This is a genomic window from Streptomyces sp. NPDC005706, assembly GCF_040631045.1.
Classification (GTDB): domain Bacteria; phylum Actinomycetota; class Actinomycetes; order Streptomycetales; family Streptomycetaceae; genus Streptomyces.
Genome location: NZ_JBEXYS010000025.1, coordinates 57,672 through 105,231, shown reverse-complemented (window position 1 = coordinate 105,231; position 47,560 = coordinate 57,672). Strand labels below are relative to the sequence as shown.

At 71.1% G+C, this 47,560-nt stretch carries 42 protein-coding genes and 2 pseudogenes; 36 read left to right on the top strand and 8 right to left on the bottom strand.

All coding sequences use genetic code 11. The annotated features are described in order from the left end of the window. Window positions 1-96: 96 nt before the first annotated feature. A complete protein-coding gene (locus ABZ478_RS29830) occupies window positions 97-495 on the bottom strand; it encodes a helix-turn-helix domain-containing protein (protein ID WP_358936831.1) in 399 nt (132 codons plus the stop codon). A gap of 126 nt (window positions 496-621) precedes the next feature. Here ABZ478_RS29830 and ABZ478_RS29825 point away from each other — a divergent pair, with 126 nt between their 5' ends. From ABZ478_RS29825 to ABZ478_RS29815, 3 genes and pseudogenes are all read left to right on the top strand, one after another. Next, entirely contained in the window at window positions 622-1,206 is a 585-nt protein-coding gene (locus ABZ478_RS29825; RefSeq protein ID WP_359553997.1) for a flavodoxin family protein, read from the top strand. A gap of 1,084 nt (window positions 1,207-2,290) precedes the next feature. Beyond that, complete coding sequence (locus ABZ478_RS29820; RefSeq protein WP_359553995.1) at window positions 2,291-3,334, top strand: lipase; 1,044 nt, start codon at window positions 2,291-2,293, stop codon at window positions 3,332-3,334. 56 nt (window positions 3,335-3,390) lie between these two features. Further along, window positions 3,391-3,635 (top strand): annotated as a pseudogene (locus tag ABZ478_RS29815) (tyrosine-type recombinase/integrase); the annotation flags it as partial. Between the two features lie 20 nt (window positions 3,636-3,655). Here the strand turns inward: ABZ478_RS29815 and ABZ478_RS29810 are convergent. After that, window positions 3,656-4,753, bottom strand: a complete 1,098-nt coding sequence (locus tag ABZ478_RS29810; RefSeq protein WP_359553993.1) for a CAP domain-containing protein — start codon at window positions 4,751-4,753, stop codon at window positions 3,656-3,658. A 181-nt stretch (window positions 4,754-4,934) separates the two neighbouring features. Here ABZ478_RS29810 and ABZ478_RS29805 point away from each other — a divergent pair, with 181 nt between their 5' ends. The 4 genes from ABZ478_RS29805 to ABZ478_RS29790 all read left to right on the top strand — a co-directional run bounded on the left by ABZ478_RS29805 (window position 4,935) and on the right by ABZ478_RS29790 (window position 11,260). Next, complete coding sequence (locus tag ABZ478_RS29805) at window positions 4,935-5,216, top strand: acylphosphatase (RefSeq protein ID WP_359553992.1); 282 nt, start codon at window positions 4,935-4,937, stop codon at window positions 5,214-5,216. A gap of 381 nt (window positions 5,217-5,597) precedes the next feature. After that, entirely contained in the window at window positions 5,598-5,801 is a 204-nt protein-coding gene (locus ABZ478_RS29800) for a hypothetical protein (protein WP_018544743.1), read from the top strand. 241 nt (window positions 5,802-6,042) lie between these two features. Then, window positions 6,043-9,615 (top strand): chromosome segregation protein SMC, encoded by a 3,573-nt coding sequence (smc, locus tag ABZ478_RS29795; RefSeq protein ID WP_359553990.1) that lies wholly within the window; start codon window positions 6,043-6,045, stop codon window positions 9,613-9,615. Window positions 9,616-9,841: 226 nt separating this feature from the next. Next, window positions 9,842-11,260, top strand: a complete 1,419-nt coding sequence (locus tag ABZ478_RS29790; RefSeq protein ID WP_359553989.1) for a sugar porter family MFS transporter — start codon at window positions 9,842-9,844, stop codon at window positions 11,258-11,260. Between the two features lie 143 nt (window positions 11,261-11,403). On the opposite strand, the gene ABZ478_RS29785 is transcribed toward ABZ478_RS29790, so the two are convergent. Next, window positions 11,404-12,375, bottom strand: coding sequence for an LLM class flavin-dependent oxidoreductase (locus ABZ478_RS29785; protein ID WP_359553988.1), 972 nt, complete (start codon window positions 12,373-12,375; stop codon window positions 11,404-11,406). Between the two features lie 96 nt (window positions 12,376-12,471). Then, window positions 12,472-13,944 (bottom strand): cytosine permease, encoded by a 1,473-nt coding sequence (locus ABZ478_RS29780; RefSeq protein ID WP_359553987.1) that lies wholly within the window; start codon window positions 13,942-13,944, stop codon window positions 12,472-12,474. A 169-nt stretch (window positions 13,945-14,113) separates the two neighbouring features. Between ABZ478_RS29780 and ftsY the strand changes: the two genes are divergently transcribed. Further along, on the top strand, window positions 14,114-15,316 hold the full coding sequence (gene ftsY, locus ABZ478_RS29775) for a signal recognition particle-docking protein FtsY (protein WP_359553985.1): 1,203 nt from the start codon (window positions 14,114-14,116) through the stop codon (window positions 15,314-15,316). A 141-nt stretch (window positions 15,317-15,457) separates the two neighbouring features. On the opposite strand, the gene ABZ478_RS29770 is transcribed toward ftsY, so the two are convergent. Then, window positions 15,458-16,126 (bottom strand): bifunctional DNA primase/polymerase, encoded by a 669-nt coding sequence (locus ABZ478_RS29770; RefSeq protein WP_359553983.1) that lies wholly within the window; start codon window positions 16,124-16,126, stop codon window positions 15,458-15,460. Between the two features lie 456 nt (window positions 16,127-16,582). Here ABZ478_RS29770 and ABZ478_RS29765 point away from each other — a divergent pair, with 456 nt between their 5' ends. The 6 genes from ABZ478_RS29765 (at window position 16,583) to ftsH (ending at window position 26,242) form a co-directional block, all read left to right on the top strand. After that, window positions 16,583-18,061: a hypothetical protein gene (locus ABZ478_RS29765; RefSeq protein ID WP_359554004.1), complete on the top strand. Its 1,479-nt coding sequence runs from the start codon at window positions 16,583-16,585 to the stop codon at window positions 18,059-18,061. 331 nt (window positions 18,062-18,392) lie between these two features. Next, entirely contained in the window at window positions 18,393-19,742 is a 1,350-nt protein-coding gene (locus tag ABZ478_RS29760; RefSeq protein ID WP_359553982.1) for an ammonium transporter, read from the top strand. Next, complete coding sequence (locus ABZ478_RS29755; RefSeq protein ID WP_100828472.1) at window positions 19,739-20,077, top strand: P-II family nitrogen regulator; 339 nt, start codon at window positions 19,739-19,741, stop codon at window positions 20,075-20,077. The genes ABZ478_RS29760 and ABZ478_RS29755 overlap by 4 nt, the downstream gene beginning before the upstream one ends. 26 nt (window positions 20,078-20,103) lie before the next feature. Beyond that, window positions 20,104-22,554 carry a [protein-PII] uridylyltransferase gene (locus ABZ478_RS29750; RefSeq protein WP_359553981.1) on the top strand — a complete coding sequence of 817 codons (2,451 nt, stop codon included), beginning with the start codon at window positions 20,104-20,106 and terminating at the stop codon, window positions 22,552-22,554. Window positions 22,555-22,669: 115 nt separating this feature from the next. Next, complete coding sequence (gene ffh / locus ABZ478_RS29745; RefSeq protein ID WP_359553979.1) at window positions 22,670-24,217, top strand: signal recognition particle protein; 1,548 nt, start codon at window positions 22,670-22,672, stop codon at window positions 24,215-24,217. 90 nt (window positions 24,218-24,307) lie between these two features. Further along, window positions 24,308-26,242, top strand: a complete 1,935-nt coding sequence (gene ftsH / locus ABZ478_RS29740; RefSeq protein WP_359553977.1) for an ATP-dependent zinc metalloprotease FtsH — start codon at window positions 24,308-24,310, stop codon at window positions 26,240-26,242. 44 nt (window positions 26,243-26,286) lie between these two features. On the opposite strand, the gene ABZ478_RS29735 is transcribed toward ftsH, so the two are convergent. After that, on the bottom strand, window positions 26,287-27,171 hold the full coding sequence (locus ABZ478_RS29735; protein WP_359553975.1) for a class I SAM-dependent methyltransferase: 885 nt from the start codon (window positions 27,169-27,171) through the stop codon (window positions 26,287-26,289). Between the two features lie 522 nt (window positions 27,172-27,693). On the opposite strand from ABZ478_RS29735, the gene ABZ478_RS29730 reads away from it, so the two are divergent. The 17 genes and pseudogenes from ABZ478_RS29730 to ABZ478_RS29650 all read left to right on the top strand — a co-directional run bounded on the left by ABZ478_RS29730 (window position 27,694) and on the right by ABZ478_RS29650 (window position 40,817). After that, window positions 27,694-28,290, top strand: coding sequence for a hypothetical protein (locus ABZ478_RS29730; RefSeq protein WP_359553974.1), 597 nt, complete (start codon window positions 27,694-27,696; stop codon window positions 28,288-28,290). A gap of 325 nt (window positions 28,291-28,615) precedes the next feature. Further along, window positions 28,616-29,035 carry a 30S ribosomal protein S16 gene (gene rpsP / locus ABZ478_RS29725; protein ID WP_358936798.1) on the top strand — a complete coding sequence of 140 codons (420 nt, stop codon included), beginning with the start codon at window positions 28,616-28,618 and terminating at the stop codon, window positions 29,033-29,035. 5 nt (window positions 29,036-29,040) lie between these two features. Continuing rightward, complete coding sequence (locus ABZ478_RS29720; RefSeq protein WP_359553973.1) at window positions 29,041-29,280, top strand: RNA-binding protein; 240 nt, start codon at window positions 29,041-29,043, stop codon at window positions 29,278-29,280. A gap of 83 nt (window positions 29,281-29,363) precedes the next feature. Beyond that, the gene (gene rimM, locus ABZ478_RS29715; RefSeq protein ID WP_359553971.1) at window positions 29,364-29,909 is read left to right on the top strand and encodes a ribosome maturation factor RimM; all 546 of its coding nucleotides are present in this window, start codon (window positions 29,364-29,366) and stop codon (window positions 29,907-29,909) included. Further along, window positions 29,906-30,739, top strand: a complete 834-nt coding sequence (gene trmD, locus ABZ478_RS29710; protein WP_359553970.1) for a tRNA (guanosine(37)-N1)-methyltransferase TrmD — start codon at window positions 29,906-29,908, stop codon at window positions 30,737-30,739. The genes rimM and trmD overlap by 4 nt, the downstream gene beginning before the upstream one ends. 135 nt (window positions 30,740-30,874) lie before the next feature. Then, window positions 30,875-31,225, top strand: coding sequence for a 50S ribosomal protein L19 (rplS, locus tag ABZ478_RS29705; protein ID WP_199212174.1), 351 nt, complete (start codon window positions 30,875-30,877; stop codon window positions 31,223-31,225). Between the two features lie 45 nt (window positions 31,226-31,270). Then, entirely contained in the window at window positions 31,271-31,975 is a 705-nt protein-coding gene (lepB, locus tag ABZ478_RS29700; protein ID WP_359553968.1) for a signal peptidase I, read from the top strand. Beyond that, window positions 31,968-33,062 (top strand): annotated as a pseudogene (gene lepB, locus ABZ478_RS29695) (signal peptidase I); the annotation flags it as partial. The gene lepB (ABZ478_RS29700) and the pseudogene lepB (ABZ478_RS29695), both read left to right, overlap by 8 nt. Next, window positions 32,953-33,966: a signal peptidase I gene (lepB, locus tag ABZ478_RS29690; RefSeq protein WP_359553967.1), complete on the top strand. Its 1,014-nt coding sequence runs from the start codon at window positions 32,953-32,955 to the stop codon at window positions 33,964-33,966. The pseudogene lepB (ABZ478_RS29695) and the gene lepB (ABZ478_RS29690), both read left to right, overlap by 110 nt. Before the next feature lie 111 nt (window positions 33,967-34,077). Further along, on the top strand, window positions 34,078-34,854 hold the full coding sequence (gene lepB, locus ABZ478_RS29685; protein ID WP_359553965.1) for a signal peptidase I: 777 nt from the start codon (window positions 34,078-34,080) through the stop codon (window positions 34,852-34,854). Further along, window positions 34,844-35,368: an NUDIX hydrolase gene (locus tag ABZ478_RS29680; protein WP_359553964.1), complete on the top strand. Its 525-nt coding sequence runs from the start codon at window positions 34,844-34,846 to the stop codon at window positions 35,366-35,368. Before lepB (ABZ478_RS29685) ends, ABZ478_RS29680 begins: the two co-directional genes overlap by 11 nt. Window positions 35,369-35,424: 56 nt before the next feature. Further along, window positions 35,425-35,733, top strand: a complete 309-nt coding sequence (locus tag ABZ478_RS29675) for a DUF2469 domain-containing protein (protein ID WP_003965949.1) — start codon at window positions 35,425-35,427, stop codon at window positions 35,731-35,733. A gap of 85 nt (window positions 35,734-35,818) precedes the next feature. Next, a complete protein-coding gene (locus tag ABZ478_RS29670) occupies window positions 35,819-36,214 on the top strand; it encodes a YraN family protein (protein WP_359553962.1) in 396 nt (131 codons plus the stop codon). 1 nt (window position 36,215) lies between these two features. Continuing rightward, window positions 36,216-37,835, top strand: coding sequence for a YifB family Mg chelatase-like AAA ATPase (locus tag ABZ478_RS29665; RefSeq protein WP_359553961.1), 1,620 nt, complete (start codon window positions 36,216-36,218; stop codon window positions 37,833-37,835). Further along, a complete protein-coding gene (gene dprA, locus ABZ478_RS29660; protein ID WP_359553959.1) occupies window positions 37,832-38,992 on the top strand; it encodes a DNA-processing protein DprA in 1,161 nt (386 codons plus the stop codon). The genes ABZ478_RS29665 and dprA overlap by 4 nt, the downstream gene beginning before the upstream one ends. Before the next feature lie 359 nt (window positions 38,993-39,351). Further along, a complete protein-coding gene (whiG, locus tag ABZ478_RS29655) occupies window positions 39,352-40,194 on the top strand; it encodes an RNA polymerase sigma factor WhiG (protein ID WP_359553958.1) in 843 nt (280 codons plus the stop codon). A gap of 65 nt (window positions 40,195-40,259) precedes the next feature. Further along, window positions 40,260-40,817 (top strand): helix-turn-helix domain-containing protein, encoded by a 558-nt coding sequence (locus ABZ478_RS29650; RefSeq protein WP_359554002.1) that lies wholly within the window; start codon window positions 40,260-40,262, stop codon window positions 40,815-40,817. Between the two features lie 335 nt (window positions 40,818-41,152). Here ABZ478_RS29650 and ABZ478_RS29645 read toward each other — a convergent pair whose 3' ends face one another. Then, a complete protein-coding gene (locus ABZ478_RS29645) occupies window positions 41,153-41,653 on the bottom strand; it encodes a M23 family metallopeptidase (RefSeq protein WP_359553956.1) in 501 nt (166 codons plus the stop codon). A gap of 363 nt (window positions 41,654-42,016) precedes the next feature. Between ABZ478_RS29645 and rpsB the strand changes: the two genes are divergently transcribed. The 5 genes from rpsB (at window position 42,017) to ABZ478_RS29620 (ending at window position 46,751) form a co-directional block, all read left to right on the top strand. Then, complete coding sequence (rpsB, locus tag ABZ478_RS29640; protein ID WP_359553955.1) at window positions 42,017-42,946, top strand: 30S ribosomal protein S2; 930 nt, start codon at window positions 42,017-42,019, stop codon at window positions 42,944-42,946. 173 nt (window positions 42,947-43,119) lie between these two features. Continuing rightward, entirely contained in the window at window positions 43,120-43,956 is an 837-nt protein-coding gene (gene tsf / locus ABZ478_RS29635) for a translation elongation factor Ts (protein WP_359553954.1), read from the top strand. 192 nt (window positions 43,957-44,148) lie between these two features. Continuing rightward, on the top strand, window positions 44,149-44,907 hold the full coding sequence (gene pyrH, locus ABZ478_RS29630) for a UMP kinase (RefSeq protein WP_359553952.1): 759 nt from the start codon (window positions 44,149-44,151) through the stop codon (window positions 44,905-44,907). Between the two features lie 183 nt (window positions 44,908-45,090). Next, the gene (frr, locus tag ABZ478_RS29625; RefSeq protein WP_359553950.1) at window positions 45,091-45,648 is read left to right on the top strand and encodes a ribosome recycling factor; all 558 of its coding nucleotides are present in this window, start codon (window positions 45,091-45,093) and stop codon (window positions 45,646-45,648) included. After that, window positions 45,648-46,751, top strand: a complete 1,104-nt coding sequence (locus ABZ478_RS29620; RefSeq protein WP_359553949.1) for a phosphatidate cytidylyltransferase — start codon at window positions 45,648-45,650, stop codon at window positions 46,749-46,751. The genes frr and ABZ478_RS29620 overlap by 1 nt, the downstream gene beginning before the upstream one ends. 72 nt (window positions 46,752-46,823) lie before the next feature. Here the strand turns inward: ABZ478_RS29620 and ABZ478_RS29615 are convergent, their stop codons facing one another. Beyond that, on the bottom strand, window positions 46,824-47,477 hold the full coding sequence (locus ABZ478_RS29615; protein ID WP_359553947.1) for a YceI family protein: 654 nt from the start codon (window positions 47,475-47,477) through the stop codon (window positions 46,824-46,826). Window positions 47,478-47,560: the final 83 nt, after the last annotated feature.

Here is a 47,560-nt window from a genome sequence, read left to right as displayed (position 1 = left end):
ATCCGAGAACCGACCAACCTCCGACGACTTCACCTGACCCGGCCTTGGCACAACCCATCCAACGACCAGGCCCCAACAAAGTCACCGGTATTGGGTCTAGGACGGCTGCCGGGCGTCGTAGGCCGCGCGGGAGGCGAGCACGTCGTCCATCGCGCCCTCCACACAGTGGATGAGGGCGAGCAGCCGCTCCGCGACCTGGTGGCCGAGCGGGGTCAGTTCGTAGTCCACGCGCGGCGGATTGGTCGGCTGGGCCTCGCGGTGCACCAGACCGTCGCGCTCCAGCGCGTGCAGCGTCTGGGACAGCATCTTCTCGCTCACGCCGTCGACCCGGCGGCGCAGCTCGTTGAAGCGCAGCGGGCCCTCCTGGAGCGCGCCCAGCGTCAGTCCGCCCCAGCGGCCCGTGACGTGCTCGAGCGTGCCGCGCGAGGGGCACGCCTTGGCGAACACGTTGAACGCGAGGTCGTCCTCGATGACGGGCTGCTGGTCTGTGCTCATACCACAAGCGTACGCGCACACAGCGCTCACCACCAGGTTGCACTAACTAGAAGTTAGTGCTTTCCTTTCGTCATCGTTATTGAGCTGTCCCGTCGCGGCAGTTTCGGCATTTCCGAGGAGTTCGCCATGACCACACCTGTTGTCTCGATCGCTTACCACTCCGGCTACGGCCACACCGCCGTGCTCGCCGAGGCCGTCCGCGCCGGTGCCGCGGATGCGGGTGCGGAGGTTCACCTGATCAAGGTCGACGAGATCACCGACGAACAGTGGGAGACGCTGGACCGCTCCGACGCGATCGTCTTCGGCTCGCCCACCTACATGGGCACCGCCTCCGGCGCCTTCCACGTCTTCGCCGAGGCGTCCTCCAAGCGCTGGTTCGGGCAGGACTGGAAGGACAAGCTCGCGGCCGGCTTCACCAACTCCGGTTCCAAGAGCGGCGACAAGCTGCACACGCTGCAGTTCTTCCAGATCCTCGCCGGGCAGCACGGCATGCACTGGGTCAACCTCGGCCTGCACCCGGGCTGGAACAGCAGTGAGGGCTCCGAGCACGACCTCAACCGCCTCGGCGTCTTCGCGGGCGCGGCCGCCCAGACCAACGTGGACGAGGGTCCGGACGCCGTGCACAAGGCGGACATCGCCACGGCGGAACACCTGGGCCGCCGGGTCACCGAGACGGCCCGCGTCCTGACCCGCGGCCGCGCGGCGGCCTGAGCGAGCGGAAGGCGGTCGGCGCGCCCGACGCGGGACCGGTCGTGCGGGGAGCGGGCTCAGTAGCCGAAGAAGTGAAGGGCCGGTCCTCTGACCTGCGGCCCTGTAATCGATCAACGCTGCGACCTGCGACCTAGCTGTCGGTGGTTGTCAGCGTTGGTCGTCGCTGAGCGCCCTCCGACGGCCCAGAGACGGCCCGGCTCCGTCATGAGCCATGGCGCCTGGTGCCCAGCCCGCCCGCTGCTACAGACCGCGTAGTGCCTCGTACAGATCGTCGTAGGCCGACCAACAGTCGATGCTGCCGTCGTCGTACAGGCTTCCCATGTACCAGTCGTCGTCATGAACGGGCTTCACGAGGCACAGGCTGTGGAACCCGAGAATGATCTCTGGGTGCAGCCTTTCCGGAGCTCCGGCGCCGGCCACCCACTTCACCGCCCGGTTTGGATCTAGCGCGACAGCCTCTTGGTCCCCGGATACGTCGCGGATCTGCTGGAGGGTCCACCCTGGGGTTAGCTGTGCGTCTGCCATCCACAGATGCTCTCACCCGCCAGGCGTGGACTACCGCTTCAGGAGGGCGGGTGTGATCGGCGGCAGTGATGCACGGGTCACTCCGGCTGTGGAGCCAGCCCGGCTCATCGACGCATCTCGACCGTGGTGAGCCGCCGTTGACCGTGGTTGACCGCACCATGTGGCACGACTGTGGCACGCCGGGACCAGCTAGCTAGGTTCTGCACAGGTGATCTTGGTTGAGGAAGCCTGATTTCAGCCGCCGCGCACTGCCGCCCATCGGGTAGTCGGGAGCACGGATGATTGTCTCTGCCATGATCGAGTCATGATCTCAACTTCTGCAGACTCAATAGGTCGGCCCGTTTCCCGCCGCTTAATCCTCGGCGGTCTCACGGCCACGGTTGCCACTCTCGCGCTACCCTCCTCCGCGCGCGCCGCGACAAGCCCGAGTGGCGACCTCTTCCGCTGCGCCCTGCCCGCCCCCACCGGACCGCATCCGGTCAGCACGGTCGACCTGTACCTTGTCGACCCTCGGCGGAGTGACCCATGGGTTGAGGACGGCTCCCAGCCACGGGAACTCATGATCACTGTCTGGTATCCCGCGCGCCGAGACACCGAGGCACCGGCAACGCCCTACGCCACGCCCGGACTTGGCCCGGCCTTCGATACCTTCGCGGGATCCCTCGGTATCCCCGCCGGCTCCGTCGACTGGGCCGACATCGGTACGCATACGACCATCGGCGCCCCGGTGGCGCACGCGGCCAGGCGGCTGCCCGTTGTGCTCTACACGCCCGGTCGGCTCAACCCGCGCTTCCTCGACACCAGCGTCGCCGCCGAACTGGCCAGTCACGGGTATGCCGTCGTGGCCGTCGACCACACCTACGAATCGCTCGCTGTCGAGTTCCCCGACGGCCGTGTCATCACCCCGGCCCTCGCTCTGGCTGGCGAGCTGTCACCCCAGGTCATGAAGGCCGCGGTGGACTGCCGTGTGGCCGACCTGCGCTTCGTGCTGGACCAGTTGCGTCTACTCGCTCGGGGTGGCATCCCCAACTCCGACGACCGCACCCTCCCGGCCGGACTCGGAGCCGCGCTCGACCTCGGGTCCGTCGGAGTCTTCGGGCATTCCCTGGGCGGCACGGCCGCAGCCGAGGTAATGCGCCTGGACCGGGGCATCAGCGCCGGTGCGGTCCTTGAGGGCCCTCTCGGCTATGGCCCGGACGACCCGGCACTGTTCGCGCCTGTCACACATACAGGGCTGCGGCAACCCTTCCTCCTGGCGGGTAGCTCATACACGCCTGAGCTCCCCTTCACACACACTCACGTACCCGCCTGGCAGGCTCTGTGGAAGAACTCCTACAGCTGGAAACGCGACTTGTGGACCGCCCGGGCACGTCACCAGTCCTACAGCGATTTCCAGGTACTCGTCCCAGCGCTCGCCGCCCACTTTGGTACCCCACCGCCCACTGTCGTGGCGGCCATGGTCGGAGACATCGACCCGGCCAGCTTCACCGGCGCCCGCCGCGCCTACCTCACCGCCTTCTTCGACCAGTCTCTGAAACACCGGCGGCGCCCCCTACTCGACAACCCCACACCCCACCTCCCCGACGTCACCCGCATCAACTAGGACACAGGAGGAAGCAATAGACGAGGACGTGGGCTGCCCTCCGCGCTGCCGGTGTGACTTCGGGGCGGGACAACGGCATGCACGCGCTACGGCACTTCTACGCGTCGGTCCTCCTGGACGCGGGGGAGAGCATCAAGGCCTGAGCGAGTACCTGGGCCACCACGACCCCGGTTTCACTCTGCGGACCTACACCCACCTGATGCCGACCAGCGCGACCCGGACGCGGGCCGCCGTCGATGCGGTCTTCGGGGACGGCTCGGCTACCGATGACGGCCCTGAGATGGCCCAGGAGACCTCTTAGGGCGTTGACCTGCGGTTATCTCAATAGCCGAAGTCCTGCGTCCACCACGGGCCGCCCGAGCCCAGGTGCACGCCGACCCCGAGGGTCTTGAAGTCGCAGTTCAGTATGTTGGCGCGGTGGCCGGGGCTGTTCATCCAGGCTTCCATCACGGCCGCCGCGTCCGTCTGGCCGCGGGCTATGTTCTCGCCGCCGAGGTCGGTTATGCCCGCCTTGGCGGCCCGGTCCCAGGGGGTGGCCCCGTCGGGGTCGGTGTGGTCGAAGAAGCCCCGTGCCGCCATGTCGTCGCTGAAGGCCTCGGCCAGCGCGGTCAGTGAGGAGTTCGCGGAGAGCGCGCTGCACCCGACCCTGGCCCGCTCCTCGTTGACCAGCTTGAGCACCTCCGCCTCGACGGCGGCCTGCGTCGACACCGTCACCGGTGCGGAAGTCCGCTTCGGGGCCTTGGTCGCCGTGTGCGACGGAGTGCTCTTGCGCTCGGGGGCCTTCGCCGTGGGCGAGTGCTTCTTCGACGGCGCCTTCGTCGGGGTGGGGGAGGCCGAGGCGGACGCGGACGCGGAGCCGGTGGGGGCCGGAGAGGCCGCCCGCCCGCTGTCGCGGCTCGCGGCCGGGCCGCCGCCGCGGCTGTCCGCGCTGCCCGAGTTGCCGCCCTGCTCGGACGCGGTGTTGCTGGGGGAGTCCGCCGCCTGCACCCGGTCGCCGCCCGTGGCGTTCGTCTTGCCGCCGAGCTGGTAGTTCTCCAGACCGGGCACCGCACCGGTGGCCACCGCCAAGGTGCCGAGGGCGACGGCGGCGGAGACGCCGAGCAGCCCGTTGCGCACCGGGGTCGCGGCCTTCTTCCTGCGCCGGCCGCCGTGGGACGGGCCGCCGGCCGGGGTGAAGCCGTCGTCGCCGGGCGCCTGCGCGGGCTCGTCGCCCACCGAGTACAGGTAGGCGGTGCTTCGCGCGGTGGTGTCGGCGTACGCCTCCGGGTGCAGGTACGGCGCGATGCCCATGGGCGCGTGGTCGCCCGCGTAGGGATCCCGCGGGTTCTCGCCGCCCGTGGCCGAGTGGTGCGTCTGCGTGACCCCCGTGGCCCGGCCGGTGGCGGCGCGGCCGGCGGCGGAGCGTCGGTGGCGTCCCATGCCCTTGCCCTCTTCCTCGTCTCGCGGCCGACCCGGCGTCACGATGGTGAGCGACTCCGTATGACCGACTCCACTCACTCGAACGAGTGAGTTTCATATGAGATTCATTGGGTTCGGACCGTACCGCAAACCACTGGGGCGGGGTGTGTCCCGAGTGACATTGGCCGGTTAGGTTGCCCCCATGAGCGAGGATGTTCGACTGGTCGCCTGGGTGCGGGGACGCGTCCAAGGTGTGGGTTTCCGCTGGTTCACGCGGGCCAAGGCGCTGGAGATCGGCGGCCTGAGTGGTTTTGCTCTCAATTTGGGCGACGGCCGGGTCCAGGTCGTCGCCGAGGGGCCGCGGAACGGCTGTGAGGGTCTGCTGGACTGGCTCCAGGACGGCGACACGCCCGGACGCGTCGACGGTGTCACCGAGATCTGGGACACACCCCGCGGCGGCTACGACGGCTTCGCCATCCGCTGAACCGATTCTGTGAAGCCGCCCGGGTCACCCTGCGGTTACCTGCCCCCGGCATATGCCCGCAGCAGAAATGGGCTGGTGGTTGCCAAGGCGGGCGCCACATGGCAGGCTCCGCTGGTACAGCTGATCGCCACGCCCCGAGGGCCCCGCAGGAGACGCAGCGCCACCGTCCGGTGACCGCGCGCCCCGGGTTCGCCCGCCAATACGGGGCGTGATCGTGTTGACCGTCAAACTTTTTGGTGAGACGCTGAAAGCCCCGCGCACCTTAGCTGTTTGGCATGTAGGAACGCAGAGCAACACTCGAGTGTGTCAAGCACCGCGGGTGCGAATCCCTCACGACCCACACCGCATCGGTCGGTCACTCATTGTGGAGGACCATCCATCATGGCAAAGGCGCTTCTCGGTTACGTCGGCGGCTCCGACCCTCGACTCCTCGCCGAGATGCGACGGCTTCAGCAGCGTGTACAGGACCTGGAGTCCGAGCTCGTACGGATCCAGGCGGAGAACGACGCGCTGGCGGCTGCCGCTTCTCAGGACAGGATCATGGAGAGCATCGACGCACACCAGGCGGAGCCTGCGCTCACCTGATCGCTGCATCGCTCCACGACAGCAACCGCAGCGGTCGGGGTGCCCACCAACCGCACTAGTTGTAGGCAACCGCGACCCGGTCGCCAGAGTTGCAAGGGACGCTTCGGCGTCCCTTCTTTCTTCCCCCGTGCATCCTTTCACCCTCTTTAACGTTTGGTTTGCCCTGCGTGTTCAATGGCGAAACCGTGCGGTTGCGAGTGTCCGTGGAGTGAGATAGCGGCGCCGGGTAGAGTCCAGCGGCGTGCACCTCAAGGCCCTGACTCTCCGCGGGTTCAAGTCGTTCGCCTCGGCGACCACGCTTCGGTTCGAACCGGGGATCACGTGTGTCGTCGGTCCGAACGGGTCGGGCAAGTCCAATGTCGTGGACGCGCTGAGCTGGGTCATGGGCGAGCAGGGCGCCAAGTCGCTGCGCGGCGGCAAGATGGAGGACGTCATCTTCGCCGGCACCACCGGCCGCCCACCGCTGGGCCGCGCCGAGGTGTCCCTGACCATCGACAACTCCGACGGCGCCCTGCCCATCGAGTACGCCGAGGTCACCATCACGCGGATCATGTTCCGCAACGGCGGCAGCGAGTACCAGATCAACGGCGACACCTGCCGGCTGCTGGACATCCAGGACCTCCTCTCCGACTCCGGCATCGGCCGCGAGATGCACGTCATCGTCGGCCAGGGCCGGCTCGACTCCGTCCTGCACGCGGACCCCACCGGCCGCAGGGCGTTCATCGAGGAGGCAGCGGGCGTCCTCAAGCACCGCAAGCGCAAGGAGAAGGCGCTGCGGAAGCTCGACGCGATGCAGGCCAACCTCGCGCGCGTGCAGGACCTCACCGACGAACTGCGCCGCCAGCTCAAGCCGCTCGGCCGGCAGGCGGCGGTGGCCCGCCGCGCCGCCGTCATCCAGGCCGACCTCCGCGACGCCCGGCTGCGCCTCCTCGCCGACGACCTCGTACGTCTGCGCGAGGCACTGAAGTCCGAGATCGCCGACGAGGCGGCCCTGAAGGAGCGCAAGGAGACCGCGGAGCGGGAGCTGCGGAAGGCGCTCCAGCGCGAGGCCCTGCTGGAGGACGAGGTACGGCGGCTCACACCGCGCCTCCAGCGCGCCCAGCAGACCTGGTACGAGCTGTCCCAGCTGGCCGAGCGGGTCCGCGGCACCGTCTCGCTGGCCGACGCCCGCGTGAAGAGCGCCACCTCCGTGCCCCCCGAGGAGCGGCGCGGCCGCGACCCCGAGGACATGGAGCGCGAGGCCGCCCGCATCCGTGAGCAGGAGGCCGAGCTGGAGGCGGCTCTGGAGGCCGCCCAGCGGGCCCTGGACGACACCGTCGCCCATCGCGCCGAGCTGGAGCGCGAACTCGGTGTCGAGGAACGCCGACTGAAGGACGTCGCTCGCGCCATCGCCGACCGCCGCGAGGGACTCGCCCGCCTCTCCGGTCAGGTCAACGCGGCCCGCTCGCGCGCCGCCTCCGCCCAGGCCGAGATCGACCGGCTGGCCGCCGGCCGCGACGAGGCCCAGGAGCGCGCGGTCCACGCCCAGGAGGAGTACGAGGCCCTGAAGGCCGAGGTCGACGGTCTCGACGCCGACGACGCCGACCTCGCCGAGCGGCACGAGACGGCGAAGCGGGCGCTCGCCGAGGCCGAGTCCGCGCTGACCGAGGCCCGCGAGGCGGCCACCGCCGCCGAACGCCGGCGCGCCGCGACCCGGGCCCGGCACGAGGCACTGGCGCTGGGCCTGAGGCGCAAGGACGGCACCGGCGTACTCCTGGGCGCCCGGGACCGCCTCACCGGAGTTCTGGGCCCGGCGGCGGAACTGCTGACCGTGACCCCCGGCCACGAGGTCGCGCTGGCCGCGGCCTTCGGCGCCGCGGCCGACGCTGTAGCCGTGACGTCCACGGCCTCGGCGGCCGAAGCGATCCGCCTCCTGCGCAAACAGGACGGAGGACGGGCGGCCCTGCTCCTGACCGGCAGCCGGAACGTCGTCGGCGACGGCCCGGACGCCCCCGGCGGCGGGCTCCCCGGCGGCGCCCTCCTCGCCGCCGACCTGGTGCGGGGCCCCGCCGAGCTGATGCCCGCCGTGCGGCGGTTGCTGCGCCGGATCGTGGTCGTCGGCACGCTGGAGGACGCCGAGGACCTGGTGCACGCGCACCCCGGGCTGACCGCCGTCACCGCCGAGGGCGACCTGCTCGGCGCGCACTTCGCGCACGGTGGCTCGGCCGGCGCGCCCAGCCTGCTGGAGGTGCAGGCCTCCGTGGACGAGGCGGCCGCCGAGCTGGAGGTGCTGGCCGTCCGCTGCGAGGAGCTGACCGAGGCCCAGCACACGGCGGCCGGGCGGCGCACCCGGGCCGCCGCGCTCCTGGAGGAGTTGGGGGAGCGGCGCCGGGCCGCCGACCGGGAGAAGTCGGCCGTGGCCCAGCAGCTCGGGCGGCTCGCGGGACAGGCGCGGGGCGCGGCGGGTGAGGCCGAGCGGTCGGCCGCGGCCGCGGCACGCGCCCAGGAGGCGCTGGACAGGGCCGTACAGGAGGCCGAGGAGCTGGCCGAACGGCTCGCCGTCGCCGAGGAGATGCCGGTCGACGAGGAGCCGGACGCCTCGGTGCGGGACCGGCTCGCCGCCGACGGCGCCAACGCGCGGCAGACCGAGATGGAGGCCCGCCTCCAGGTCCGTACGCACGAGGAACGGGTCAAGGGACTCGCGGGACGCGCCGACTCGCTGGACCGGGCGGCCCGCGCGGAGCGCGAGGCACGCGCGCGTGCGGAGCAGCGGCGGGCCCGGCTCAGGCACGAGGCAGCCGTCGCGGAGGCCGTCGCCTCCGGCGCCCGGCAACTGCTCGCGCACGTCGAGGTGTCTCTCGGGCGGGCGGGGGAGGAGCGGGCCGCGGCCGAGGCCGCGAAGGCCCGGCGCGAGGAGGAGCTGACCGCCGCCCGGAACGCGGGCCGGGAACTGAAGTCGGAGCTCGACAAGCTGACGGACTCGGTGCACCGGGGCGAGGTGCTCGGCGCCGAGAAGCGGCTGCGGATCGAGCAGCTGGAGACGAAGGCGCTGGAGGAGCTGGGCGTCGAGCCGGCGGGTCTGGTCGCGGAGTACGGCCCGCACCAGCTCGTGCCGCCCTCGCTGCCCGCCGCCGGCGAGGAGCTGCCCGAGGATCCGGAGCACCCGCGCAACCGGCCCCGGCCGTTCGCGCGGGCCGAGCAGGAGAAGCGGCTCAAGGCCGCCGAGCGCGCCTACCAGCAGCTCGGCAAGGTCAACCCGCTGGCGCTGGAGGAGTTCGCGGCGCTGGAGGAGCGGCACAAGTTCCTCAGCGAGCAGCTCGAGGACCTGAAGAAGACCCGCGCCGACCTCCTTCAGGTGGTGAAGGAGGTGGACGAGCGCGTCGAGCAGGTCTTCACCGAGGCCTACCGGGACACCGCCCGGGAGTTCGAGGGCGTGTTCGGCCGGCTCTTCCCCGGCGGCGAGGGACGCCTGGTGCTGACCGACCCGGACAACATGCTCACCACCGGCGTGGACGTCGAGGCGCGTCCGCCGGGCAAGAAGGTCAAGCGGCTGTCCCTGCTCTCGGGCGGCGAGCGCTCGCTGACCGCCGTGGCGCTGCTGGTGTCGATCTTCAAGGCCCGGCCCAGCCCGTTCTACGTCATGGACGAGGTCGAGGCGGCCCTGGACGACACCAACCTCCAGCGGCTGATCCGGATCATGCAGGAGCTTCAGGAGAGCTCGCAGCTCATCGTGATCACACACCAGAAGCGCACGATGGAGGTCGCCGACGCGCTCTACGGCGTCTCCATGCAGGGTGACGGAGTGTCGAAGGTCATCTCGCAGCGTCTCCGCTGATCCCCGTTCGAAGATCAACTCACTGCGTGTTCACTTTTTGAACACAGGGCGGTTCGGCGCGTCTTAAAACTCATAGCCACACAACTATTGACTTCGAAACTTGAAGGCATAGTCTCTGCAACGTTGCTTTTACCTTCAGGTCTAAGTGGTGTGAACGCGGCGCCACGGGACACCTGTAAGGGCTCACCCCCACGCGGCAGCGTTGCCGTGGCCCGAGGAGTTATTCGTGACCAGCACAGCGCAGGCACCCAAGCCACGAGCCGGGACGGCTCACCCCGACCATCTCGGGCACGTCATCTTCATCGCGGCGGCGGCCGCCATGGGCGGTTTCCTGTTCGGCTACGACAGCTCCGTGATCAACGGCGCCGTCGAGGCGATCCGGGACCGCTACGACATCGGCTCCGCGGCTCTGGCGCAGGTCATCGCCATCGCCCTGATCGGCTGTGCCATCGGTGCCGCGACCGCCGGCCGGATAGCCGACCGGATCGGCCGCATCCGCTGCATGCAGATCGCCGCCGCGCTGTTCACGGTCAGCGCCGTCGGCTCCGCGCTGCCCTTCGCGCTGTGGGACCTCGCCTTCTGGCGCATCGTCGGCGGCTTCGCCATCGGCATGGCCTCCGTCATCGGCCCGGCCTACATCGCCGAGGTCGCCCCGCCCGCCTACCGCGGCCGGCTCGGCTCCTTCCAGCAGGCCGCGATCGTCGTCGGCATCGCCATCTCCCAGCTGGTCAATTGGGGTCTGCTGAACGCCGCCGGCGGCGACCAGCGCGGCACGCTGATGGGCCTCGAGGCCTGGCAGGTCATGCTCGGCGTCATGGTCGTCCCGGCCGCCCTGTACGGTCTTCTCTCCTTCGCGATCCCCGAGTCCCCGCGCTTCCTGCTCTCCGTCGGCAAGCGTGACCGCGCCCGCGCGATCCTCGCCGAGGTCGAGGGCAAGGACGTGGACCTGGACGCCCGCGTCGCCGAGATCGAGCACGCGATGAAGAGCGAGGACAGGTCCACCTTCAAGGACCTGCTCGGTGGGGGCTTCTTCTTCAAGCCGATCGTCTGGGTCGGTATCGGCCTGTCGGTGTTCCAGCAGTTCGTCGGCATCAACGTCGCGTTCTACTACTCCTCGACGCTGTGGCAGTCGGTCGGCGTCGACCCGACGGACTCGTTCTTCTACTCCTTCACGACGTCGATCATCAACATCGTCGGCACCGTGATCGCGATGATCTTCGTGGACCGCATCGGCCGCAAGCCGCTCGCCCTCATCGGCTCCGTCGGCATGGCCGTGGGCCTGGCGCTGGAGGCCTGGGCGTTCTCGTACGACCTCGTCGACGGCAAGCTGCCCGCCACCCAGGGCTGGGTCGCCCTGGTCGCCGCCCACGTGTTCGTGCTCTTCTTCGCCCTGTCCTGGGGCGTGGTCGTCTGGGTCATGCTCGGCGAGATGTTCCCGAACCGGATCCGTGCCGCCGCGCTGGGCGTGGCCGCCGCCGCCCAGTGGATCGCCAACTGGGCGATCACCGCGAGCTTCCCGTCGCTGGCCGACTGGAACCTGTCCGGCACGTACGTGATCTACACGTTCTTCGCCGCGCTCTCCATCCCGTTCGTCCTGAAGTTCGTCAAGGAGACGAAGGGCAAGACGCTGGAGGAGATGGGGTAACCGCCCCGCCGAGACCCGAGGAGAAGGGCCAAGTCCCCGCTGCCCCTCTCCTCGAACCCCCGCCGCCCCCGCTCGGTCACTGCCCGGGCGGGGGCGGCTCTTCGCTGCGCGCGCCGGCCCGCCGGCGGCCGGCCTCGACGGGATCAGCCGTCCAGCGCCGGGACCACCCGCTCCGCGAACAGCCGCAGGCTCCGCCAGCCCTCCGCCGGCGGCATCCCGCCCACCAGCGGATGCAGCACGAGGCCGGCCAGGCCCAGGCTCACGCACTGCTCGGGGGTGAGAACCCGGTACACGCCCTCAGCGCGCAGCTCGCGGACCGTCGTGGCCGCCGACCGTACCGCCGAGCGGTTCCCGCCGGACTGCCAGGAGGCGTACGTCCGCGCCTCGTGCAGGAAGTGCTCGCCGTACTCGGCCCAGACCCGGTCCGGATCCTCGGCGAGGTGCAGCAGCGGGTTCTCCGCGGCGGGCATCATGGTCCAGCCCTCGGTGCCGTACTCGGTGAGCCGCTCCTCGTAGTAGGCCGCCAGTTCCGGCAGGTGCGCGCTGGGAAAGAACGGCAGGCCCAGCCGGGCGGCCCGGCGGGCGGCGGCCCGGGAGGCACCGCCGACCAGCAGTGGCGGGTGCGGTTCGGTGTACGGGCGCGGGGTGAGCCGTACCGTACGGCCGCGGTAGCCGAACTCCTCGCCGGTCCATGCCTTCAGCAGGGTCTCCAGCAGCTCGTCCTGCAGCCGGCCGCGCCACCGCCAGTCCACCCCGAACAGGGCGTACTCCTCGGGCCGGTACCCGATGCCGGCCACCGTCACCAGCCGCCCGCCGCTGAGCAGGTCCAGCACGGCGATCTCCTCGGCCAGCCGCAGCGGATCGTGCAACGGGCCGATCGCCGCCGCCACCGTCACCGCGATCCGGCGGGTGGCCCCGAGCACCGCGCCCGCGAAGGTGAACGGCGACGGCAGCCAGTTGTCGTCGGCGCCGTGGTGCTCCTCGGTCTGCACGGTGGTGACCCCGTGCTCGTCGGCGTACGCGGCCATCTCCAGCGCGGCCCGGTAGCGCGCGGAGAGGGACGCGGGGGTGGCGCCGGGCTCGGCCAGGTCGAAACGGACGACCGTGACGGGCATGACAGCGTCCCCCTTCACCGGGTGGGTGTGCAGGGGGACGCCAACTGACGCGATACACCGGACGGCCGTCGACGCGGCCCGGCGGGGCGGGCCCGGTCAGACGCCGGCGGTCGCGGGCTCCTCGGCGGGCTCGCCGGATCCGGCGGCGGGTTCGCCGGCCTCCGCCGGGGGCGCCACCGCCGGCTTCGGCAGGGCCGTGTACAGCAGCCCGGAGATCACGACCGTGGCGACCCAGCCGAGGCCGTACTCGCCGATGACGTTGTTCTTCGCCAGCGGGCCGGTGAACCAGTCCGAGGTGGTGAACAGCAGGCCCGCGACCAGACCGACCGCCCAGGCCGCCACCGCGGCGGGGGAGAAGCCGCCCCGGTACCAGTAGGCGCTGGTGCGCGTGGTGTCGGCCATGGCCCGGCCGTCGTACTCCGTGCGCCGCAGCATGTCCGCGCCGAACACGCCGACCCAGGCCGAGAAGGCGACCGCCAGCAGGGAGAGGAAGGCGATGAACGAGCCCATGAAGCTCGTCGCCACCAGCATCAGCACCCCGCCGAGGACGAGCGAGATCACGGCGTTCACCGACACCGCCCAGTGGCGCGGCACCTTGAAGCCCAGGGTCTGCGCGGTGAAGCCCGCCGAGTACATCGACATGGAGTTGATCAGCAGCATGCCGATCAGCGCGATGAGCAGGTACGGCACCGCGATCCACGTCGGCAGGATCTCGCCCAGGAAGGAGACCGGGTCCGCCGCCGAGGCCAGGTCGGGCGTCGAGACGGCCATGACCGCGCCCATCAGCACCATCGGCAGTACGACGATCCCGGCGCCGCCCACCGCCGTGCCCACGATCGCCTTCGACGACGCGGTGCGCGGCAGGTAGCGGGTGAAGTCCGGCGCGGACGGGATCCAGCTGACCCCGCCCGCCGCGATCATCCCGATGCCGGTGATCACGGCGGCCGTGGAGCCGGCGCCGTGGTGCATCACCTTCGACCAGTCCGTGTTCACGGCCAGGTAGCCCAGGACCAGCACGGAGAAGACGCCGAACACATAGGTCGCGTACTTGTTGCACTTCTGCACGGCGTTGATGCCGAGACCGGAGATCGCGAAGGTCGCGACGACGAAGACCAGCAGCGTCACCATGTCCAGCACGCTGTTCGCCCGGATGCCGAACACGATGTCCAGGATGGTGAGCATCGCGTAGGCGCCGGTCACCGCGTTGATCGTCTCCCAGCCCCAGCGGGCGACCCAGATCAGCGAACCGGGCAGCAGATTGCCGCGCTGGCCGAACACCGCGCGCGACAGCGCCATGCCCGGGGCGCCGCCCCGCTTGCCGGCGATGCCGATGAGGCCGACCAGCCCGTACGCCACGACCGGCGCGGCTGCCGCGACGACGAGGGCCTGCCAGATGTTCAGGCCGTACGCCACCACCAGGCTCGCGCCCATGGTGAGCAGCAGCACGCTGATGTTGGCGCCGACCCAGGTCGGGAACAGTTCGCGGGTTCTCGCGGTCCGCTCGTGGTCGGGTACCTGCTCGATGCCACGGGTCTCGAGAGCGCCTTCGGCCTCGGCTGTCTTGCTCATGAAAGAGAGTGCCTCGGTGTGGGGGGACGGGACGACGGGGACTCTACGCGCGTGGACGGAGTCAATACCATCGTACTTTGATCCGACTCATGCCTTCCAGTGGCTTTTGTCTCTCGGAGGAAGCCACGAACCCGGCGGCGACGCACCCATGGCCGATACTGGACGCGTTATGGAAACCATCATCCTTGCTGTAGTCATCGCCGTGGTCGTCCTCGGCGCGCTCGGCGGGCTCATCGTCGGCAGCCGGCGCCGCAAGCCACTGCCCCCGCCGCCGCCCAGGACGCCCGACATCACCGCGCCCCCGGCCGAGCCGCACGTCGGCGAAGAGGCCGAGACGCCGCGCGACGAACCGCGCCGGACGATCGAGGAGGTGGATCTTCCCGGCGGCCCCGCACCGGTCGTCGTCGAGGAGCCGCCCACCGTCGAGGCTCCCGAGATCGAGATCCCGGAGCCCACCGCGGGGCGGCTGGTCCGCCTGCGCACCCGTCTCTCTCGCTCGCAGAACGCCCTGGGCAAGGGCCTGCTCACGCTGCTGTCCCGCGAGCACCTCGACGAGGACACCTGGGAGGAGGTCGAGGACACGCTGCTCACCGCCGACGTGGGTGTGCAGCCCACCCAGGAGCTGGTCGAGCGGCTGCGCGAGCGGGTGAAGGTGCTGGGCACCCGCACCCCGCAGGAGCTGCGCGGCCTGCTGCGCGAGGAGCTGCTCAAGCTGGTCGGCACCGAGGCCGACCGCTCGGTCAGGACCGAGCCCGAAGACCGCAAGCCCGGCATCGTGATGGTCGTCGGGGTCAACGGCACCGGCAAGACCACCACCACCGGCAAGCTCGCCCGGGTGCTCGTGGCCGACGGCCGCACCGTCGTGCTGGGCGCCGCCGACACCTTCCGGGCCGCCGCCGCCGACCAGCTCCAGACCTGGGGCGAGCGCGTCGGCGCCTACACCGTGCGCGGCCCCGAGGCCGGTGACCCCGCCTCCGTCGCCTTCGACGCGGTCAAGGAGGGCAAGGAGATGGGGGTCGACGTGGTCCTCATCGACACCGCCGGCCGGCTGCACACCAAGACCGGCCTCATGGACGAGCTGGGCAAGGTCAAGCGCGTGGTCGAGAAGCACGCGCCGCTGGACGAGGTGCTGCTCGTCCTGGACGCCACCACCGGCCAGAACGGTCTGGTGCAGGCCCGCGTGTTCGCCGAGGTCGTGAACATCACCGGCATCGTGCTGACCAAGCTCGACGGAACCGCCAAGGGCGGCATCGTGGTCGCGGTCCAGCGCGAGCTGGGCGTCCCGGTCAAGCTGATCGGCCTGGGCGAGGGCGCGGACGACCTGGCGCCGTTCGAGCCGGAGGCGTTCGTGGATGCGCTCATCGGTGACTGACGGCGGGGTGTGCTCACCCGCCGGATCGAAGAAGCGCCCGCCCCGGAACACCGGGGGCGGGCGCTTCTCCCTTTCCGGCACACCGCCACGGGGCGGTCGCGCGGACGGCGCTCGCGCGGAGGACCCTTCGGCGGAGGACGCTCAGGCCTCCGCCCGCGCCCGCGACCGGTGGGCCACGTACGCCAGCGTGCCCAGCAGCAGCCGGGCGGCCGGCGGCCGGGTCGCCGAGTCCAGCGCGGGCGGGCGCAGCCAGCGCACCGCGCCGAGGCCGCCCCGGTCGGAGGGCGGCGCGGTGATGAACGTGCCCGGGCCGAGGCCGCGCAGGTCCAGCGCCGACGGGTCGTCCCAGCCCATGCGGTAGAGGAGCTGGGGGAGGTCGGCGGCGGCGCCGGGGGTGACGAAGAAGTGGGCGCGTCCGTCGGGGGTCGCGGCGACCGGGCCGAGCGGGAGGCCCATGCGCTCCAGCCGGACCAGGGCGCGGCGCCCGGCGGGCTCGGCCACCTCGATGACGTCGAACGCGCGGCCGACGGCGAGCATCACGGAGGCGCCCGGGAACCGGGCCCAGGCCCGGGTCACCTCGCTGAGCGTGGCGCCGGCCGGCACCGGGGGCGCGAAGCCGAGCGGATGCGCGCCGGGTGCCCGGCAGCCGGCGTGCCCGCAGGAGCAGACACCCGCCGCGGCCCGTGCGCCCGGCACCACGTCCCAGCCCCACAGACCGGTGAACTCGGCGACGGTGGTGCACTCCGACGAACGGCCGCGCCGGCGCGTGCCGGAGCGGATCTCGCGAATGCCGCCGATCGTGAAGCCCATGCCCCCTCCAACGGGTCCGGCGCGCCGGTGGTTACGACGCGGAACGAGACGGAAGCGGAACGTGACGTTACGGCTGCGGTTCCACTCGCTCCGTGAGGCCGAGGCGGCGCGTCGATGCGTCATGGGTGGCGCGAGGGGGGTCGTGCGCCCCCGCGTGCATCACCCCGCCGACGTCCAGTCGTCCTATGTCAAGTGAATCGCGTCGAGCTGACCGTGAGTTCATTCGAAGGGGTGGCGAATGGTGGCGTTTCCGGGTTCGCCATGGCTGGACGGGTGATCGTGGGATTACTGTGAGTGTGTGAGGCCTGGGGGCACATGCTCTCGCGGGTATGCCGGAGGCAAGCCGTCGGTTCGTTCGAAGGGTGAGAACCGGCGGACGGGAGGCCCTATTTACCGGCATTCTGATAGGGCTTGGCGCACTCGGCGGCAAGTGGTCTCAGGGATGGGGGCGTGCCAGTGGGCGGCAACGGCGGAAGCGGGACGAACGCTGACAAGCGCCCCAACGAGCTGCTCGGCTCGTGGTTCGTGCGCAGCGGCTGGTCCAAGGGTGAACTGGCCCGCCAAGTGAACCGCAGGGCACGTCAGTTGGGTGCCAACCACATCTCCACGGACACCTCGCGGGTGCGGCGCTGGCTCGACGGCGAGAACCCGCGCGAGCCGATCCCGCGGATCCTCTCCGAGCTTTTCTCCGAGCGCTTCGGCTGTGTCGTCTCCATCGAGGACCTCGGCCTGCGCGCCGTCCGCCAGTCACCCTCCGCGTCCGGCGTCGACCTGCCCTGGACGGGTCCGCAGGCGGTGGCCCTGCTCAGCGAGTTCTCGCGCAGCGACCTCATGCTGGCGCGGCGCGGCTTCCTCGGGACCTCGCTGGCCCTGGCCGCGGGCCCGTCCCTGGTCGAGCCCCTGCAGCGCTGGCTCGTGCCGTCCCCCTCCTCGCCGGCCCCGCCGGCGCCCGAGACCGTCCTCGACTCCCGCAGGCCGGGCAGGCTGTCCAGGCCGGAGCTGGACCTGCTGGAGTCCACCACCCGGATGTTCCGCCAGTGGGACGCCCAGTGCGGCGGCGGCCTGCGGCGCAAGGCGGTCGTCGGCCAGCTCCACGAGGTCACCGACCTGCTTCAGGAGCCCCAGCCCGAGGCCACCAGCCGCAAGCTCTTCAAGGTCGCCGCCGAACTTGCCGAACTCGCGGGCTGGATGTCGTACGACGTGGGACTCCAGCCCACCGCGCAGAAGTACTTCGTCCTCGCCCTGCACGCCGCGAAGGAGGCCGGCGACAAACCGCTCGGCTCCTACGTCCTGTCCAACATGAGCCGCCAGATGATCCATCTCGGCCGGCCCGACGACGCCCTGGAGCTGATCCATCTCGCGCAGTACGGCAGCCGCGACTGCGCCAGTCCGCGCACCCAGGCCATGCTGTATGCGATGGAGGCCCGCGCCTACGCCAACATGGGCCAGCCCGGGAAGTGCAAGCGGGCCGTCCGCATGGCCGAGGACACCTTCGCCGACGCCGACGAGTGGGACGAGCCGGACCCCGACTGGATCCGCTTCTTCTCCGAGGCGGAACTGTTCGCGGAGAACTCGCACTCCTACCGCGACCTCGCCTACGTGGCCGGCCGCAGTCCCACCTACGCCTCCCTGGCCCAGCCGCTGATGGAGCGGGCGGTTGAGCTGTTCGCCAAGGACCACGAGCACCAGCGGTCGTATGCGCTGAACCTGATCGGCATGGCCACCGTGCACCTGCTGCGGCGCGAGCCCGAGCAGAGCACCCAGTACGCCTCCGACGCCATGCGGGTCGCCAAGAAGGTGCGTTCCGAGCGGGTGAACACCCGGATCCGCAAGACGGTCGACACCGCCGTGCGCGACTTCGGCGACCTCACCGCCGTCGTCGACCTCTCCGACCAGCTCGCCGTGGACCTGCCCGAGGCCGCGGAGGCCGTCTGACCCCGCAGGACACCCATGCCCCGGCCGCGGCCGGTCCTCCCGAACCGCCCGACTCGGCTCCCCCGCGCCAGGTCATCGGAGAGGCCCGCCGCGGCCGGTTTCTTTCGCACCGCGAAGGTTGCGCCACGATAACGATCCCGCGGCCCGACATCTCGCTCTTCATCGACCCGTAACACGCAGGGCGCCTTCGTCACCCCGGCGAAACAACGAGGGGCTTCCACCGAAACCGCGCTGCGCCAGTCTCATGGCGCATAACCGGCCCACCCCTCACCCGACCGGACCGCTCAGGCACCGCCCGCACGGGGCCGTACCAACCGACGAGGAGACGCCGATGGCACCAGCCATCACGCTTGCCGCGGAGGCACCCAAGTTGTCCGCCGCGAACACAGGCTTCATGCTCATCTGTTCCGCCCTGGTACTGATCATGACCCCGGGCCTGGCCTTCTTCTACGGAGGCATGGTCCGCGTCAAGAGCACCCTGAACATGCTGATGATGAGCTTCATCAGTATGGGCATCATCACCATCCTCTGGGTGCTCTACGGCTTCTCCCTCGCCTTCGGCTCGGGATCCAGCCTGCTCGGATGGAACGCCGACTGGCTCGGCCTCAGCAACATCGGGCTGACGGAGCTCTGGGACGGCTACACGATCCCGGTCTACGTCTTCATGGTCTTCCAGCTGATGTTCGCCATCATCACGCCGGCCCTGATAAGCGGCGCCCTCGCCGACCGCGTCAAGTTCTCGGCCTGGTCGCTGTTCATCGCGCTGTGGGCCACGATCGTCTACGTCCCGGTCGCCCACTGGGTCTGGGGCGCCGACGGCTGGGCCTACAAGCTCGGCGTGATCGACTTCGCCGGCGGTACCGCGGTCCACATCAACGCCGGTGCCGCGGCCCTCGGCGTCATCCTGGTCATCGGCAAGCGGGTCGGCTTCAAGAGGGACCCGATGCGCCCGCACAGCCTCCCGCTGGTGATGCTCGGCGCCGGTCTGCTGTGGTTCGGCTGGTTCGGGTTCAACGCCGGCTCCTGGCTCGGCAACGACGACGGCGTCGGCGCGCTGATGTTCGTGAACACGCAGGTCGCCACCGCCGCCGCCATGCTCGCCTGGCTCGCCTACGAGAAGATCCGCCACGGCGCGTTCACCACCCTGGGCGCCGCCTCCGGCGCGGTCGCCGGCCTGGTCGCGATCACCCCGTCGGGCGGCGCGGTCTCCCCGCTCGGCGCGATCGCCGTCGGCGCCATCGCCGGTGTCGCCTGCGCCGCGGCCGTCGGCCTGAAGTTCAAGTGGGGCTACGACGACTCCCTCGACGTCGTCGGCGTCCACATGGTCGGCGGCATCATCGGCTCACTGCTCATCGGCTTCTTCGCCACCGGCAAGGGCCAGTCCGACGCCACCGGCGTCTTCTACGGCGACCACTCCTTCGACCAGCTGTGGAAGCAGTGCGCCGGCGTCTTCGCGGTCCTCGCCTACTCCCTGGTGGCCTCCGCCGTCCTCGCCTTCCTGATCGACAGGACGATCGGCATGCGAGTCACCGAGGACGAGGAGATCTCCGGCATCGACCAGGCCGAGCACGCCGAGAGCGCCTACGACTTCAGCGGCACCGGCGGCGGTGTCATCGGCTCCTCCGCTCCCGCCTCCGGCCCGGCCGCGGCCGCCAAGCCCTCCAAGAAGGTGGACGCATGAAGCTCATCACCGCCGTCGTCAAGCCGCACCGGCTGGATGAGATCAAGGAGGCCCTTCAGGCCTTCGGCGTCCACGGACTGACGGTCACCGAGGCCAGCGGTTACGGTCGTCAGCGAGGCCACACCGAGGTCTACCGCGGTGCCGAGTACACGGTCGACCTGGTTCCGAAGATCCGTATCGAGGTACTGGCCGAGGACGACGACGCCGAGCAGCTGGTCGAGGTCATCGTCAAGGCGGCCCGCACCGGCAAGATCGGTGACGGCAAGGTCTGGTCGCTGCCGGTGGAGACGGCCGTACGGGTCCGCACCGGCGAGCGCGGCCCGGACGCGCTCTGACACGACGCGAGGACAGGAGTGGCTGGGTGACGGGTACGGATGTGCGAAAAGAGACGGACGACTCGGGACCCGGCGGCTACGCGGCGGCCCGGCTGCGCCTCCTCACCGAGGAGGCGCGGTCCGGGCCGCCGCGCCGTTCCGCGCTCGCCGAGCTGACCGACGACTGGCTCTCCGGCCTCTTCACGGCCGCGGCCGGGGAACTCGGAGGTGTCTCGCTCGTCGCCGTCGGCGGCTACGGCCGCGGGGAACTGTCCCCGCGCAGCGACCTCGACCTCGTGCTGCTCCACGACGGCGGTGATCCCGGCGCGATCGCCGCCCTGGCCGACCGCCTCTGGTACCCGGTCTGGGACCTCGGCCTCGCCCTCGACCACTCGGTGCGCACGCCGGCCGAGGCCCGCCGAACGGCCGGTGAGGACCTGAAGGTCCAGCTCGGCCTGCTGGACGCCCGGCACCTCGCCGGCGACCTCGGCCTCACCGCCGCACTGCGCACCGCCGTCTTGGCCGACTGGCGCAACCAGGCCCCCAAACGCCTCCCCGAGCTGCAGGAACTCTGCGCCGAGCGCGCCGAACGGCAGGGCGAGCTGCAGTACCTGCTGGAACCCGATCTCAAGGAGGCCCACGGCGGCCTCCGGGACGCCACCGCCCTGCGCGCCGTGGCCGCCTCCTGGCTCGCCGACGCCCCGCGCGAGGGCCTCGCGGACGCCCGCCGGCGTCTGCTCGACGTCCGGGACGCCCTGCACCTGGCCACCGGCCGCGCCACCGACCGGCTCGCACTCCAGGAGCAGGACCAGGTCGCGGCCGGACTCGGCCTGCTGGACGCCGACACCCTGCTGCGCCAGGTGTACGAGGCGGCGCGGGTCATCTCGTACGCCAGCGACGTCACCTGGCGCGAGGTGGGGCGCGTGCTGCGCTCGCGCGCCGTCCGCCCGCGCCTGCGCGCCATGCTGGGCGGCGGGAAACCGGTCACCGAGCGGTCGCCGCTGGCCGAGGGCGTGGTCGAACAGGACGGCGAGGTGGTGCTCGCCCGCGCCGCCCGCCCCGAACGCGACCCCGTACTGCCGCTGCGCGCCGCGGCCGCCGCGGCCCAGGCCGGCCTTCCGCTCTCCCTGCACGCCGTACGGCGCATGGCCGCCACCACACGCCCGCTGCCCACGCCCTGGCCCGCCGAGGCCCGCGAGCAACTGGTCACGCTGCTCGGCTCCGGCCGCCCGACCATCGACGTCTGGGAGGCGCTGGAGGCGGAAGGCCTGATCAGCCGGCTCCTGCCCGACTGGGACCGGGTCCGCTGCCGGCCCCAGCGCAACGCAGTCCACATCTGGACCGTGGACCGGCACCTGATCGAGACCGCGGTCCGCGCCTCCGAGCTGACCCGCCGCGTCAGCCGCCCCGACCTGCTCCTCGTCTCCGCGCTGCTGCACGACATCGGCAAGGGCTGGCCCGGCGACCACTCCGTGGCCGGCGAGATCATCGCCAAGGACGTGGCCGCGCGGATCGGTTTCGACCGCGCCGACGTCACCGTGCTCTCCACGCTCGTCCGGCACCATCTGCTGCTGATCGAGACGGCCACCCGGCGTGACCTGGACGACCCCGCCACCGTCCACTCGGTCGCCGAGGCCGTCGGCAGCCAGAGCACCCTGGAACTGCTGCACGCCCTCACCGAGGCCGACGCGCTCGCTACCGGCCCCGCCGCCTGGTCCACCTGGCGCGGCTCCCTCGTCGCCGACCTGGTGCGCCGCGTGGCCGCCGTCCTGGCCGGCGACACGGCCGAGGAACCCGAGCCCGCCGCGCCCACCGCCGAGCAGGAACGCCTCGCCATCGAGGCCTTCCGCACCGGCAGTCCCGTCCTAGCGCTGCGCGCGCAGCCCGAACCGGCACCCGTGGAGGAGGCCCCGGGCGAACCCGAACCGCTCGGCGTCGAGCTGCTCATCGCGGTACCGGACCAGCCGGGCGTGCTGCCGGCGGTCGCCGGTGTCCTCGCCGTGCACCGGTTGACCGTCCGCACGGCCGGGCTGCGCGCCCTGCGCCTGCCCCACGACGTCGAAGACGCCTCGGTCCTGCTGCTGAACTGGCGGGTCGCGGCCGAGTACGGCTCCCTGCCGCAGGCCACCCGGCTGCGCGCCGACCTGGTCCGGGCCCTCGACGGCTCCCTCGACATCGCCGGCCGCCTCGCCGAGCGGGACGCGGCCTATCCGCGCCGCCGCGGCCAGGTGGCCCCGCCGCCACGGGTCACGGTGGCCCCGGCGGCCTCCCACCACGCCACGGTGATCGAGGTACGCGCGCAGGACGCCCCCGGCCTGCTGTTCCGGATCGGGATGGCGCTGGAGAAGGCGGCGGTGCGGGTGCGCAGCATGCATGTCAGCACCCTGGGCGCCAACGCGGTCGACGCCTTCTATGTGACGACGGGCACCGGGGCGCCGCTGCCACCGCAGGACGCGGCGTCGACGGCCGAGGTGCTGGAGGAGACGTTGCGCGGATGACGTGAGGTGCCGCTCCCCGTCCGCTGTGTGGGGCGGGCGGGGGATATCGGCTCTCCGGGCGGATATCCTGGAGGGCAGCCCAGAACGCCCCCGACTTCCGAGGACCGACGCCGCCGTGTTCGATACCCTCTCCGACCGCCTCAGTGCGACCTTCAAGAACCTCCGTGGGAAAGGCCGACTGAGCGAAGCGGACATCGACGCCACGGCGCGCGAGATCCGCATCGCACTTCTCGAAGCCGACGTGGCCCTGCCCGTCGTCCGGTCGTTCATCAAGAACGTCAAGGAGCGCGCGCTCGGCGCCGAGGTCTCCAAGGCGCTGAACCCCGCCCAGCAGGTCCTCAAGATCGTCAACGACGAACTGGTGACCATTCTCGGCGGCGAGACCCGCCGACTGCGCTTCGCCAAGCAGCCCCCCACCGTGATCATGCTCGCGGGTCTGCAGGGTGCCGGTAAGACCACCCTCGCGGGCAAGCTCGGCAAGTGGCTCCAGGAGCAGGGCCACTCGCCGCTGCTCGTAGCCGCCGACCTCCAGCGCCCGAACGCCGTGAACCAGCTCAGCGTCGTCGCCGAGCGCGCCGGTGTCGCCGTCTACGCGCCGGAGCCGGGCAACGGTGTCGGCGACCCGGTCAAGGTCGCCAAGGACTCCATCGAGCACGCGCGGACCAAGGTCCACGACATCGTGATCGTGGACACCGCCGGCCGTCTGGGTATCGACCAGGAGATGATGCAGCAGGCCGCGGACATCCGCGACGCCGTCTCCCCGGACGAGATCCTGTTCGTCGTCGACGCGATGATCGGCCAGGACGCCGTCAACACCGCCGAGGCCTTCAGCGCCGGCGTCGGCTTCGACGGCGTGGTGCTCTCCAAGCTCGACGGTGACGCCCGCGGTGGTGCCGCCCTGTCGATCCGCCAGATCACCGGCAAGCCGATCATGTTCGCGTCGAACGGCGAGAAGCTCGACGACTTCGACGCGTTCCACCCGGACCGGATGGCCTCCCGCATCCTCGACCTGGGTGACCTGCTCACCCTGATCGAGCAGGCGGAGAAGACCTTCAGCCAGGAAGAGGCCGCCAAGATGGCCTCGAAGCTGGCGTCCAAGAAGGGCCAGGACTTCACCCTGGACGACTTCCTGGCCCAGATGGAGCAGGTCAGGAAGATGGGCTCCATCTCCAAGCTGCTCGGCATGCTCCCGGGCATGGGCCAGATCAAGGACCAGATCAACAACCTGGACGAGCGGGACGTCGACCGCACCGCCGCGATCATCAAGTCGATGACCCCGGTCGAGCGCCAGGACCCGACGATCATCAACGGCTCCCGTCGCGCCCGTATCGCCAAGGGTTCCGGTGTCGACGTCAGCGCGGTGAAGAACCTCGTCGAGCGGTTCTTCGAGGCCCGCAAGATGATGTCCCGCATGGCACAGGGCGGCGGTATGCCCGGCATGCCGGGGATCCCGGGCATGGGCGGTGGCCCCGGCCGGACCAAGAAGCAGCCGAAGAAGGCCAAGGGCAAGCAGCGCTCCGGCAACCCGATGAAGCGCAAGCAGCAGGAGCAGGAGGAGGCGGCCCGGCGCGCCGCGGCCGCCGAGGGCGGCGCCTTCGGGCTGCCGCAGCAGGGCGGCCAGGAGTTCGAGCTGCCGGACGAGTTCAAGAAGTTCATGGGCTGACGCCCGCGGTACGGCGCTGAGGGCGCCCCCCTGAACCGGGGGGCGCCCTCAGCGCATGCCGAGGCAGGCGTGGTGCCGTAACGTCCAGGTATGAGCAATGCGGCGCCACCCCGCAAGGCCCCTGACCAGCCGTGGCGCGCCGAGGGCACTCCGGACGAGACGCCCCGGCGGTCCGGCGGCGGACTGCGCGGCGGCAAGTGGTGGGGCCTGCTCGTCACCGCGGTGATCGTCTTCCTGCTGGCGTACGTCGGCCTCAACTACCTGGGCCGGGGAAACGAGCCGACGATCTCCTACACGGAGTTCAGCCGGGAGGTCGGCGCCGGCAATGTCGCCAAGATCTACTCCAAGGGCGACGCGATCCAGGGCCAGCTCAAGAGCCCCCGGGCCAACCCCGACGGCGGCGGCGACTACACCAAGTTCCGGACGCAGCGGCCCGCCTTCGCCGACGACAAGCTGTGGCAGAACCTGAGCAGCCACGGCGTCACCGTGACGGCCCGCCCGGTCGTACAGGAGCGCGGGCTCCTGTCCAACCTGCTGATCTCCCTGATCCCGATCGTGCTGCTGGCCGCCGTGTGGATCTTCATCGCCCGGCGGGTCGGCTCCGGACTGGGCGGCGCGGGCGGCATGTTCGGACGCAAGGCGCCGCCCAGACCGGTCGAGCTGCGGCCCGGCACCGGGCGCACCACCTTCGCCGACGTGGCCGGCATCGACGAGGTCAAGGGCGAGCTGGACGACGTCGTCGACTTCCTCAAGTACCCCGACACCTACCGCCGGATGGGCGCCAAGCTGCCCCGCGGGGTCCTGCTCGCCGGATCCCCGGGCACCGGCAAGACCCTGCTCGCGCGCGCGGTCGCGGGCGAGGCCGGCGTGCCGTTCTTCTCGGCCTCGGCGTCCGAGTTCATCGAGATGATCGTCGGTGTCGGCGCGTCCCGGGTCCGTGAGCTGTTCGCCGAGGCCCGCAAGGTGGCGCCGTCGATCATCTTCATCGACGAGATCGACACCATCGGACGGGTGCGCGGCGGCGGCGCCTCGATGAGCGGCCACGACGAGCGCGAGCAGACCCTGAACCAGATCCTCACCGAGATGGACGGCTTCTCCGGCTCCGAGGGTGTGATCGTCATCGCGGCGACCAACCGCGCGGACATCCTCGACCCGGCGCTGACCCGGCCCGGCCGTTTCGACCGGGTGGTCAGCGTGTCCCCGCCGGACCGCGGCGGACGCGAGGCGATCCTGCGGATCCACACCCGGGAGATGCCGCTCGCCGGCGATGTGGACCTGGCCCAGCTGGCGCGGGTGACGCCCGGTATGACGGGTGCGGATCTGGCCAATCTCGCCAACGAGGCCGCGCTGCTCGCGGTCAAGGGCAAACAGGAGCAGGTGACGCGGGCGGACCTGTCCGAAGCGCTGGAGAAGGTCCAGCTCGGCGCCGAGCGCACCCTGGTGATGCCCGAGGAGGACCGCCGCCGCACCGCCTACCACGAGAGCGGCCACGCCCTGCTCGGCATGCTCCAGACCGGCGCCGACCCGGTCCGCAAGATCACCATCGTGCCGCGCGGCCGGGCGCTCGGAGTGACCATGTCCACGCCCGAGGTGGAGCGGTACGCGCACTCGGAGGGCTATCTGCGCGGCCGCATCATCGGCGCGCTCGGCGGCATGGCCGCGGAGGAGGTCGTCTACGGAGTCGTCACCACCGGCGCCGAGAGCGACCTCGAGCAGGTCACCAACATCGCGCGCGGGATGGTGGCCCGCTGGGGCATGAGCGAGCGCGTCGGCCGGCTCTCCGCGCTCCCCAGCGACGCCCAGCAGGCGTACGGGCTGTCGGCCGCCCCGCAGACCCTCGACGTGATCGACTCCGAGATGCGCCGCATCGTCGACGAGTGCTACGAGGAGGCCTGCCAGAAGCTGCGCGACCACCGTGGCCGGCTGGACGCGCTGGCACACGCCCTGCTGGAGAACGAGACCCTGGAGGAGGCGGACGCCTACCGGATCGCCGGCATCACCCGCCTGAGCAAGGACACGGCTTAGGGGACAGGACAGGACAGGCCGGCGTACCGGCGGGGGAAGCGCGGCTACGGCACGCGGGCGACCAGATAGCGGAAGACGTTCGGCATCCACACCGTCCCGTCCGCGCGCCGGTACGGATGCAGCGCCTCCGCCAGCTCCTTGTCCACCTGCTTGCGGTCGGTGGCCGCGATCGCCGCGTCGAAGAGTCCGGTCGACAGCAGGCCGCGTACGGCGCTGTCGACATCGGCGTACCCGAACGGGCAGGCCACCCGTCCCGAACCGTCCGGCTTCAGCCCGGCCCGCTGGGCGGCCTCCTCCAGGTCGTCACGGCGGGCCGGCCGCCAGCTGCCCGGGCTGCGCAGCGGATCGGCGAGCTTCGTCGCCACCCGCAGCACCGAGGAGGTGGCGCAGCGCTCCGGCGGGCCCCACCCGGCCAGCACCACGGCCGCCCCGCGCGCGGCCAGCGGCAGCGCGCCCGCGAGCAGGCCGCCCAGGCCCTCGGAGTCACCCGCCAGACAGCCGATCGGCTCGAAGACGGTCATCAGGGTGTACGCGGGTGCCTCCGCGCCGGCCCGGTCGCCCGGTAGATCCTCCACGAGATGCGTGCCCGCGCCCCTGCCCGTTCCTCCGCCGGCACGCGCGCGCGTGCCGCGCGCCGCGTCCGGTGACAGGCGCTCGCGCGCGAGGGTTAGCAGTTCCCGGCAGGAGTCGACGCCGGTCACGGCGGCCCCTCTGGAGGACGCCATCAGCAGGGCGAGACCGGAGCCGCAGTGCAGGCCCAGCAGCCGTGTCGCCGGACCCACCTCGAGCCGCTCGTAGACGGCCTCGTAGAGCGGGACCAGCATGCGCTCCTGGATCTCGGACCAGTCACGCGCGCGTGCGCACGGGTTCACGCCGGGTGGTACGGAACCCGGGTGGGACAAGTGCTCCCGCACGAGCGTAGGTGTCATAGGTAAGCGCCCCAATCCGCCGACAGTTCGTCGCAGTGCCCGATTGCGAGGCCCCCGTGCCGATCGCTCGCACCCTCCACCGTCAGGTAACTCCCGGCTCGCGAAGCCGTCCAGGGGTCGTGGGGCCCTGCTTGGGGGCTGAGCGCACAAGTGGCGAGATTTCACATCCCCGCAACCCCGGCGACCGTACGGTGTCCGCTCCCGCGAGGGACGGGCCGGTGACGAGGGGCGCGGAGCCACCCGGTAACGTCACGATCGGCGCGGACGCAGACAGAGGTGACGGCCTCACGCGAGAGCGACCGAAACGCGCCTTGCGCAACCGCGGCCCACCGCCACAGCACCGCTTACACGCCGCGTCGTACGTCGGACTACGCACCGGCTTGGTATGAGCTGTGAGGCTTCTCCGCAGATCAGCGCACCCGCCCTCGTCAGGACGCATCAGAGGCAACTGACGGGTAAGTGCAAATTATTTGGGATGCCCCGGAATAGGAACACAGTGGCACCCACGCTCGTTGTCATTACGTGAGCACGACACAGACACCACCTGTTCTCGCCGCAGAGCTGGCAGAGGCGTGGGCCGACATTCAGCGGTACCACCCCGAACTGCCCGACCTTGCCGCGCCAGAGTCCCTGATCGGGGAGTCGTCGTCCGCGTGCGGTCACGAACTCTCCTTCGAGCGCCTGCTCCACGAGGCCGTCCACGGCATCGCCGCCGCCCGCGGTGTCCGCGACACCTCCCGCGCCGGCCGCTACCACAACCGCCGCTTCCTCGCGATCGCCGAGGAACTGGGCCTGGACCACCCCGAGGAGCCGCATCCCAGCAGCGGCTTCTCGCTGGTCACGCTCAATCCCGAGGCGAAGCGGCGCTACCGTCCGACCATCGAGCGCCTCCAGCGCGCCCTGAAGGCCCACACGGCGGCCACCTCCGCCGACACCTCCCGCACCTTCCGCGGCCCGGCCGCCCGTCACGGCTCCTCGGGCGGCGGCGTCCGTGTCAAGGCGGTCTGCGACTGCGGCCGCAACGTCCGGGTGGTGCCCTCGGTCCTGGCCCAGGCCCCCATCATGTGCGGTGGCTGCGGCAAGCCGTTCCGGATCCCGGAGGTCGTGGGAGTGGCGTAGCGGCGAGCCGCGAGTACCGGCATCTCGTGGGTGCCGGAAGCGGGCTCGTCCCCGCGCGGCTGCCGACGGCACCTCGCGGCGCCGAGCGGCGCACCCGACGTGGCCTCACCCCCGCGCCGGGTGCCGCTCGGGCATGCCCGGGATCACCCCGTACCCCGTGGCGGAGTGCGACCCGATCGGTATGGCACAATGTCTAGCTGTACTCGACAGTCGCACAGGACCCCTCTCTCCTCCGGCTGACGCGTCCATCGGGCACTCGGGTACCGCAACCCCACGCGGCTGTTCGCCGTGCCCAACCACGTCAAAATCAGGAGAGTCCACTCCCGTGGCAGTCAAGATCAAGCTGAAGCGTCTGGGCAAGATCCGTTCGCCTCACTACCGCATCGTCGTCGCCGACTCCCGTACCCGCCGTGACGGCCGGGCCATCGAGGAGATCGGCAAGTACCACCCGACCTACAACCCGTCGGTCATCGAGGTGGACGCCGAGCGTGTGGCGTACTGGCTGGGTGTCGGCGCTCAGCCGACCGAGCCCGTTCTCGCCATCCTGAAGAAGACCGGCGACTGGCAGAAGTTCAAGGGCGAGCCGGCTCCCGCGCCGCTGCTCGTCGCCGAGCCGAAGTCCACGCGTCCGTCGTTCGAGGCTCTCGGCGGTGACGACGAGGGCAAGGGTGAGGCCATCACCCAGAAGAAGAAGGCTGAGAAGAAGGACGAGGCCGCTGCCGAGTCCGAGTCGACCGAGGCCTGAGCACCATGCTCGAAGAGGCGCTTGAGCACCTCGTGAAGGGCATCGTCGACAACCCTGACGATGTGCAGGTCGCCTCGCGTGACCTGCGCCGCGGGCGCGTGCTGGAGGTCCGGGTCCACCCCGACGACCTCGGCAAGGTGATCGGCCGCAACGGCCGTACCGCGCGCGCTCTGCGCACCGTCGTGGGTGCCATCGGCGGTCGCGGTGTCCGCGTCGACCTCGTCGACATGGACCACGTCCGCTGACGCTTATCGCAGCACCGGCTCGGGCCGGGGAGGGCCACTGGGCCGTCCCCGGCCCGTAGTCGTATGACAGGAGAGCAAGCACAGTGCAGCTGGTAGTCGCACGGATCGGACGCGCCCACGGCATCAAGGGCGAGGTCACCGTCGAGGTACGTACCGACGAGCCGGAGCTGCGGCTCGGTCCGGGAGCCGTTCTGGCCACCGACCCGGCCTCCGCCGGACCGCTCACCATCGCCACCGGCCGGGTGCACAGCGGCCGCCTCCTGCTGCGCTTCGAGGGCGTCGGCGACCGCACCGCCGCCGAGGCCCTGCGCAACACCCTGCTGATCGCCGAGATCGACCCCGAGGAACTGCCCGAGGGTGAGGACGAGTACTACGACCATCAGCTCATGGACCTCGACGTGGTCACCGAGGACGGTACGGAGGTCGGCCGGATCACCGAGATCTCGCACCTGCCCTCCCAGGACCTGTTCATCGTCGAGCGCCCGGACGGCAGCGAGGTGATGATCCCCTTCGTGGAGGAGATCGTGACCGAGATCGACCTCGAGGAGCAGAAGGCCGTCATCGCGCCCCCGCCCGGCCTGATCGACGACGCCGCCGAGATCGCCTCCTCCCGGGAGGAGGACGCATGAGGCTCGACGTCGTCACGATCTTCCCCGAGTACCTCGAGCCGCTGAACGTCTCCCTCGTCGGCAAGGCACGCGCGCGCGGGCAACTCGACGTCCACGTGCACGACCTGCGCGCGTGGACGTACGACCGGCACAACACGGTCGACGACACCCCCTACGGCGGCGGCCCCGGCATGGTCATGAAGACCGGGCCCTGGGGCGACGCGCTCGACACGGTGCTCGCCGACGGCTACGAGACCGGCGCCCGGACCCCCGCGCTGATCGTGCCCACCCCCAGTGGCCGTCCCTTCACCCAGGAACTGGCGGTCGAACTCTCCGAGTGCCCCTGGCTGATCTTCACACCGGCCCGCTACGAGGGCATCGACCGGCGCGTCATGGACGAGTACGCGACCCGGATGCCCGTCCACGAGGTCTCCATCGGCGACTACGTGCTCGCCGGCGGCGAGGCGGCCGTCCTGGTCGTCACCGAGGCCGTGGCGCGGCTGCTGCCCGGCGTCCTCGGCAACGCCGAGTCCCACCGGGACGACTCCTTCGCGCCCGGCGCGATGGCCGGCCTGCTGGAAGGCCCCGTCTACACCAAGCCGCCCGTCTGGCGCGGCCGGGACATCCCCGAGACGCTGCTCAGCGGCCACCACGGCCGGATCGCCCGCTGGCGCCGCGACGAGGCCCTGCGGCGCACCACGGCCCACCGGCCCGACCTGATCGAGCGCTGCGACCCCAAGGCCTTCGACAAGAAGGACCGGGAGATGCTCTCCATCCTGGGCTGGCAACCGGACCCGCAGGGGGAGCCGTACGGCCGGTTTTGGCGCCGAGCCGACGGCATGGAACAATAGGCCGCTGTTGTGCGTCCGTCCGGCGTGCGCCCCTGCCACAGGGGGACACGACGCCCGCACCGACTCGCACGGCAGTCCTCATGGAAACCTAGTTCCCGTTGATGACCTGTGGCATCAGCGAAGAAAGCAGACGAAATGTCTCACCTGCTCGACACCGTCGACGCCGCGTCGCTGCGCAGCGACGTCCCCGCCTTCCGCCCGGGTGACACCGTCAACGTCCACGTCCGCGTCATCGAGGGCAACCGCTCCCGTGTGCAGCAGTTCAAGGGCGTTGTGATCCGTCGCCAGGGCTCCGGTGTCCGCGAGACCTTCACGGTCCGCAAGGTCTCGTTCTCCGTCGGCGTCGAGCGCACCTTCCCGGTGCACACCCCGATCGTCGAGAAGATCGAGCTGGTCACCCGTGGTGACGTGCGCCGCGCCAAGCTGTACTACCTCCGTGAGCTGCGCGGCAAGGCCGCGAAGATCAAGGAGAAGCGCGAGAACTGAGCGCTTTTCCTTCGGTCGCATCGGGGCGGATAGCATCTGGCTCCGATGGACACCGAAGCACAGCCGACGCGACGCGACCGCTCCTCCCGACCCGGTACCACGGGGACGGAGGGACGGTCGCGTTTCGCGTTGGTGTCGCGGATCGCCGCATGGCTGCCGGGCGGCCGGATCACCCTCACCCTCTTCGTCTGCCTGGCGTTCCTGCTTCTCCTCAACGCCTTCGTGGCGCGGCCGTTCCAGATCCCGAGCGGATCCATGGAACAGGGATTGAGGATCGGTGACCGCGTCCTCGTAAATAAGTTGGCGTACCGTTTCGGTGCCCAGCCGCTCCGCGGTGACGTGGTTGTCTTCGACGGAACCGGGTATTTCGGGGACGCCGACTACATCAAGCGCGTTGTAGGGGTAGGGGAAGACCATGTGGTCTGCTGCGACAAGGAGGGGAGGCTCGAGGTGAACGGCCGGCCGGTCGACGAGACGGCGTTCCTCCATCCCGGGGACAGCCCGTCCAGCGTCCCCTTCGACGTCGTCGTGCCCGCGGACCGCCTGTTCGTCCTCGGGGACCACCGCAGTCGCTCCAGCGACTCCCGCGACCACCTGGGCTCGCCCGGCGGCGGCATGATCCCGGTGGACGACGTCATCGGCCGGGCCGACTGGGTCGCCTGGCCGTACGGTCACTGGCGGCACCTGACGCGGCCGTCGGCCTACGCGCGCGTGCCCGCGGCCACCTCCGCGGAGGACGCGCATGGGTAACCGGGGCAAGCCGCGCGGAGCGCCGGCCGGCGCCGCCGAGAGCCTGCTGCCCACCGGGACCCGCCGCACCGGCTCCGGAACGGGCGGTGGCCGCACGCGCGCGGAGCGGCGCCAGCTCCAGCGCAAGGTGAAGCGCAAGCGCAGGCGGTCAGCCGTTCGGGAGATCCCCCTTCTGGTCGGTGTCGCGGTGCTCATAGCCCTTGTCCTGAAGACGTTCCTCGTGCAGGCGTTCGTGATCCCGTCCGGCTCCATGGAGCAGACGATCCGGATCGGCGACCGTGTCCTGGTCGACAAGCTCACTCCGTGGTTCGGCTCCGAGCCGCAGCGCGGGGACGTCGTCGTCTTCCACGACCCGGGCGGCTGGCTGGCCGACGAGCAGACCACCCAGAAGAAGGACGACCCGGTGGTCGTCAAGCAGTTCAAGGAAGGCCTCACCTTCATCGGCCTGCTGCCCTCCGACAACGAGAAGGACCTGATCAAGCGGGTCATCGGGGTCGGCGGGGACCACGTCAAGTGCTGTGACGCGCAGGGCCGGGTCACCGTCAACGGAAGTCCGCTGAGCGAGACCGGCTATCTGAATCCGGGCAGCGCCCCCTCCGTCACCCCCTTCGACATCACCGTGCCGCAGGGACGCCTGTGGGTGATGGGCGACCACCGCGACAACTCCGCCGACTCCCGCGCGCACCAGAACACGCCGTACGGCGGCACGGTCTCCGAGGACTCGGTGGTGGGCCGGGCCATGGTGATCGGCTGGCCCGTCGGCCACTGGACCAGCCTCGACGAACCTAAAACCTTTGCAAGCGTTGCCGACTCCGTGTCGGGGTCGACCGCGTCCCCTCCGCTGTCGCATAGGGTTGCCTCCGGCGATCCGAACGGAACGACCCGCCTCCCGACCCCTGCGGAACTCCCGCTCGTTATGGGAGTGGTGGGCCTGCACCGTGGATGGCGCAGGCGGCGGCAGAGAGTAAGGAGTTGGCGTGGGGGATGTGGCGGTTGGCGCACGGTCGGGACACGACGGCGAGGAGCACCGCGGGCACCCCGTGGAGTCGAACGCCCCCGCTCCGAACGGCGCCGTGACGTCCGGGAACTCCGACTTCTCGGCGTCCGACGACGGCGGGCCGGAGGAGCACCGGCACCAGAGCGACGGCGAGGGTACGGACGGGACGGCGAACCGGCCGAAGAAGCCGCGCTCCTTCTGGAAGGAGCTGCCGATCCTGATCGGCATCGCGCTGGTCCTGGCGCTGCTGATCAAGACGTTCCTGGTGCAGGCGTTCTCGATCCCCTCGGACTCGATGCAGAACACCCTCCAGCAGGGTGACCGCGTCCTGGTCGACAAGCTCACCCCGTGGTTCGGCTCCGAGCCCGAGCGCGGCGAGGTCGTCGTCTTCCACGACCCGGACAACTGGCTGGCGGGTGAGCCGGCGCCCAACCCGAACCCGGTGCAGAAGGTCCTGAGCTGGATCGGCCTGATGCCGTCCGCCGAGGAGAAAGACCTGATCAAGCGGGTGATCGGGGTCGGTGGCGACACGGTCGAGTGCAACAAGACCGGCCCGCTGACGGTCAACGGCAAGGCGCTGAACGAGCCGTACGTCTACCCCGGCAACACGCCGTGCAGCCTGGACGACCAGGGCGGCCAGTTCAAGGTGAAGGTCCCCCAGGGGTACATCTGGGTGATGGGCGACCACCGCCAGAACTCCCGTGACTCCCGCTACAACCAGTCCGACAGCCACCACGGCATGGTTCCCGTCGACAAGGTCGTCGGCCGCGCCATCGTGCGCGCCTGGCCCATCAACCGCTGGGGCACGCTGCCGGTGCCGGACACCTTCGACCAGCCCGGCCTCGGTCAGCAGTCCTCCGCGGCCGCTTCCCTGACCGTGGCGCCGCAGGGCGTGGCGCTGGCGGCCGTGCTGCCGGTGGCGGTCTGGCGGCGCGGGCAGGCGGACCGGCTGCGGACCGGCGTCCAGGCCACGGCGGCCGCCGGAAAGCGCTGAGCCTGCCGGCCGTGCGCGTGGGGCCCCTCTGTGAAGCTCCGGGAAAGCTGTTCCCAGGGTCCTGAAAGAGGGGCTGCCCCCGTTCGGTACCGGCAGGTAGGGTGCGGGTCCATGAGCGGCGAGAGCACGACGCGTACGGCCCCGCGCACCGCGGGCACAGGCACGGCACGGGCCGGCGGTGGCCGGCTCGGGGAGCGGCTTTCCGGGGTGGCCATGGCGCTGGGTCTGGTGCTGTTCCTCGGCGGCTTCGCCTGGGGAGCGGTGGTCTACCGTCCGTACACCGTGCCGACCAGTTCGATGGCACCGACCATCGACGCCGGTGACCGGGTGCTGGCCCAGCGCGTCGACGGCACCGAGGTGCGGCGCGGCGACGTGGTCGTCTTCCGCGACAAGAGCTGGGTCACCAACGCCAACGTGGTCAAGCGGGTCGTCGCGGTCGGCGGCGACACCGTCTCCTGCTGCACCGACGGCAAGCTCACCGTCAACGGCAAGAAGATCGACGAGCCCTACCTGCCCGCGGGCAGCCCGGCCGAGATCAAGGACATCCCGACCATCACCGTCCCCAAGGGCCGGCTGTTCCTCCTCGGCGACGAACGCCAGGGCTCCCTGGACTCCACCGCCCACCTCACCGACGCCGCCCAGGGCACGGTGGCGCGCGGCGCCGTCTCCGCGCGCGTCGACTCCGTCGTCTGGCCCATGAACGGCATGCTCGAGCGCCCCACCGGATTCGAGGCGCTGGGCGCCCTCTCCCAGCCGGGCCCGCTCCGGACCATCGAGCTGATGATCGTCGGCGGCGCCGTCCTGGTCCTCGGCGGCGGCGTGTGCGGCTCGATCGCCAAGCGGCTCGGCCGCGGGCGCAACCGCCCGGGGCCCGCCGGTGCCCGCTGAGACCACGCGGCCGGGCGAGGACACCTACGAGGGCGGACTGCGCAGGGTGGCCCGGGTGGTCCTGCTCGACCCCGAGGACCGCATCCTGCTGCTGCACGGTCATGAGCCGGACGATCCGGCCGACGACTGGTGGTTCACCCCAGGTGGCGGTCTGGAGGGCGACGAGACGCGCGAAGAGGCCGCGCTGAGGGAACTCGCCGAGGAGACCGGCATCACCGACGTCGTCCTCGGTCCGGTGCTGTGGCGCAGGCGCTGCTCCTTCCCGTTCGCGGGCCGGCGCTGGGACCAGGACGAGTGGTACTACCTGGCCCGCACGAGCCGGACGGACGTCGCGGCCCAGGGCCTGACCGAACTGGAGCGGCGCAGTGTCGCCGGAGCGCGCTGGTGGACGTGCCAGGAACTGACCCGGGCACATGAGACGGTGTATCCGACCAGACTCGCCGGGCTGCTGCGCACGCTGCTCGACGAAGGTCCCCCCGCCAGGCCCGTGACTCTGGACACGGAAATCGTCTGAGGGCTCGTCGGACTGGCGCACAATGGGGGGATCGCACGGCTGAAGGGGAACATGCCATGAGCGCCGAGGACCTCGAGAAGTACGAGACCGAGATGGAGCTGAAGCTCTACCGGGAGTATCGAGATGTCGTCGGTCTGTTCAAATACGTGATCGAGACCGAGCGGCGGTTCTACCTCACCAACGACTACGAGATGCAGGTCCACTCGGTCCAGGGCGAGGTGTTCTTCGAGGTGTCGATGGCGGACGCCTGGGTCTGGGACATGTACCGGCCGGCCCGGTTCGTGAAGCAGGTGCGCGTCCTGACCTTCAAGGACGTGAACATCGAGGAACTGAACAAGAGCGACCTCGAGCTCCCGGGCGGCTGACGGCCCCGGATTCCGTCCTACGGGTGACGGGGTTGTCCACAACCGGCGAGTAGCCCACCAAGATCCACTTCTGTTCGCATGCTGCGTGACCGTGGGTGCCGGAGGTGGTGCCGACATGAGCAGGGCACGCAGTGGACTCGGCAGGTACGGCGAGGATCTGGCCGCACGGCGGCTGACCGAGGCGGGGATGACCATCCTGCGGCGCAACTGGCGCTGCGGTCGTTCCGGCGAGATCGACATCGTGGCCCGGGACGGGAACACGCTGGTCGTCTGCGAGGTGAAGACCCGCAGGGCCGGCGGCTTCCAGCATCCGATGGCCGCCGTCTCGCCCGAGAAGGCGCGACGCCTGCACGGCCTGGCCGAACGCTGGATCCAGGCCCATGGCGGAGCCCCGCCGGGCGGCGTCCGCATCGACATCGTCGGCGTGCTGCTGCCCCGCCGGGGAGCCCCGGCCGTCGAGCACGTGCGCGGGGTGGTCTGAGATGGGATTCGCCCGTACGTGCTCCGTCGCCCTTGTCGGCGTCGAGGGCGTGGTCGTCGAGGTGCAGGCCGACCTGGAACCCGGGGTGGCGGCCTTCACCCTGGTCGGCCTCCCGGACAAGAGCCTGACGGAGAGCCGGGACCGGGTCCGGGCGGCGGTCGTGAACTCGGGCGGCGAATGGCCGCAGAAGAAGCTCACCGTCGGACTGAGCCCGGCGTCCGTGCCCAAGGCCGGCTCCGGCTTCGACCTGGCCGTCGCCTGCGCGGTGCTCGGCGCCGCCGCCCGGATCGACCCACGGGTCCTCGCCGAGATCGTGATGATCGGCGAGCTGGGACTGGACGGGCGGGTGCGGCCGGTACGGGGCATCCTGCCCGCCGTCCTCGCCGCCGCCGACGCGGGGTACGAACAGGTGGTCGTGCCCGAGAGCGCCGCCGCCGAGGCCTCGCTGGTCCCCGGGGTGTCCGTGCTCGGCGTGCGCAGCCTGCGGCAGCTCATCGCCGTCCTCACCGACGAGCCCGTGCCCGAGGAGGACCCTGACGGACAGGGGCGCCCGGACCCCCTGCTGGCCGGGCTGCGCGTGCCCGGCACCGGGGCGGCCACCGGCATGCACGGCGGCGGCGCCCCGCAGCCCGACCACGACCTGGCCGACGTCGTGGGCCAGACCTCGGCGCGCACGGCCGTCGAGGTGGCCGCCGCCGGCGGGCACCACCTGTTCCTCGAGGGGCCGCCGGGCGCCGGCAAGACCATGCTCGCCGAGCGGCTGCCCGCCGTGCTGCCCCCGCTCACCCGGCAGGAGTCGCTGGAGGTCACGGCGGTCCACTCGGTGGCCGGACTGCTGCCCCCGGGCAAGCCCCTCGTCGAGGTCGCGCCCTACTGCGCCCCGCACCACTCGGCCACGATGCAGTCCCTCGTCGGCGGCGGCCCGGGCGTGGCGCGGCCGGGCGCCGTGTCCCTGGCCCACCGAGGGGTGCTGTTCCTGGACGAGGCGCCCGAGTTCCACGGCCAGACCCTGGACGCCCTGCGGCAGCCGCTGGAGTCCGGGCACGTGGTGATCGCCCGCAGCGCGGGAGTGGTCCGGTTCCCCGCCCGGTTCCTGATGGTGCTGGCGGCCAACCCCTGCCCGTGCGGGCGGTTCTCGCAGCGGGACTCCCTGTGCGACTGCCCGCCGTCGGCGATCCGCCGGTACCAGGCCCGGCTGTCCGGCCCGCTGCTGGACCGGGTCGACCTACGGGTCGAGGCCGACCCGGTCACCCGTGCCCAGCTCACCGAACCCGGGGCCCGGGGCGAGTCCTCGGCGGCCGTCGCCGACCGGGTCCGCGCGGCCCGGGAGCGGGCCGCGGCCCGCCTCGCCGGAACGCCCTGGGGCACCAACAGCGAGGTGCCCGGCAGAGAGCTGCGCAGCCGCTTCCACGCCGGCGCCGGCGCGATGGACGAGGCCGAGCGGAGCCTCGAGCGGGGCGTGCTCACGGCCCGCGGCATCGACCGGGTGCTGCGCGTCGCCTGGACGGTCGCGGACCTCGTCGGCCACGACCGCCCGGACGCCGGCGACGTCTGCCTCGCGCTGCAACTGCGCACCGGAATCCCACGGGGCGTGCCCATGGCCCTCGGGGCCCTGACATGACCGCGGGGACCGACGCGGAGGAGGAGCGGCTGGGACGGGTCTTCCTCGCCCGGGTCATCGAGCCGGGGGACGAGGCCGGAGGACGGTGGCTGCGGGAGTTCGGGGTGGCGGAAGTGGTCCGGCGGCTGCGCGACGGCGGGCGGCGGCTGCCGGGGGTGAGCGGGAAACGGTGGGACGGGCTGGTGGCGCGGGCCGGGCGGGCCGAGCCGGAGCGGGACCTCGAGGAGGCGCGGAACGCCGGTGTGCGGTTCGTGTGCCCGGGCGACACCGAGTGGCCGGGCCGGATCGACGACCTGGGCGACGCAAGGCCCATCGGGCTGTGGGTGCGCGGCACGCCCAGTCCGCGGGTATGGGCGCTCGGCTCCGTAGCCGTGGTCGGGGCACGCGCCTGCACCGAGTACGGGACGCATGTGGCGGCCACCCTCGCCGCCGGGCTGGCCGAACGGGGATGGGTGGTCGTGTCCGGCGGGGCCTACGGCATCGACGGAGCCGCCCACCGGGGTGCCCTGGCCGCCGGCGGGGCTACCGTCGCCGTGCTGGCCTGCGGCGTCGACCGGCCCTATCCGCGCGGTCACACCGCGCTGATCAACCGGATCGCGGAGCAGGGACTGGTGGTGGGCGAGCTGCCGCCCGGTGAGCATCCGACGCCGAGCCGGTTCATCCAGCGGAACCGGGTGATCGCGGCGCTCACCCGGGGCACCGTCGTCGTGGAGGCGGCGTGTCGCAGCGGCTCGCTGGTCACCGCGCGGGCCGCCGAGCGGCTCGGCAGATTCACGATGGGGGTCCCCGGACCGGTCACCAGCTCTCTCTCCGCCGGGGTGCACGAACTGCTGCGCGGCGGGGCCACGCTGGTCACCGATGCCGCGGACGTCATCGAACTGGTCGGTGACATGGGTGAGCTGGCTCCGCCCAGGCGCGGCCCCGTCCTCCCACGTGACCTGCTGGAACCGGCCGCGCGGGCCGTCCTCGCCGCCCTGCCGGGCAACCGCCCGGCAGGCGCCGGGGAGATCGCGCGCGGCGCGCGGACCACCCCGGACGACGCGATCGCGAGACTGTACGAACTCCGAGCACTTGGCTACGTCGAAAGACACGGCGACGGCTGGAAGTTGACACGCCAGGCGCTGATCTCGGCCCGGGGCGGCCCGGCTCCGTGCTGACCCAGCGTGTTCGGCCGTCCGGGGGAACGCCCTAAGCCCTTGGTAATTCCCGGAGTTGGCGCATCCGGGTGGTCACGCAGAGCAAGCTGCCGACTGCGGTGGTCGTGCCGGTGGAGAAGCTCCGCGCAGGGGTGGTGCCTCGTTGTTCGCACACCGCGACTCCGCAGTCACGCTACGCTCACGAAGTCCGGGCGCAGACCGCGCCGACTCGACACCAGACCGACAGCTCACCCGGGTGCCCCACTCGGCCCGTGGTGACCCACCGAGCACCGCTTCCGCCCACCACCCCGGCTCGCGCCACCCCGCAGCACTTCACGGCAGATCACGGCACTTCACGGCAGAACGGCACAAGGCGACGAATGCCCCAGCACACCTCCGGCTCCGACCGGGCGGCGGTCACACCGGCCGCCCGCGACGGTGGCAGCGTGCGGCCGCCCGCTCCCTCGACGCTCGACGAACTGTGGCGGTCGTACAAGGCGACGGGGGACGACCGGCTGCGGGAGCAACTGATCCTGCACTACTCGCCGCTGGTCAAGTACGTCGCGGGCCGGGTCAGCGTCGGTCTGCCGCCCAACGTGGAGCAGGCCGACTTCGTCTCCTCGGGTGTGTTCGGACTGATCGACGCCATCGAGAAGTTCGACATCGACCGGGAGATCAAGTTCGAGACGTACGCGATCACCCGGATCCGGGGCGCCATGATCGACGAGCTGCGGGCGCTGGACTGGATCCCCCGGTCCGTCCGGCAGAAGGCGCGCAACGTCGAACGGGCCTACGCCACCCTGGAGGCGCGGCTGCGGCGGACCCCGACGGAGGGCGAGGTCGCCGCCGAGCTGGACATGGAGGTGGACGAGCTGCACGCCGTGTTCAGCCAGTTGTCGCTGGCCAACGTGGTCGCGCTGGAGGACCTGCTGCACGTCGGCGGTGAGGGCGGCGACCGGCTCAGCCTCATGGACACGCTCGAGGACACCGCCGCCGACAACCCGGTGGAGGTCGCCGAGGACCGGGAACTGCGCCGGTTCCTCGCGCGCGCGATCAACACCCTGCCCGAGCGGGAGAAGACCGTCGTCACGCTCTACTACTACGAGGGGCTCACCCTCGCCGAGATCGGCAATGTGCTCGGGGTCACCGAGAGCCGGGTCAGCCAGATCCACACCAAGTCGGTGCTGCAATTGAGGGCGAAGCTTGCGAGCTTCGGACGCTGAGTCGCTCCCGTTCGCGGGGACGCGTCCGTAAAGTGGTCGACGTGCCAAGGATTCGAGCGGCCTCCGTGGCCGAGCACCGGTCGATGCAGCGAGCCGCCCTGCTGGACGCGGCTCGGTCCCTGCTGTCCGACGGCGGGACCGACGCGCTGACCTTCCCCGCGCTGGCCGAACGGACGGGCCTGGCGCGGTCGTCCGTGTACGAGTACTTCCGCTCGCGCGCCGCTGTGGTCGAGGAACTGTGCGAGGTCGACTTCCCCGTCTGGGCGGCGGAGGTCGCGGCGGCGATGGAGCGCGCGGCGACGCCCGAGGCCAAGGTCGAGGCGTACGTGCGGCAGCAGCTGGCGCTGGTCGGGGACCGGCGGCACCGGGCCGTGGTGGCGATCTCGGCGAGTGAGCTGGACGCGGGGGCGCGCGAGAAGATCCGCGCGGCTCACGGAGGGCTGGTCGCGATGGTCGTCGAGGCGCTGGCGGAGATGGGGCACGAGCAGCCCCGGCTGGCGGCGATGCTGTTGCAGGGGGTCGTGGACGCGGCCGTGCGGCGGATCGAACTGGGTGCGGCGGAGGAGCCGGCCAGGATCACGGACACCGCTGTGCGGATGGCCCTGCGGGGGGTCCAGGGCTGAGTGCTGCCAGCGGGGCTGGGCGGGATTTTGGGTTGCCCCTTGCTTCCGGGGTGGTGCCCTGCCGCTGGTGGGTGCGGTAGTACGCCGCGCTCTCAGGGCGCCCCGTGCCGACCCGGGCCGGAGGCGTCGCGCTCGCCCGCGCTTGCGGGGTGCCGCTGCGCCCACCCGTGCCGCCCCAGGCGGCACACATGCCCGTGGCTGTGCGGGCTCGGGTGCCCGCGGTTACGCCGTACGTCGCCGGATGTCCGTGGTTGCGCCGGTGCGTCGGCCGCTGCCGGGTGGGCGCCGACCGTGGCGCGCCGATGCCCGCGGCTCAGCGGCTCGCTGCCCCGCCGCTAAGCCCGGACGTTCAGTACCGGGAGCAGCCGGGAGGGACCCCCGCGCAGGAGCCACGGTGGGAGCAGTGTCAGCGGGTTCAGGTAGGTCTCGCCGGTCAGCAGGCCCCAGTGGACACAGGTGGCGGGGCAGTGCTGGGCGGTGGCCTCCACCGTGCCGACCACGTCACCGGCGTCCACCTCGTCGCCCTTCCGCACCGACGGGGCCACCGGCTCGTACGTCGTGCGCAGATCCGTCCCCGTCAGCGCCACCGACACCACACCACGCCCCGCCACCCGCCCGGCGAAGGACACCCGGCCGGGTGCCACCGCCCGTACCGGGGCACCGGCCGGCGCACCCAGGTCCACACCCCGGTGCCCGGGGCCGTACACCGTCGCCGGTGGCTCCCAGCCCCGTACCACCACCGGCCGGACCCCCACCGGCCAGGCGCGGGCGATGGCCGGGACCGGTGCCCGCGAGGGTGGTGAGGGCGCGGGGGCCGGGGTGTCCGCGGAGGCCATGGGGGTAGGCACGAGCGCCGCGAGACCGAGCACCAAGCCCGCCCACCCACCCGAATGCCGCATCACTCGTCGCATGCCGAAACCCTCCCGCACCCCCGCGATCACGGCCGGGATCTGTGGACCACCCCGCGGTTGTGGACAGCGGCGTCACCCGGTGCCCCGGCGGTCCCGTACACTTTCTCTGGCGATCCGGGTCACCGGGTCGACTTCGCACGCCCCGGTACGGGTCTCGTCGGACGGCTTCCGTCGGACGGTCCGTATCAGCGCCCCTCGGTCCCTCGTGGCACCGGCGCAACGCGGGCGTCAGGCGCGACGGCCGACCGGCTGTCGCGGCACAACCGAGAAATTCAAGGAGATACGGCCATGGCCGTCGTCACGATGCGGGAGCTGCTGGAGAGCGGCGTCCACTTCGGTCACCAGACCCGTCGCTGGAACCCGAAGATGAAGCGCTTCATCTTCACCGAGCGCAACGGCATCTACATCATCGACCTGCTCCAGTCGCTGTCGTACATCGACCGCGCCTACGAGTTCGTCAAGGAGACCGTCGCCCACGGCGGCACGGTCATGTTCGTCGGCACGAAGAAGCAGGCGCAGGAGGCCATCGCGGAGCAGGCCACCCGCGTCGGCATGCCCTACGTCAACCAGCGCTGGCTGGGCGGCATGCTCACCAACTTCTCGACCGTCTACAAGCGCCTGCAGCGCCTGAAGGAGCTCGAGCAGATCGACTTCGAGGACGTGGCCGCCTCCGGCCTCACCAAGAAGGAGCTGCTGGTCCTCTCCCGCGAGAAGGCCAAGCTGGAGAAGACCCTCGGCGGTATCCGCGAGATGCAGAAGGTGCCCAGCGCCGTCTGGATCGTGGACACCAAGAAGGAGCACATCGCGGTTGGTGAGGCCCGGAAGCTGAACATCCCGGTCGTCGCGATCCTCGACACCAACTGCGACCCCGACGAGGTCGACTACAAGATCCCGGGCAACGACGACGCGATCCGCTCCGTCACCCTGCTCACCCGTGTGATCGCCGACGCGGTCGCCGAGGGCCTCATCTCCCGCTCCCGTGTCGCCACCGGCGACAAGGGCGAGAAGGCCGCGGGCGAGCCGCTCGCCGAGTGGGAGCGCGACCTGCTCGAGGGTGAGAAGAAGGCCGACGAGGCCGCTCCGGCCGCCGAGGCCGAGAAGCCCGCCGAGGCTCCCGCCGCCGAGGCCCCCGCCGCCGAGGCCGAGGCCGAGGCCGAGAAGCCGGCCGAGGCTCCCGCCGCCGAGGCCGCCCCGGCCGCCGAGGGCGAGCAGGCCTGACGTCAGTGGCGACAGTGGGGGCGGTACGGAAACCGCAGCGCCTCCGGCGCGGGTGAGTCCGCCCCCACTGTTCACCCGTAGGTCGGCACGCCGTCCGTGGTCCACGGCTACAAGTGGACGCGGACCGTGCTCATCTCCGTTCTCCGAAGACTTCGAGAAAGACTCACAGACTCATGGCGAACTACACCGCCGCCGACGTCAAGAAGCTCCGTGAGCTGACCGGCGCCGGCATGATGGACTGCAAGAAGGCGCTGGACGAGGCCGAGGGCAACGTCGACAAGGCCGTCGAGGCGCTGCGCATCAAGGGCCAGAAGGGCGTCGCCAAGCGTGAGGGCCGCTCCGCCGAGAACGGCGCCGTGGTCTCCATCATCGCCGACGACAACTCCTCCGGCGTCATCGTCGAGCTGAAGTGCGAGACGGACTTCGTGGCCAAGGGCGACAAGTTCCAGGCCGCGGCCCGGACCATCGCCGAGCACGTCGCGAAGACCTCCCCGGCCGACATCGAGGCCCTGCTCGCCTCCGAGATCGAGGCCGGCAAGACCGTCCAGGCGTTCGTGGACGAGGCCAACGCCAACCTCGGCGAGAAGATCGTCCTGGACCGCTTCGCGCAGTTCTCCGACGGTTACGTCACCGCGTACATGCACCGCACCATGCCCGACCTGCCCCCGCAGATCGGTGTCCTGGTCGAGCTGGACAAGCCGAACGCCGAGGTCGCCAAGGGCATCGCCCAGCACATCGCCGCCTTCGCGCCGAAGTACCTCGCCAAGGAGGACGTGCCGGCCGAGGTCGTCGAGTCCGAGCGTCGCATCGCCGAGGAGACCACCCGCGCCGAGGGCAAGCCCGAGGCCGCGATCGCCAAGATCGTCGAGGGTCGCGTCAACGGCTTCTTCAAGGACGCCACGCTGCTCGGCCAGCCGTACGCGCTGGACAACAAGAAGTCGGTCCAGAAGGTACTGGACGAGGCCGGTGTCACCCTGAAGCGCTTCTCGCGCATCAAGGTCGGCATCTGAGTCCGTACCGCGATCGACGCGCGACCCCTATAGGGTCGACAGCAGTCGTCCGCGCACACCGCCACACCCGGGCACGTGGCGGACGGCAGCAGATCTGACGAGGAGGCCATTGCCGCGCATGGGAGCGAAAAGCGACCCCAACCGGCAATGGCCTTCTTCGTATGTGCAACACGTGAAAGAGGCGGGATCTCCATGACCACCAAGGCCCAGAAGAGCGACGACGGCAAAGTACGCGGCCGGTTTCTGCTGAAGCTGTCCGGAGAGGCCTTCTCCGGTGGCGGGGGCCTGGGCGTGGACCCGGACGTGGTGCACAAGATCGCCCGCGAGATCGCGGCCGTCGTCCGGGACGGCGCCGAGATCGCGGTCGTCATCGGCGGCGGCAACTTCTTCCGCGGCGCCGAACTCCAGCAGCGCGGCATGGACCGCGCCCGCTCCGACTACATGGGCATGCTCGGCACCGTCATGAACTGCCTCGCCCTCCAGGACTTCCTGGAGAAGGAGGGCATCGACAGCCGGGTGCAGACCGCCATCACCATGGGCCAGGTCGCCGAGCCGTACATCCCGCTGCGCGCCGTGCGCCACCTGGAGAAGGGCCGCGTGGTCATCTTCGGCGCCGGAATGGGCATGCCGTACTTCTCCACCGACACCACCGCCGCCCAGCGCGCCCTGGAGATCGACGCCGAGGCGCTGCTCATGGGCAAGAACGGCGTGGACGGCGTCTACGACTCCGACCCCAAGACCAACCCCGACGCCGTCAAGTTCGACGCCCTCGGCTACGGCGAGGTCATCACCCGGGACCTCAAGGTCGCCGATGCCACCGCCGTCACCCTGTGCCGCGACAACAGCCTGCCGATCCTCGTGTTCGAGCTGCTCGCCGAGGGCAATATCGCACGGGCCGTCAAGGGTGAGAAGATCGGCACGCTGGTGGATGACCAGGGCAGCCGGGACTGACCGGCACACCCCGGCGCCCGGGGTGTGACACCTGTCCGGGGGACGGACGGGACGCACCCAGGCCGGGGGATGGACAATGTCCTGCCGGTCGGGAACCGTGCAGGAAGAAGACGCGACGCAGCCGGCCGCCGCCCGACAGAGGAACCGCAGCCGGGCCTTACTCAAGACACGCAGGAGCAAGTGGTGATCGAAGAGACCCTCCTCGAGGCCGAGGAGAAGATGGAGAAGGCCGTCGTGGTCGCCAAGGAGGACTTCGCCGCGATCCGCACCGGCCGTGCGCACCCGGCGATGTTCAACAAGATCGTGGCCGACTACTACGGCGCGCCGACGCCGATCAACCAGCTGGCTTCGTTCTCCGTGCCGGAGCCGCGCATGGCGGTCGTGACCCCGTTCGACAAGAGCGCGCTGCGCAACATCGAGCAGGCGATCCGGGACTCCGACCTGGGCGTCAACCCGAGCAACGACGGCAACATCATCCGCGTGGTGTTCCCCGAGCTCACCGAGGAGCGCCGCCGCGACTACATCAAGGTCGCCAAGGCCAAGGCGGAGGACGCCCGGGTGTCGATCCGCTCGGTGCGCCGCAAGGCCAAGGACGCCATCGACAAGCTGATCAAGGACGGCGAGGTCGGTGAGGACGAGGGCCGTCGTGCGGAGAAAGAGCTCGACGACACCACCTCGAAGTACGTCGCTCAGGTGGACGAGCTGCTGAAACACAAGGAAGCGGAGCTGCTCGAAGTCTGATGAGCCACTCTTCCTGGGGGGCGCCGCCGACGGCGGGGCAGACCGGCTACTGGGGGCCCACCGAGGGTGGGCCCGCCCACCGGGCTGCCCCGGCGGGTCCCGCGTACGATGCGCCTGAGGCGCAGCAGACTCGCCCCATGCCCATCGTGCCCGACGTACCCGCGCATGGCGGAGACCAGGACGACGACCGGGGGGCCGCTCGGCTGAGCGGCCCCTTGTTCCGCAACGAGACGCAGAATCCGGAGCCCATGCCCGACGCCCCGCAGCCGGCGCCCGCGCCGCAGAAGAAGAGCGCGGGCCGCGACCTGAGCGCCGCCATAGGTGTCGGGGTCGGGCTCGGTGTCGTGATCATCGCGTCCCTGTTCGTCGTCAAGGCCGTCTTCGTGGGTGTCGTCGCGGTCGCGGTGGTCGTCGGGCTGTGGGAACTGACCAGCAGGCTGCGGGAGCGCAAGGACATCGGGGCGCCGCTGGTGCCGCTCGCGGTGGGCGGTGCGGCGATGGTGGTCGCCGGGTACGTCCGGGGCGCCGAGGGCGCGTGGGTCGCGATGGCTCTGACCGCGCTCGCGGTCCTGGTCTGGCGCATGACGGAACCGCCGGAGGGCTACCTCAAGGACGTCACCGCCGGTGTCTTCGCGGCGTTCTACGTGCCGTTCCTCGCCACGTTCGTCGCGATGATGCTCACCGCCGACGACGGCCCCTGGCGGGTGCTGACCTTCCTGCTCCTCACCGTCGTCAGCGACACCGGCGCGTACGCCGTCGGCTGGCGCTTCGGCAAGAACAAGCTCGCCCCGCGCATCAGCCCCGGCAAGACCCGCGAGGGCCTGCTGGGCGCGGTGGCGTTCGCCATGGTCGCGGGCGCACTGTGCATGCAGTTCCTGATCGACGACGGCCGCTGGTGGCAGGGACTCCTCCTCGGTCTCGCCGTCGCCGCCAGCGCCACCCTCGGGGACCTCGGCGAATCCATGATCAAGCGCGACCTGGGCATCAAGGACATGGGCACCCTGCTCCCCGGTCACGGCGGCATCATGGACCGGCTGGACTCGCTGCTGCCGACGGCGCCGGTGGTCTGGCTCCTGCTGGTGCTGTTCGTCGGCTCGGCCTGAGCCGCCCGGAGCGCACGGAGAACGGGCCCCACCCTGTGGCCAGGGTGGGGCCCGTCGTCGTGGGCGCCGGACTCAGGGCGTGGTGCGGATGGCGGCGATGTCGAACTGGAGGCGGACCTTCTCGCTCACCATGGCTCCACCCTGGGCGAGCCTGGCGTTGTAGGTCAGACCCCAGTCGCACCGGTTGATGGTCGTGGTGCCGTCGAAGCCGACCCGCTCGTAGCCGAACGGGTCCGTCACATGGCCGATGTAGGTGAGCTCCAGGTCGACGGGGCGGCTGACGTTCTTGATGGTGAGGTCGCCGGTCATCCGGTAGACGTCCTCACCGGCGAGCCGCACGGCGTTGCTCGTGAAGGTCATCCGCGGGTACGTCGCCGCGTCCAGGAACTCGCGGCCCACCAGATGGGCGTCGCGCTGCTCCACCCCGGTGTCCACGCTCGCCGTGTACATCACGATGTCGGCCCGGGAGCGGGCCGGGTCACCGGCGTCGAAGTAGAGCCGGCTCTCGTACTCCGTGAAGGCACCGCGCACCGTGGTCACCATCGCGTGCCGCACGGAGAACCCGATCCTGCTGTGCGCGGGGTCGATCGCCCACTCCCCGGTGAGGGACGCCAGACCGGGATCGGGCAGGACGGCGGTGGCACCGGGCGCCGAGGCGCTGTGCGCGGCGGGAGAGGCGGGCGCCTCCAGACGCCGCTGGAAGGGGCTGCGGCCGAAAAGGTTCATGGAGCACCTTGCTACGGCAGCGTGCCCCCGCCCGGCAAGACCCGACCAGGAAACCCGACCGTTCACCCGCAGAACTTCACAGG

Excerpts from the sequence above, each read along its gene's own strand:
- ABZ478_RS29830 (WP_358936831.1), bottom strand. The coding sequence starts at position 495 with ATGAGCACAGACCAGCAGCCCGTCATCGAGGACGACCTCGCGTTCAAC.
- ABZ478_RS29825 (WP_359553997.1), top strand. The coding sequence starts at position 622 with ATGACCACACCTGTTGTCTCGATCGCTTACCACTCCGGCTACGGCCAC.
- ABZ478_RS29820 (WP_359553995.1), top strand. The coding sequence starts at position 2,291 with ATGATCACTGTCTGGTATCCCGCGCGCCGAGACACCGAGGCACCGGCA.
- ABZ478_RS29810 (WP_359553993.1), bottom strand. The coding sequence starts at position 4,753 with ATGGGACGCCACCGACGCTCCGCCGCCGGCCGCGCCGCCACCGGCCGG.
- ABZ478_RS29805 (WP_359553992.1), top strand. The coding sequence starts at position 4,935 with ATGAGCGAGGATGTTCGACTGGTCGCCTGGGTGCGGGGACGCGTCCAA.
- ABZ478_RS29800 (WP_018544743.1), top strand. The coding sequence starts at position 5,598 with ATGGCAAAGGCGCTTCTCGGTTACGTCGGCGGCTCCGACCCTCGACTC.
- ABZ478_RS29785 (WP_359553988.1), bottom strand. The coding sequence starts at position 12,375 with ATGCCCGTCACGGTCGTCCGTTTCGACCTGGCCGAGCCCGGCGCCACC.
- ABZ478_RS29780 (WP_359553987.1), bottom strand. The coding sequence starts at position 13,944 with ATGAGCAAGACAGCCGAGGCCGAAGGCGCTCTCGAGACCCGTGGCATC.
- ftsY (WP_359553985.1), top strand. The coding sequence starts at position 14,114 with ATGGAAACCATCATCCTTGCTGTAGTCATCGCCGTGGTCGTCCTCGGC.
- ABZ478_RS29770 (WP_359553983.1), bottom strand. The coding sequence starts at position 16,126 with ATGGGCTTCACGATCGGCGGCATTCGCGAGATCCGCTCCGGCACGCGC.
- ABZ478_RS29760 (WP_359553982.1), top strand. The coding sequence starts at position 18,393 with ATGGCACCAGCCATCACGCTTGCCGCGGAGGCACCCAAGTTGTCCGCC.
- ABZ478_RS29755 (WP_100828472.1), top strand. The coding sequence starts at position 19,739 with ATGAAGCTCATCACCGCCGTCGTCAAGCCGCACCGGCTGGATGAGATC.
- ftsH (WP_359553977.1), top strand. The coding sequence starts at position 24,308 with ATGAGCAATGCGGCGCCACCCCGCAAGGCCCCTGACCAGCCGTGGCGC.
- ABZ478_RS29735 (WP_359553975.1), bottom strand. The coding sequence starts at position 27,171 with ATGACACCTACGCTCGTGCGGGAGCACTTGTCCCACCCGGGTTCCGTA.
- ABZ478_RS29720 (WP_359553973.1), top strand. The coding sequence starts at position 29,041 with ATGCTCGAAGAGGCGCTTGAGCACCTCGTGAAGGGCATCGTCGACAAC.
- trmD (WP_359553970.1), top strand. The coding sequence starts at position 29,906 with ATGAGGCTCGACGTCGTCACGATCTTCCCCGAGTACCTCGAGCCGCTG.
- rplS (WP_199212174.1), top strand. The coding sequence starts at position 30,875 with ATGTCTCACCTGCTCGACACCGTCGACGCCGCGTCGCTGCGCAGCGAC.
- lepB (WP_359553968.1), top strand. The coding sequence starts at position 31,271 with ATGGACACCGAAGCACAGCCGACGCGACGCGACCGCTCCTCCCGACCC.
- lepB (WP_359553965.1), top strand. The coding sequence starts at position 34,078 with ATGAGCGGCGAGAGCACGACGCGTACGGCCCCGCGCACCGCGGGCACA.
- ABZ478_RS29675 (WP_003965949.1), top strand. The coding sequence starts at position 35,425 with ATGAGCGCCGAGGACCTCGAGAAGTACGAGACCGAGATGGAGCTGAAG.
- ABZ478_RS29665 (WP_359553961.1), top strand. The coding sequence starts at position 36,216 with ATGGGATTCGCCCGTACGTGCTCCGTCGCCCTTGTCGGCGTCGAGGGC.
- dprA (WP_359553959.1), top strand. The coding sequence starts at position 37,832 with ATGACCGCGGGGACCGACGCGGAGGAGGAGCGGCTGGGACGGGTCTTC.
- whiG (WP_359553958.1), top strand. The coding sequence starts at position 39,352 with ATGCCCCAGCACACCTCCGGCTCCGACCGGGCGGCGGTCACACCGGCC.
- ABZ478_RS29645 (WP_359553956.1), bottom strand. The coding sequence starts at position 41,653 with ATGGCCTCCGCGGACACCCCGGCCCCCGCGCCCTCACCACCCTCGCGG.
- rpsB (WP_359553955.1), top strand. The coding sequence starts at position 42,017 with ATGGCCGTCGTCACGATGCGGGAGCTGCTGGAGAGCGGCGTCCACTTC.
- tsf (WP_359553954.1), top strand. The coding sequence starts at position 43,120 with ATGGCGAACTACACCGCCGCCGACGTCAAGAAGCTCCGTGAGCTGACC.
- pyrH (WP_359553952.1), top strand. The coding sequence starts at position 44,149 with ATGACCACCAAGGCCCAGAAGAGCGACGACGGCAAAGTACGCGGCCGG.
- ABZ478_RS29620 (WP_359553949.1), top strand. The coding sequence starts at position 45,648 with ATGAGCCACTCTTCCTGGGGGGCGCCGCCGACGGCGGGGCAGACCGGC.
- ABZ478_RS29615 (WP_359553947.1), bottom strand. The coding sequence starts at position 47,477 with ATGAACCTTTTCGGCCGCAGCCCCTTCCAGCGGCGTCTGGAGGCGCCC.